The 57,671-nt window shown below is 31.3% G+C and carries 59 protein-coding genes and 1 tRNA gene (2 of these 60 cut by a window edge); 10 read left to right on the top strand and 50 right to left on the bottom strand.

Annotated features, from left to right (window positions below; genetic code table 11):
- From murD to bshC, 7 genes are all read right to left on the bottom strand, one after another.
- Nucleotides 1–881, bottom strand: partial view of a UDP-N-acetylmuramoyl-L-alanine--D-glutamate ligase gene (gene murD / locus LQ608_RS02830; RefSeq protein WP_239749473.1) — the 5' portion only. 469 nt of this gene lie to the left of the window's left edge; the window shows 881 of its 1,350 coding nt (coding positions 1–881); it begins with the start codon at nucleotides 879–881; its stop codon lies off the left edge, out of view.
- A 1-nt stretch (nucleotide 882) separates the two neighbouring features.
- Nucleotides 883–1,848, bottom strand: coding sequence for a phospho-N-acetylmuramoyl-pentapeptide-transferase (gene mraY, locus LQ608_RS02825; RefSeq protein ID WP_239749471.1), 966 nt, complete (start codon nucleotides 1,846–1,848; stop codon nucleotides 883–885).
- 73 nt (nucleotides 1,849–1,921) lie between these two features.
- Complete coding sequence (locus tag LQ608_RS02820) at nucleotides 1,922–4,135, bottom strand: penicillin-binding protein (protein ID WP_239749469.1); 2,214 nt, start codon at nucleotides 4,133–4,135, stop codon at nucleotides 1,922–1,924.
- Entirely contained in the window at nucleotides 4,122–4,502 is a 381-nt protein-coding gene (gene ftsL, locus LQ608_RS02815) for a cell division protein FtsL (protein ID WP_078356864.1), read from the bottom strand. Before ftsL ends, LQ608_RS02820 begins: the two co-directional genes overlap by 14 nt.
- A gap of 19 nt (nucleotides 4,503–4,521) precedes the next feature.
- Nucleotides 4,522–5,457, bottom strand: coding sequence for a 16S rRNA (cytosine(1402)-N(4))-methyltransferase RsmH (rsmH, locus tag LQ608_RS02810; protein WP_078356863.1), 936 nt, complete (start codon nucleotides 5,455–5,457; stop codon nucleotides 4,522–4,524).
- Between the two features lie 11 nt (nucleotides 5,458–5,468).
- On the bottom strand, nucleotides 5,469–5,900 hold the full coding sequence (gene mraZ / locus LQ608_RS02805; RefSeq protein ID WP_078356862.1) for a division/cell wall cluster transcriptional repressor MraZ: 432 nt from the start codon (nucleotides 5,898–5,900) through the stop codon (nucleotides 5,469–5,471).
- A 145-nt stretch (nucleotides 5,901–6,045) separates the two neighbouring features.
- A complete protein-coding gene (gene bshC, locus LQ608_RS02800; RefSeq protein ID WP_239749466.1) occupies nucleotides 6,046–7,662 on the bottom strand; it encodes a bacillithiol biosynthesis cysteine-adding enzyme BshC in 1,617 nt (538 codons plus the stop codon).
- Nucleotides 7,663–7,796: 134 nt separating this feature from the next.
- Between bshC and LQ608_RS02795 the strand changes: the two genes are divergently transcribed.
- Nucleotides 7,797–8,243, top strand: coding sequence for an N-acetyltransferase (locus LQ608_RS02795; protein ID WP_078356860.1), 447 nt, complete (start codon nucleotides 7,797–7,799; stop codon nucleotides 8,241–8,243).
- 49 nt (nucleotides 8,244–8,292) lie between these two features.
- On the opposite strand, the gene LQ608_RS02790 is transcribed toward LQ608_RS02795, so the two are convergent.
- The 7 genes from LQ608_RS02790 to LQ608_RS12470 form a co-directional block, all read right to left on the bottom strand.
- A complete protein-coding gene (locus tag LQ608_RS02790; protein WP_239749464.1) occupies nucleotides 8,293–9,285 on the bottom strand; it encodes a YdcF family protein in 993 nt (330 codons plus the stop codon).
- Between the two features lie 665 nt (nucleotides 9,286–9,950).
- Nucleotides 9,951–10,187 carry a hypothetical protein gene (locus LQ608_RS02785; RefSeq protein ID WP_239749462.1) on the bottom strand — a complete coding sequence of 79 codons (237 nt, stop codon included), beginning with the start codon at nucleotides 10,185–10,187 and terminating at the stop codon, nucleotides 9,951–9,953.
- A gap of 470 nt (nucleotides 10,188–10,657) precedes the next feature.
- Nucleotides 10,658–10,852, bottom strand: a complete 195-nt coding sequence (locus LQ608_RS02780; protein WP_239749461.1) for an LSM domain protein — start codon at nucleotides 10,850–10,852, stop codon at nucleotides 10,658–10,660.
- A 679-nt stretch (nucleotides 10,853–11,531) separates the two neighbouring features.
- On the bottom strand, nucleotides 11,532–11,708 hold the full coding sequence (locus tag LQ608_RS02775) for a hypothetical protein (protein WP_239749458.1): 177 nt from the start codon (nucleotides 11,706–11,708) through the stop codon (nucleotides 11,532–11,534).
- Nucleotides 11,709–11,823: 115 nt separating this feature from the next.
- Nucleotides 11,824–12,123 carry a hypothetical protein gene (locus tag LQ608_RS02770; protein WP_239749456.1) on the bottom strand — a complete coding sequence of 100 codons (300 nt, stop codon included), beginning with the start codon at nucleotides 12,121–12,123 and terminating at the stop codon, nucleotides 11,824–11,826.
- Between the two features lie 262 nt (nucleotides 12,124–12,385).
- Complete coding sequence (locus LQ608_RS02765; protein ID WP_239749453.1) at nucleotides 12,386–12,631, bottom strand: hypothetical protein; 246 nt, start codon at nucleotides 12,629–12,631, stop codon at nucleotides 12,386–12,388.
- A 201-nt stretch (nucleotides 12,632–12,832) separates the two neighbouring features.
- The gene (locus LQ608_RS12470; protein WP_275583006.1) at nucleotides 12,833–12,961 is read right to left on the bottom strand and encodes a hypothetical protein; all 129 of its coding nucleotides are present in this window, start codon (nucleotides 12,959–12,961) and stop codon (nucleotides 12,833–12,835) included.
- 119 nt (nucleotides 12,962–13,080) lie between these two features.
- Between LQ608_RS12470 and LQ608_RS02760 the strand changes: the two genes are divergently transcribed.
- Entirely contained in the window at nucleotides 13,081–13,266 is a 186-nt protein-coding gene (locus LQ608_RS02760; protein ID WP_239740855.1) for a hypothetical protein, read from the top strand.
- Between the two features lie 772 nt (nucleotides 13,267–14,038).
- Here the strand turns inward: LQ608_RS02760 and LQ608_RS02755 are convergent.
- The 16 genes from LQ608_RS02755 to zapA all read right to left on the bottom strand — a co-directional run bounded on the left by LQ608_RS02755 (nucleotide 14,039) and on the right by zapA (nucleotide 28,729).
- A tRNA-Arg gene (locus LQ608_RS02755) sits at nucleotides 14,039–14,112 on the bottom strand.
- Nucleotides 14,113–14,234: 122 nt separating this feature from the next.
- On the bottom strand, nucleotides 14,235–14,450 hold the full coding sequence (locus tag LQ608_RS02750; protein WP_239749452.1) for a hypothetical protein: 216 nt from the start codon (nucleotides 14,448–14,450) through the stop codon (nucleotides 14,235–14,237).
- A 183-nt stretch (nucleotides 14,451–14,633) separates the two neighbouring features.
- Entirely contained in the window at nucleotides 14,634–15,140 is a 507-nt protein-coding gene (locus LQ608_RS02745; protein WP_239749451.1) for a YfcE family phosphodiesterase, read from the bottom strand.
- Nucleotides 15,137–15,721 carry an XTP/dITP diphosphatase gene (locus tag LQ608_RS02740; RefSeq protein WP_107509584.1) on the bottom strand — a complete coding sequence of 195 codons (585 nt, stop codon included), beginning with the start codon at nucleotides 15,719–15,721 and terminating at the stop codon, nucleotides 15,137–15,139. Before LQ608_RS02740 ends, LQ608_RS02745 begins: the two co-directional genes overlap by 4 nt.
- Nucleotides 15,722–15,733: 12 nt before the next feature.
- Entirely contained in the window at nucleotides 15,734–16,531 is a 798-nt protein-coding gene (racE, locus tag LQ608_RS02735) for a glutamate racemase (RefSeq protein WP_239749449.1), read from the bottom strand.
- A complete protein-coding gene (locus LQ608_RS02730; protein WP_239749446.1) occupies nucleotides 16,528–16,962 on the bottom strand; it encodes a MarR family winged helix-turn-helix transcriptional regulator in 435 nt (144 codons plus the stop codon). The genes racE and LQ608_RS02730 overlap by 4 nt, the downstream gene beginning before the upstream one ends.
- Before the next feature lie 161 nt (nucleotides 16,963–17,123).
- Nucleotides 17,124–17,933, bottom strand: coding sequence for a succinate dehydrogenase iron-sulfur subunit (gene sdhB / locus LQ608_RS02725; RefSeq protein ID WP_239749445.1), 810 nt, complete (start codon nucleotides 17,931–17,933; stop codon nucleotides 17,124–17,126).
- A 2-nt stretch (nucleotides 17,934–17,935) separates the two neighbouring features.
- The gene (gene sdhA, locus LQ608_RS02720) at nucleotides 17,936–19,699 is read right to left on the bottom strand and encodes a succinate dehydrogenase flavoprotein subunit (RefSeq protein WP_239749442.1); all 1,764 of its coding nucleotides are present in this window, start codon (nucleotides 19,697–19,699) and stop codon (nucleotides 17,936–17,938) included.
- Nucleotides 19,700–19,731: 32 nt separating this feature from the next.
- Complete coding sequence (locus LQ608_RS02715; RefSeq protein ID WP_078356844.1) at nucleotides 19,732–20,343, bottom strand: succinate dehydrogenase cytochrome b558 subunit; 612 nt, start codon at nucleotides 20,341–20,343, stop codon at nucleotides 19,732–19,734.
- Between the two features lie 195 nt (nucleotides 20,344–20,538).
- Nucleotides 20,539–22,320 (bottom strand): excinuclease ABC subunit UvrC, encoded by a 1,782-nt coding sequence (gene uvrC, locus LQ608_RS02710; protein WP_239749440.1) that lies wholly within the window; start codon nucleotides 22,318–22,320, stop codon nucleotides 20,539–20,541.
- A 179-nt stretch (nucleotides 22,321–22,499) separates the two neighbouring features.
- Nucleotides 22,500–22,814, bottom strand: a complete 315-nt coding sequence (gene trxA, locus LQ608_RS02705; RefSeq protein WP_239749438.1) for a thioredoxin — start codon at nucleotides 22,812–22,814, stop codon at nucleotides 22,500–22,502.
- A gap of 111 nt (nucleotides 22,815–22,925) precedes the next feature.
- Nucleotides 22,926–23,672 (bottom strand): enoyl-CoA hydratase/isomerase family protein, encoded by a 747-nt coding sequence (locus LQ608_RS02700; RefSeq protein ID WP_239749436.1) that lies wholly within the window; start codon nucleotides 23,670–23,672, stop codon nucleotides 22,926–22,928.
- A gap of 121 nt (nucleotides 23,673–23,793) precedes the next feature.
- Complete coding sequence (locus LQ608_RS02695; protein ID WP_239749435.1) at nucleotides 23,794–26,142, bottom strand: endonuclease MutS2; 2,349 nt, start codon at nucleotides 26,140–26,142, stop codon at nucleotides 23,794–23,796.
- 25 nt (nucleotides 26,143–26,167) lie between these two features.
- Nucleotides 26,168–27,871 (bottom strand): DNA polymerase/3'-5' exonuclease PolX, encoded by a 1,704-nt coding sequence (polX, locus tag LQ608_RS02690; RefSeq protein WP_239749433.1) that lies wholly within the window; start codon nucleotides 27,869–27,871, stop codon nucleotides 26,168–26,170.
- Nucleotides 27,872–27,932: 61 nt separating this feature from the next.
- Nucleotides 27,933–28,460: a CvpA family protein gene (locus LQ608_RS02685; RefSeq protein ID WP_239749432.1), complete on the bottom strand. Its 528-nt coding sequence runs from the start codon at nucleotides 28,458–28,460 to the stop codon at nucleotides 27,933–27,935.
- Complete coding sequence (gene zapA / locus LQ608_RS02680; protein WP_078356837.1) at nucleotides 28,457–28,729, bottom strand: cell division protein ZapA; 273 nt, start codon at nucleotides 28,727–28,729, stop codon at nucleotides 28,457–28,459. The genes LQ608_RS02685 and zapA overlap by 4 nt, the downstream gene beginning before the upstream one ends.
- A 178-nt stretch (nucleotides 28,730–28,907) precedes the next feature.
- Here zapA and rnhC point away from each other — a divergent pair, with 178 nt between their 5' ends.
- Nucleotides 28,908–29,834: a ribonuclease HIII gene (rnhC, locus tag LQ608_RS02675; RefSeq protein WP_239749430.1), complete on the top strand. Its 927-nt coding sequence runs from the start codon at nucleotides 28,908–28,910 to the stop codon at nucleotides 29,832–29,834.
- 205 nt (nucleotides 29,835–30,039) lie between these two features.
- Here the strand turns inward: rnhC and pheT are convergent, their stop codons facing one another.
- From pheT to LQ608_RS02650, 5 genes are all read right to left on the bottom strand, one after another.
- Complete coding sequence (pheT, locus tag LQ608_RS02670; protein WP_239749429.1) at nucleotides 30,040–32,445, bottom strand: phenylalanine--tRNA ligase subunit beta; 2,406 nt, start codon at nucleotides 32,443–32,445, stop codon at nucleotides 30,040–30,042.
- A complete protein-coding gene (gene pheS / locus LQ608_RS02665; RefSeq protein WP_107509588.1) occupies nucleotides 32,445–33,503 on the bottom strand; it encodes a phenylalanine--tRNA ligase subunit alpha in 1,059 nt (352 codons plus the stop codon). The genes pheT and pheS overlap by 1 nt, the downstream gene beginning before the upstream one ends.
- Before the next feature lie 294 nt (nucleotides 33,504–33,797).
- Entirely contained in the window at nucleotides 33,798–34,538 is a 741-nt protein-coding gene (locus LQ608_RS02660) for a TrmH family RNA methyltransferase (RefSeq protein ID WP_239749427.1), read from the bottom strand.
- Nucleotides 34,539–34,686: 148 nt separating this feature from the next.
- Entirely contained in the window at nucleotides 34,687–34,860 is a 174-nt protein-coding gene (rpmF, locus tag LQ608_RS02655; protein ID WP_025904638.1) for a 50S ribosomal protein L32, read from the bottom strand.
- Nucleotides 34,861–34,898: 38 nt separating this feature from the next.
- Complete coding sequence (locus LQ608_RS02650; RefSeq protein ID WP_078356832.1) at nucleotides 34,899–35,441, bottom strand: YceD family protein; 543 nt, start codon at nucleotides 35,439–35,441, stop codon at nucleotides 34,899–34,901.
- 125 nt (nucleotides 35,442–35,566) lie between these two features.
- Between LQ608_RS02650 and LQ608_RS02645 the strand changes: the two genes are divergently transcribed.
- Nucleotides 35,567–36,715, top strand: coding sequence for a nucleotidyltransferase (locus LQ608_RS02645; protein WP_239749426.1), 1,149 nt, complete (start codon nucleotides 35,567–35,569; stop codon nucleotides 36,713–36,715).
- A 105-nt stretch (nucleotides 36,716–36,820) separates the two neighbouring features.
- Here the strand turns inward: LQ608_RS02645 and coaD are convergent, their stop codons facing one another.
- Both coaD and rsmD read right to left on the bottom strand, forming a co-directional pair.
- Nucleotides 36,821–37,315, bottom strand: a complete 495-nt coding sequence (gene coaD, locus LQ608_RS02640) for a pantetheine-phosphate adenylyltransferase (protein WP_078356830.1) — start codon at nucleotides 37,313–37,315, stop codon at nucleotides 36,821–36,823.
- A complete protein-coding gene (gene rsmD / locus LQ608_RS02635) occupies nucleotides 37,308–37,862 on the bottom strand; it encodes a 16S rRNA (guanine(966)-N(2))-methyltransferase RsmD (protein ID WP_078356829.1) in 555 nt (184 codons plus the stop codon). Before rsmD ends, coaD begins: the two co-directional genes overlap by 8 nt.
- An 81-nt stretch (nucleotides 37,863–37,943) precedes the next feature.
- Here rsmD and LQ608_RS02630 point away from each other — a divergent pair, with 81 nt between their 5' ends.
- The gene (locus tag LQ608_RS02630) at nucleotides 37,944–38,333 is read left to right on the top strand and encodes a DUF7147 family protein (RefSeq protein ID WP_115337594.1); all 390 of its coding nucleotides are present in this window, start codon (nucleotides 37,944–37,946) and stop codon (nucleotides 38,331–38,333) included.
- A 1-nt stretch (nucleotide 38,334) separates the two neighbouring features.
- On the opposite strand, the gene LQ608_RS02625 is transcribed toward LQ608_RS02630, so the two are convergent.
- Complete coding sequence (locus LQ608_RS02625; RefSeq protein WP_078356827.1) at nucleotides 38,335–38,601, bottom strand: DUF2129 domain-containing protein; 267 nt, start codon at nucleotides 38,599–38,601, stop codon at nucleotides 38,335–38,337.
- Between the two features lie 158 nt (nucleotides 38,602–38,759).
- On the opposite strand from LQ608_RS02625, the gene LQ608_RS02620 reads away from it, so the two are divergent.
- On the top strand, nucleotides 38,760–39,674 hold the full coding sequence (locus tag LQ608_RS02620; protein WP_239749425.1) for a glycerophosphodiester phosphodiesterase family protein: 915 nt from the start codon (nucleotides 38,760–38,762) through the stop codon (nucleotides 39,672–39,674).
- A gap of 344 nt (nucleotides 39,675–40,018) precedes the next feature.
- On the opposite strand, the gene LQ608_RS02615 is transcribed toward LQ608_RS02620, so the two are convergent.
- Nucleotides 40,019–40,459 (bottom strand): YlbF/YmcA family competence regulator, encoded by a 441-nt coding sequence (locus LQ608_RS02615; RefSeq protein ID WP_239749424.1) that lies wholly within the window; start codon nucleotides 40,457–40,459, stop codon nucleotides 40,019–40,021.
- 14 nt (nucleotides 40,460–40,473) lie between these two features.
- Nucleotides 40,474–41,541, bottom strand: coding sequence for a CAP domain-containing protein (locus LQ608_RS02610; RefSeq protein WP_239749423.1), 1,068 nt, complete (start codon nucleotides 41,539–41,541; stop codon nucleotides 40,474–40,476).
- Nucleotides 41,542–41,709: 168 nt separating this feature from the next.
- Here LQ608_RS02610 and LQ608_RS02605 point away from each other — a divergent pair, with 168 nt between their 5' ends.
- Entirely contained in the window at nucleotides 41,710–42,081 is a 372-nt protein-coding gene (locus LQ608_RS02605; RefSeq protein ID WP_078356823.1) for a YugN family protein, read from the top strand.
- Between the two features lie 88 nt (nucleotides 42,082–42,169).
- On the top strand, nucleotides 42,170–43,216 hold the full coding sequence (gene ytvI, locus LQ608_RS02600; protein WP_208143996.1) for a sporulation integral membrane protein YtvI: 1,047 nt from the start codon (nucleotides 42,170–42,172) through the stop codon (nucleotides 43,214–43,216).
- A 924-nt stretch (nucleotides 43,217–44,140) separates the two neighbouring features.
- On the opposite strand, the gene LQ608_RS02595 is transcribed toward ytvI, so the two are convergent.
- The 7 genes from LQ608_RS02595 to cyoE all read right to left on the bottom strand — a co-directional run bounded on the left by LQ608_RS02595 (nucleotide 44,141) and on the right by cyoE (nucleotide 50,639).
- Nucleotides 44,141–44,602: a DUF420 domain-containing protein gene (locus tag LQ608_RS02595; protein ID WP_239749422.1), complete on the bottom strand. Its 462-nt coding sequence runs from the start codon at nucleotides 44,600–44,602 to the stop codon at nucleotides 44,141–44,143.
- An 11-nt stretch (nucleotides 44,603–44,613) separates the two neighbouring features.
- Nucleotides 44,614–45,567: a cytochrome c oxidase assembly factor CtaG gene (gene ctaG / locus LQ608_RS02590; protein ID WP_239749421.1), complete on the bottom strand. Its 954-nt coding sequence runs from the start codon at nucleotides 45,565–45,567 to the stop codon at nucleotides 44,614–44,616.
- 152 nt (nucleotides 45,568–45,719) lie between these two features.
- Nucleotides 45,720–46,073: a cytochrome C oxidase subunit IV family protein gene (locus LQ608_RS02585; RefSeq protein ID WP_239749419.1), complete on the bottom strand. Its 354-nt coding sequence runs from the start codon at nucleotides 46,071–46,073 to the stop codon at nucleotides 45,720–45,722.
- A gap of 1 nt (nucleotide 46,074) precedes the next feature.
- On the bottom strand, nucleotides 46,075–46,704 hold the full coding sequence (locus LQ608_RS02580; protein ID WP_239749418.1) for a cytochrome c oxidase subunit 3: 630 nt from the start codon (nucleotides 46,702–46,704) through the stop codon (nucleotides 46,075–46,077).
- Nucleotides 46,704–48,605 (bottom strand): cytochrome c oxidase subunit I, encoded by a 1,902-nt coding sequence (gene ctaD, locus LQ608_RS02575; RefSeq protein WP_239749417.1) that lies wholly within the window; start codon nucleotides 48,603–48,605, stop codon nucleotides 46,704–46,706. Before ctaD ends, LQ608_RS02580 begins: the two co-directional genes overlap by 1 nt.
- Before the next feature lie 23 nt (nucleotides 48,606–48,628).
- A complete protein-coding gene (gene coxB / locus LQ608_RS02570; protein WP_239749416.1) occupies nucleotides 48,629–49,696 on the bottom strand; it encodes a cytochrome c oxidase subunit II in 1,068 nt (355 codons plus the stop codon).
- A 37-nt stretch (nucleotides 49,697–49,733) separates the two neighbouring features.
- On the bottom strand, nucleotides 49,734–50,639 hold the full coding sequence (cyoE, locus tag LQ608_RS02565) for a heme o synthase (RefSeq protein WP_170167678.1): 906 nt from the start codon (nucleotides 50,637–50,639) through the stop codon (nucleotides 49,734–49,736).
- 356 nt (nucleotides 50,640–50,995) lie between these two features.
- On the opposite strand from cyoE, the gene LQ608_RS02560 reads away from it, so the two are divergent.
- A complete protein-coding gene (locus LQ608_RS02560; RefSeq protein WP_239749415.1) occupies nucleotides 50,996–51,907 on the top strand; it encodes a COX15/CtaA family protein in 912 nt (303 codons plus the stop codon).
- 59 nt (nucleotides 51,908–51,966) lie between these two features.
- Here the strand turns inward: LQ608_RS02560 and LQ608_RS02555 are convergent, their stop codons facing one another.
- The 3 genes from LQ608_RS02555 to LQ608_RS02545 all read right to left on the bottom strand — a co-directional run bounded on the left by LQ608_RS02555 (nucleotide 51,967) and on the right by LQ608_RS02545 (nucleotide 57,094).
- Nucleotides 51,967–55,416: a pyruvate carboxylase gene (locus tag LQ608_RS02555; RefSeq protein ID WP_239749414.1), complete on the bottom strand. Its 3,450-nt coding sequence runs from the start codon at nucleotides 55,414–55,416 to the stop codon at nucleotides 51,967–51,969.
- Between the two features lie 139 nt (nucleotides 55,417–55,555).
- On the bottom strand, nucleotides 55,556–56,752 hold the full coding sequence (locus LQ608_RS02550) for an FtsW/RodA/SpoVE family cell cycle protein (RefSeq protein ID WP_078356812.1): 1,197 nt from the start codon (nucleotides 56,750–56,752) through the stop codon (nucleotides 55,556–55,558).
- Between the two features lie 66 nt (nucleotides 56,753–56,818).
- Nucleotides 56,819–57,094, bottom strand: a complete 276-nt coding sequence (locus LQ608_RS02545) for an Fpa/YlaN family protein (RefSeq protein ID WP_016911324.1) — start codon at nucleotides 57,092–57,094, stop codon at nucleotides 56,819–56,821.
- Nucleotides 57,095–57,234: 140 nt separating this feature from the next.
- On the opposite strand from LQ608_RS02545, the gene LQ608_RS02540 reads away from it, so the two are divergent.
- A protein-coding gene (locus LQ608_RS02540; RefSeq protein WP_078356811.1) for a hypothetical protein crosses the window boundary here: on the top strand, nucleotides 57,235–57,671 show its 5' portion. The gene runs 46 nt beyond the window's last position; 437 of the gene's 483 nt are visible here — the first part of the coding sequence; its start codon is at nucleotides 57,235–57,237; its stop codon lies beyond the right edge, outside the window.

Here is a 57,671-nt window from a genome sequence, read left to right as displayed (position 1 = left end):
TCTACTCCAGAAATTAAAGCAGCTAGAACTGCTACAAGTACGTTTTCTAAGTTGTGTTTACCTGGTAAAACAATATCATTAATGTTGATAATTCTTATTCCATTATAAACAACATATCCATCCTCAATATAGATGCCATCAACTTGTTGTTCAGTTGAAAAGTATAAAATTTTAGATTTAATTTCATCCTTATTTATAAGATGCCTTTGTTCATAATTAAAAATTAAGTAATCATCTTCTGTTTGATTGCTAAAAATATTTTTTTTAGCGTTTTGATATTCTTCTAAAGTTCCGTGATAATCTAAATGAGCAGAGTATATATTGGTTACTATTGCGATATGTGGGCGATATTCAATCGTTCCTAACAGCTGAAATGATGATAATTCAGTAATTAGATAATCATCTTTAGTAACATCTTGTGCAACTTTTGATGCAACTACCCCAATATTTCCTGAAACTTGCCCATTTACTTTACTATTCCCAAACATATCTCCGATTAAGGAAGTCACCGTAGTTTTTCCGTTTGTACCCGTGATACCTATAATCGGCGCTTCAGAAATATAATAACTCAGTTCAACTTCAGTAATGATATCTAACCCTTTATTTACAGCTTCTTGTAACAAAGGAATACTATAAGGAATACCCGGGTTCTTAACGATTAACGGATTATGATCTAATAAACTAATAGGATGCTCTCCGCTAATTACTTTAATACCTTGATTCTGTAATTCAATTGCATGAGGATCGGTAGATAAATCTTTACCATCGTTAACAGTGACATATGCACCAAGCTTGTTACATAATTTCGCGCTTTCATATCCACTTTTTGCTAATCCTAATATAAGGACTTCTTTTCCTTTTAATGCATCATATTCCTTCATATCACATTACTCCAATCCATAGACCAATTGCACCTGTAATGATACCAGTAGTCCAGAATACTAATACAATCTTCCATTCACTCCAACCTACTAATTCAAAATGATGATGCAAAGGACTCATTTTGAATATTCTTTTACCCGTAAGTTTATATGATGTTACTTGTAGCATCACAGACATTGTTTCAATTACAAATACTAAACCTATAAATAACAACGTAATTTCTTGATTAAGCATAATTGAAATTGTTGCAAATATACCACCTAAAGCTAAACTTCCCGTATCTCCCATAAATACTTTTGCTGGGTATTTATTGTAAATTAAGAATCCAATTAAACTTGCTAACATAACTAAACAGAACAAGCCAATTTCTGGTTTATCTAATGTAAATGATAAAATGGCATAAAAACCAAATGCAATAATAGATAAGCCTGTAGATAATCCATCTAAACCATCTGTTAAGTTTACTGCATTACTAAATCCAACTTGCCAGAATACAATGAATATTATATAAAAAACAGATAAAGGTAATGACCAATCTGTAAATGGTATATTAATTGCTGTTTCAAAATCATAATTCGGCATCAATATACTTACAATATAAAATACGATTGCGATTCCAATTTGTGCAAAGAACTTTTGTTTGCTTGTTAACCCTTGGTTATTTTTTTTAACTACAATAATGTAATCGTCGATAAAACCAATTAAACCAAATCCAATTGTTACAAATAACAATAGAATAAGAGGACCTACTTGTTCAACATAGAATAATGCAATTATTGTAACAACAATAGTTGCAAGCAAAAATGTTAACCCTCCCATTGTTGGTGTTCCTGTTTTTTTCATATGACTCTTAGGTCCTTCTTCTCTTATACTTTGACCAAATTTTAATTTTTTAAGTGTTGGAATTAAAACTGGCACAAGTATTAAAGTCAATAAAAATGCAATGACAGGTAGCATAAAATTCATAATTGTTCACCTTTTCTTTTATTTTTTATAGAGTGAGGTTAGGACAAAATTATTGTCTCAACCTCTCTTTCCCTTAGTTACCATTATCTTTATTCTTGTCTTTAGGAGTTTCCTCTTCAGGTACTTGTCCAATAGAATTGTCACCATTTGGATGGTTATTTGAAAGCGTAAATGTCACTTTTGTGCCAGCTTTTATCGTTTGATTTTCATCAATAGATTGTTCTGATACATAGCCTGAACCTTCAGTTTCTACATCGATACCAGTAGCTTCTTGTAATTTTAATAGATCTCGTTTAGTCCAATTTTCAGTATTAGGCATCGTCATTTCTCCATCAGTAACAAGCAAGATTCTCTCTTTATCTTGTACATTTTTACCTTTAAGAGGTAATTGTTTTTTAACTTTATCACCTTTACCAATTAAAATTGGATCCAATTTTTTACCTTTAATTGCATCAGTTGCTTTTTGCACATTCATATTCACAACATCAGGAACTTCTGAAGAGTTATTTTTCGCTTTGCCTTCAGTTTCTTCAACATCTAAATATTTCAAAGTATTCTCCATAATAGGATTAAATCCTCGAGAAACACCATATTCATATGCTTCTAAATCTCTTTTTTGAGCTAATGACATACCAGCGTAAACAACTACTTCTGGATCTTTTGCTGGTGCATAACCCATGAAACTTACAAAGTAAGGGTTTGCTCCGTCAACATATCCGCCACCTTTTGTATCTGGAACTTGTGCAGTACCAGTTTTACCTGCTACACGATAACCATCAATTTGATAATTAGTTGCGTGACTCTCTTTACTATTCACTACTTTATCTAATTCATCCATCGTCTTTTGGGCAGTATCTTTAGAGACTGGATTACCGACAACTTTTTTCTTACCTTTTTTGATTGTTTTATTCTCTTCTCTATTTTCTATAGATTTCACATAATAAGGTTCCAACATATTACCTTGATTCAATATTGCCGTTTCAGCTTGCAACATTTGCACAGGTGTTACTGTAGTTGACTGACCAAATGCTGATGTTTTTCTTTGAAGTTCATTGTCAAATGCAATATGGCCAGGTGCTTCACTATCAAATAGACCACCTGTTTTCTTACCGAATCCAAATTTTTCGTAATAAGCTTTTGCTTTATCTTCTCCAACTAAGTCTTGTAGTTTCATCATTAAAGTATTAGCTGAATAAGTAAAACCTGTTGTCATTGGTATATTGCCCCAACCATCATCGTTCCAATCATAAATCTTGAATCCATCAATTTCTCTATTACCTGACTTAAATTTCTTCTTAGGTTCAAACTTGCCTTCTTCTATAGCTGCAGCAAGTCCGTATGTTTTAAATGTTGAACCTGGTTCATAAGTATTCTGATATAAATCATTTGCCCATTTTTTACCGAAATCTTCTTTAGTATCCGGATTAAATGTTGGACGTTGACTATAACCTAATATTTCTCCAGTCTTAGCATCCATTACGACAGCAAATAAATCTTTAGGTTTATAGCGATCAACCATTTCATCTAGTGAATTTTCAACGAAGACTTGTATATTTGAATCTAAAGTCAAATGAACATCATCACCATTTTTTGCTTTAATGCTATCTTCACTGTTTGGTACTAACATTCCCCATATATCTTGCTTGTATGAGTTTTTACCAGTTTTCCCACTTAAATAGCTATCAAATACTTTCTCAGCACCAGAAACACCTTTTAACTTATTCGTTTCATGGTCTTTGTCTGCTAAACCTATTAGATGAGATGCGAAGTTTCCATTAGGATAAAATCTTTTTTTCTCAGTTTCAAAAGTAAGTCCTGGTAATTTGAGTTTTTCTATTTGAGTCTTTTGTTTATAAGTTAAATCTTTACCTTTTTGTCCAAATTCAACTTGGAAAGCTTTTTTAGTTTCAAGTTTTTTTAATATGTCTTTTTCATCCATATTAATAATTTTCGATAATTCTTTAGCCGTTTTTTTCTTGTCTTTAACATGCAATGGCTTATCACTATCTTTACTCATTTTTTTATCTAAAATTGCTACTAATTTATAGCTGTCAGTATCTTCAGCTAGAACTTTTCCATTTCTATCATAAATCTTTCCACGTTCTGGCTCTGCAACTGATTGTCGTAAATATTTTTCACTCGCTCTATAAGCTAAATCTTCACCAGCAGAATGTCCACTGATCATTAAATATGAATATCTTAAGGCCAATATAAAAAAGAGCAGTCCGAAAAAGCTTACTAAGAGGACTGCTCCTATTTTATTTTTCTTTATTTTAATTTTGGGCATCACTACGCACTACCTTTACATTGTCATTATTCAACTTCAGACCGTAATCTTCAGCTTTTTCGTAGATACGCTCATATGACGACTGTTTCATAGATTCTGTCTTCAAATCACTATTTGTCGTTTGTTGCTGTTCGATTTTACTATCTAATTCCGCAATTTGAGTTTTGTTGTTATACGCATCCATTTTTAAAGATAGCATATAAATACTTATCAACGCAATCATAGTTATTAATGATATGTATACAATTTTTTCGATCCTTGATATTCTTACAACTTTGGTCTTTGTAACTTTTTTCTTCTGTGGTTCGAGTTGTGGCTCTTGCCACTCATCAGGTCTATAATTTGGATATATTCTTTCTACTGCCATTCAATTGCCACTCCTCTGCTTACTTCAAAATTTCTGCTACTCTTAACTTTGCGCTTCTAGCTCTGTTGTTCTGTTCTAGTTCTTGATCATCAGAAATAATTGGTTTTCTATTTACTCGTTTCAATTTCGGTTTGTACTCTTCCGGTATAACCGGCAATCCCCTTGGTACATCTGGTCCTTTTTCATATTCTTGGAAGACTTGTTTACACAAACGATCTTCTAAAGAATGGAAAGTAATTACTGAGATTCTTCCTCCTACTTTCACGTTCTGTATAGCTGCTTCAATTGATTCTTCAAAAGCACCTAACTCATCATTCACTGCAATTCTAACCGCTTGAAATACACGCTTAGCAGGATGTCCGCCCTTTCTTCGTCTAGCGGCAGGAATACCTTCTTTAATTAAATCCACTAATTCGAAAGTCGTTTCTATAGGTACTTGTTCTCTTCTCGCTTCAATCTTTCTAGCTATTTGTTTAGAAAATTTTTCTTCACCATATCTAAAAAAGATTTTCACAAGTTGTTCATATGACCATTCATTTATCACTTCATAAGCAGATAATGATTGGGACTGATCCATTCTCATATCCAACTTTGCATCATAGTGATAACTAAAGCCTCGTTCTGGTGTATCAAGTTGTGGACTAGATACACCAAGGTCATATAGTACGCCATCTACATCATTAATTTGTAGTTCTTCTAATATATGTTTTAAATTTCTAAAGTTGTCTTGTACAAAAATTATTTTGTGCATGTGGTCTTTCAAAATCTCTTTAGCATGCTCAATTGCTGTTTCATCTTGATCGATTGCAATAAGTCTGCCTTCGTCATTTAATTGTTCAACTAGGTATAAACTATGCCCAGCTCCACCTAATGTACAATCAACGTATGTACCATCGGGTTTAATATCTAATTTATCTACAGTTTCCTTTAATAGTACGGATACGTGATGAAACATTTACTCCACTCCTAAAAATCAAAATCAATGAGATCTTCCGCAATGTCCTCAAAATTGTCTTCAGATTCATCATAAAAATCATTCCACGTAGCTTTATCCCAAATTTCAATTCTGTTAGAAACACCAATTACTGTACATTCTTTACTTAAATTAGCGTAACTTCTTAAATTTTGAGGGATATTTATACGTCCTTGTTTGTCTAACTCAACTTCAACAGCTCCTGAGAAGAACATTCTCATGAATTTACGGGCATCTTTTTTTGTAATAGGTAAGGTCTTGAGTTTTTCTTCGATGCGCGCCCACTCTTCAAGTGTGTAGCCAAACAAACATTTATCTAGGCCTCTAGTGATAATAAAACGTTCGTTCAAATCATATCTGAATTTAGAAGGCACAATCATACGCCCTTTAGTATCCAATTGATGTTGATATTCACCCATGAACATTTTATCTCACCTCACCTTATTTATAATTTACCACATTCCCCCACAATCCTCCACTATTTATGCAATATTTATTAAAATTTGTGTAAATAGTAAAAAAAACACCCAATTTACGATTTCGTAAATTGGGTGTTAAACCTTGATATAACTATAGTTCCACCGTAATATGTTCAAAAGTGTAACAAAGTGGTGGATAAGTGGAGGGACTGAACATAGTAATCCCAAATTGATTCATCAATTGTATAGGATTCCATACTCTTTCTTGTAATCCCTGGTGAGGATGTAAAGTATTCTCCACTGTTTCAAAATGTCTCATGCTTATTTCATTTTCTCTTTCTATGTTCAATAAATATCTATCTATTAAGTACTGGTACTGATGTTGATGTATTTGATTGTTCTTTTCAATCAATTTTCTATTTTGATAATTCTCACCAATTTCACTAATGAGTTTTTGATGAAAACTTGTTTGTACTTCTTTTATTCGGTCAATTTCTCTTAGTACTTCATCAGATGCTTTTTCTCTAATAAATTTATCTTTATCTTTTTTAACACCATTTAGAAGTACTGAATCTAAATCAAGATTATAGGTGTCTATACATTTCTTACTCTCTTGAGTTAAGTAACTAATACGCATTCTTGGGGTAACAATAGGCATTTCAATATTCAATTCATCAAATATACCTTTGAGTTCACCCCAATATATAATTTCACTTGGTCCACCAATAAAGCTTAAAGTATTAAATAAATATTCTTCCATTAATGGTCTTGTTACAACATTATTAGAGAACCTTTCAGGATGTCTTTCTAACATATTAATTAATTCATCCTTACTGAAAGTAACGTCATTGTCCTTACTCAAATAAAATTGTCCTTCTTCATACATTAACAATTGTCTTTTATCATTGTAGTCAAAAAATAAATGTACATTACTATCAGTTAAAATCATACGTTTTTTTATAACTTCTGAAAATTGATCTTGTGTATTTCGAAACGCATCATCAATTTTTTCACGGTTCTCTATTATTTCTTTAAACAATGGAATTTCGATTTCTCTTAATTTTGAATAGTTCGCATCAATTAATAATAAACCATGTTCTTTAAACACTTCATTAGTTATAACCTTAAACATGTCACTCCATGATTCAGATGATTCTACCGCTTCTATAACCATGTTTTTAATATCTTTTGAATGTTCTGTTTCCCCTATAGAACGATACATGTTGCTTAATGCATCCATGACAAGTTCTTTATCAAAATCATACTGTGATACACTTTTTTCTGGCGGTTCTAAAGTGTTATACTTCACTTTATTTAACTGTCTTGAAATGCGATCATAAGCGTATGTATGATTTACCTCATCAAAATCATGATCTTCTCCCGCTATCCAAAAAACCGGAACAACTGGTGTATTTAACTTTTCACTTTGTTCGTTCGCTAAAATGATAATAGAAATAATTTTATGAAATGTATAAAGTGGTCCAGTAAATAACCCTGCTTGTTGACCACCGATAATAACTTTGTGACCATCTCTTAAACTCTCAATATTCTTAAGTTGTTTGTCTGATAAATTCAAATCAGACATGTAACTATAAATCACTTCTGATAGTTCTTTTTCTCTACCATTAGATTTTAATTTAGAACGTCTTTCAAATTCAGATTGTTGGCCAGGTTTATATTCATAAAAATTCAAAATTTCATCACTTTGATTAGTAAATCTATCTATAAAGCTATTTTGTTGATCAATTACAGTCTTCATACAGTCCATACGAGTCTTTCTCCTTCGAAATTAATTACTACCAATAGTATAAAGATTGTAGGTTAATAAAACAATCTAACGGCTTATAATTTAAAATTTTATGTAAATGAAGTATAATTAAGAAAAGATTAAGGGGGATTATCATGGCAAAAGTAGAACATTTACAAATTAATTACAAGACTGAAGAAGCATTCGAACAATTCCGTAACTTCGGCAACGAAGGTTTATATATGGTTGAAGAATTAAAAGGAAGAATGATAGATGCTAGCTCAGATTCACCATTTTATGGTATTTATGTTGGTGATAAGCTCGTAGCTAGAATGTGCTTATTTAAACAAGATGAAGTTGAAAAAACATACTTCCCAGAATTTAATGATTACCATATTTTATGGAAACTCGAAGTGCTTAAAGATTATCAAGACAGAGGATATGGTAAACAACTACTAGAATATGCTAAGAAATTTGATTTACCTATCAAATGCATCGCACGTAATCAATCTAAAGACTTCTTCCTAAACCATGGTTTCCAAGATATCGAACAACAAAACCAATCTGGTGAAGACATTGTCATTTGGACACCTGATAAATAATATTAAAAAACTACCAACAAAGTATTTGCTTTGTTGGTAGTTTTTATTATTAACCTGCTAATAATGTATATGAAATAACCAATGCTAACATGACTATAATTGCTATTATATGTGTCTTCTTATACATATATAAAATAGCTAAATACTCTCTTATATATGCATTCGGATAAAAATAAGACTTTGATGAACCACCCGTTACAGTAGCGTTCATATTAAGTTTTTTCGATAAAAATGCAGCTCTTAATATATGGAAATGATTTGAAACTATTGTAGCAATTGCTTCTGATTTATATTTGTCCATTATTTTATTTGAAAACACTAAATTCTCTTCTGTATTTGTAGACTCGTCTTCCATAATGATATCTTCATTTCGAATCCCTTGATCTACTAAATATCGTCGCATTGCTTCAGCTTCACTAATTTTTTCATCGGGTCCTTGTCCACCACTCACAATAATCAACGTATCTAAACTTTTCTTTTTTAATTTAATTGCTTTGTCTAATCTTGCTTTTAGTAATGGCGTTACTTTTTCACCAATAATACCTGCTCCGAGAACAATAATAAAATTACTTTTCTTCCTTTTAGCAACACCACTCAAAATCCAAGAGTACAGGTTATGAAGAATAAATATCAAATTCAAATAATAAAAGAAGAATGAAATCACGATTACTATTAATCCATTAAAATAATCTACAAATAAATGTGGTTTAAATAAAATTATCAAAAAGTTTAAAAAGATAAATGTACCGTACCCTAAGACAATCATGTTCGTTACAAATCTGCCTTCGTTTGCTATTTTTTTCTTTAAATTCAAAAGTGACAAGAGCATGACAACAATAACTATTAAACCATATATTATATTAGTCATTAAAAGATAATTTATATTCATATGCAAATTTAAGAATGGTATCAGTATGCCCACAACGATACTACTGAATAGGCTTATAAGAAACATACCTAATAAAAATACATTCTTATATTGTCTAAAATCTACAACATAACTAATAACAAACAAAATTAACAAACCCAAAGTAATAAACATGATTGTCACCTCCAAATAAAATTTTAACAATAAAAGTATATCATCATCGTAAATAATAAACACTTTTATTTATTCACAAAATTTTCGAAGGAAGAAATATATCATGCATAATTAAACATCAATCGAAACACAAGATTTGATTGGATCGGATTTGAGCCGAATCGCACGATATCTCTGGAGTCTTCGTGCGATTTAACCCGATTTGAGCCGAATCGCACGATATCTTTGTAGTCTTCGTGCGTATTAACCCGATTTCACCTGAATCGCACGATATCTTTGAAGTCTTCGTGCGTATTAACCCGATTTGAGCCGAATCGCACGATATCTCTGGAGTCTTCGTGCGTATTTACCCGATTTCACCTGAATCGCACGATATCTTTGAAGTCTTCGTGCGTATTAACCCGATTTCACCTGAATCGCACGATATCTCTGGAGTCTTCGTGCGTATTAACCCGATTTCACCTGAATCGCACGATATCTTTGAAGTCTTCGTGCGTTTTAACCCGATTTGAGCCGAATCGCACGATATCTCTGGAGTCTTCGTGCGTATTATTCTATCTAATTTTTCTAAAAAGCAAAACTCTCCCAACCTATTAAATTTAATAGATAGAGAGAGTTTTTTGTAAAAAGAACTTTTATTTAGCTCCGTATTTAATAATATTTAACTATCTATAGTTTCTAATAACTCTTACTATCATAGCAATCGTAGGGAAAATCATTAATAACAAAACAATATAATACAAATCAACAATAGTATTTTCCCATTTGAATGGCACAATAAGTCCAAGAGACATTATTAAAATTAATATCACAATATTTATGAACAAACATGTTATAAGACCTTTAAAACTAGATTTACTCTTATAATCAAACGTTTGCTTCCAAAAATTCATATATGTCATTAGCAACCCTCCATTCCTTTACAGAATATACCAAAATTTAAAGTTAATTTCAATATATATTTTCTTAAATTTCCTATAAAAATTTAATTTAAAATATACAAAATTATGATTTTTTAAAACACGATAATTAAAATGACAAAACTGTCATATTATTATATTATTTATCACTTGATATAGTTCTGTATTTCTTTAAAAAGATAAAGAAAAATAGCCGATTGTGATAGATCACAACCGACTACAACTCAAAAAGCCATGAAGAGATATAGTTCATAGACTATAGCCTTAATTTTTATACTCAGTGCCAACCGACTAAAGTGCCTGAGTGTTTTTTCATTTTATCTTTTCTATTTGTTTCTTCTTTTTTCTCTTTCAGCTAATTCAGAGAACGCTTTATATGTGTCTTCAGCATTGTGACAACTTATAAAAGTGTATGAAAATAGCATCTCAACCATTTATTTTCGGTTTTGCGCTTAATCAATAACTTTTATCTCTTTAATTTCACTTTCATCAAAATCATATAATAATTCCCCATCATCCAAATGTATGGAATCTTCTCCACTTTCATTATCTACTTCGTCATCGTAATTCGTAACTTTTCCAATGAAGCGTTGACCATTGCACAATTCTATCAATATATTTTCACCAATATATGTCCACAATTCCATATTTTTCCTTCTTTTTCGACTTTCGCAACCTCTTTTGGAGAAATACATCCATCTAATTTCACAGTCTTTTTCAATTCAATCATCTCACTTTAAAATTAATATTATTTTTATTATATAATTTCTTCAAAACACCTTTAATATACCCTGTAGTTATAATACTCTCATCAACATTTTTGAACGCATTCTCACAAATCAACTCTACATCTTTTATTGTGATTTACTATTTAAAATCAGCATTAATGCTTCACTACCAGGGTTTAAATAAACACAAGTTTGTTCGCCAAATACTTTAGCTCTTCACCTTCTTTTAACAAATATGCTTTTTCACTTTATTTTTTTCATAGAGTATTTTAAAATCATTAATGCTATCGTGATACGTCCCGACGATTCTTTGTTCTCAGGAAAGTAATCATAGGTAACGCATGTTTCATTTTTGCTGACTAATTTTAAGGTCAACAAAGTTAACACCTACTTCTACTAATGATATTCTCCCTTTTTAAATCCAATTAAATTAATATTAAAATATAATTTAATTGGATAAAATACAGAACATAAAAGCGAACATAAAAAATAACCCTACCTATTTTTAGAAGTACTACCTAAAGTTGAACTTTTGGGCACACTACATTAAAGTGGGTTATTTTTTCTATTAGTTTTAACCAGGTTATTATATTTACCACTACTTTTTGTTATTACCTTCTAGCGCCCAATCAAAGAATAAATAAATTGGATAAGTTATTACAGATAGAATTACATTTTTTGTCCATTCTTTACCATCACTAAAAATTAAATTGAATATTGTTAATAATACTAGCATTATTACTGAAAAGGATATGTATGACAATATATACTTCATAATAATTACCTACCTCGTAAAATACTTTTTATCAGCACTAATTGCACATGATACCTGAAAAACTCTTTTTCTTATTACAACACTATCAATTTTCTCTAAAACTTATTATAACAAACTAACTTTTTTCTATAATTACAAATAAAACATAAAACAGTACTAAAACTAACATACCTAAAATAAACGACGCAATCGATAGAACAGGACTAAAATTATAAACCACATCCGCGGCAACGATAAAAGTAGTCCCCATAAATAAACAAACAGAAAATATATATGAAATTTTAACTACATTTTCTGGTTTTACTTTGTCATGTTCTATTGAAGCGATGATAAATATATTTTTAGTTTTCGCTACATATATAGAAACGATTAGAGATGTTAAAAATATACATAGATCTAATATTATATTGAGCATTATTTATACTCCTCTTTTTCAAAGAAAATTTATATTTCAACCATAATTATTTAATCCTCTAAACAATTAAACCAACCTTAATTAGTGTGTTTAGTTAATTATCTGAATTTTATCATATATTGTATCCTCTACTAGCATCATTTACTCATATCAGATGCTAATAATTAGTAAAAATAATCATGCATCAAAATTACATAGACTACTATAAATCTAATTCAATAAAAAAGAAAACCTTTATCTATATAAATGAAAAGGACCTTGCTTATCCCCATGCAACTAATTGTGTTTTAGGTAAGTCGTTTAAATCAACAAGATTTCTCATTCTACTAGCAGCATGTACAAAATATAATGAATTATATTTTTCAATTTCTGTTTTAGTACAATCTATTATCTCTTTATCGTGTCTACGTATCGTAATTTGTCCTGGTTTAATTTTATGATTATCTTCTGGATAATATTCATAAGTTACTATTTCATCATTATGATATATTAGTTTCATTGAAAGCATTTAATCACTCCATTTCATAACTAAATCAATATAATTTTTTACTGAATTACAAGTAATTTTATATTCAAATTATACTTTCCCATTGCACTCTGTTCAAGTACTTCATTTTTTATTAGCAAAATCTCTTGCTAATATATTTTCCCCTCTCGTAACCTTTGACAACTGACTGTTATGTCATAATCAGAGTCAAACCTTTTTGTCTTAAAGGTTATTTACAACTAATTTATCTTTTTGTTTCTTAAAGATTTCTTCTCGCCAATCAATTGCTACAGGAACTGTTGAACTTCTACAAAATGATTGCAAAGGTGGTTCATCAACACCTGGAAACATATCAATAACTTTAGATATTTACTTAGATTTGTTAGAAGAATATAAAAAGTTATATTAAATATAAATTAATCCAAAACTATACATTTTATGCTAAAATCAATAATAATAGGAGGTGTGCTATGAATAAAATATTCTTAAACATTCTAGGGTTTTGTGCTCTTTTATACGCAGTGGATTTAATTTATAATGCAATAGCGAATAATAATCCCCTAAATCCTATATCTACTTTAATATTAATAGGCGTGATACTTTATATTATTTATGCTTTATTTTTCGACAAGAAAAATAAATCTGAAAAAAATTAACGTCTTGATAATAATAAATACCAGTTTTAATCCTCTTAGTATTTTGAGAAGGATCAAAACTGGTACTATTAAAACTTTAATATTAATAAAACCTCTATTAAATCTCTACCTGCCTAATTAAGCTTTGTAAATTCTCCAATGATAACCTACTGCATTCATATAGTGTTTATTCCCTACGCCACCTCATACAAATGATGTTCTTCGTGTACATATCAAAGAAATCGATAAGTGCTGTAAATTCATCAGCTCTACATTGATAACTCCCTAACGAACCATCAAAAACTTTACCATTGTATATTTTTGTTGCTGCACTATGAACTCTAAGAAGCTAAATTACATTTCTTAGTTTTTATTTTACTATTCATCACTATCGCTCTATTATAGTTTCTCCGCTGACTGTTACTACTTTAATAATGATGAAGAAGAAGTATTAGAAGCGATAGAATATTACGAGCAGCAATATGGTCAATAACATTAACTACCTCACATATCGTGAGGTTTTCTTATAAAAAGTTATAAAAATCGCAGTTACAAAAAGAAAAGAACTTTGCACACGTCAATATGTTTTTGGACATGAAGACAAACCCTATAGAAAGAATGGGTTTTCAATTAAGCTTAAATCAGTAGATGCCTTAAAAGTTTTATAATCTCATTGGCGTAACGTTGGCATAAAAGTTTAATTACCAAGTATAACGAGGAATATCTATATACAAAAAAATCCCGTTATATCATCGTTACGAATAACGAGATACAACGGGATATTGGTAATTTACGTCCTGGGAGGGATTCGAACCCCCGACCGACGGCTTAGAAGGCCGTTGCTCTATCCAGCTGAGCTACCAGGACATTTTCAACACAAGAATAATTATATCGAATAGAACCTGATTTATCAATACTTTTTAAAAAGAAAAAGGTTTATTAAATCGCTTTCGAAGTATTATTACACGTTTATTTAAATTATTTATACTTTATTCAGCGATTACGATGTCATTCACTTTAACTATATTGGCTTTTTCTGCTTTACATACTGATTTTTCTTCAAATATTTCTAATACACTTGCATGTACTAGCCCATTTGAAGTTAATACATATATGTTTTCGTTTTTATGTAATTCATGTTCTTCAGTTTTATTAATACAAAATTTGTCTTGATTAATAACTGATGTTACGTGTGTTCTATTCATTTTAACACCCTCCTGATTACATTACAGTTCTTACATCTTTACATTAAATTTACGACATTAATAATTATAAAACATTTTCACTTTAATTGAAAGTTTATTCTAATTATTTAATAAAATTGAGATATTCATATGAATATCTCAATTAATAAAAGCTATTTAAATTTTTGGTTGTGTGAAACTTTATTATAAAGCTAAAGATTGTTTTTCAATTTCTTCATGATTTCTATTTAAGAAAGTTAAACTAGCATTGTTAAGCTCATTATCAAAATCTATTACAGCATAGGTTTCTTCCCATTTCCCTCGAGTTTGGGAGATGCTACCTGGATTTATACAATATACGCCATCAATTGATTCACATAAAGCAACATGGCTATGTCCATAGAAAGCAAAATTAGCATTTGCTTTCTTAGCATGTGCACTTAATACATCTCTAGAACCTTTAACTTCATATCGATGTCCATGTGTATAGAAATATCCGATTCCTTGAATTTCACCTTGCTCTTCTATTGGAAAACGTGGATCAAAATCACAATTACCTTTTACTCTATTATATAAGCTTAATTCAGTATCATCATAATCAAACTCTGAATCTCCTAGATGTAAGAATAAATCCGCTTCTTTATATTTATCATATATTTCATGTAGTATTCCTTGTTCTCCGTGATTATCACTGACAATTATCCATCTCATTGGAATCTCTCCCCTACATCTTCATTCATTAGTTTAATAGCATTACCACGATGGCTAATTGCACTTTTTTCTGCTACTGTTAATTCGGCCATCGTTCTGTCTAATGAAGGAACGAAGAAAATCGGATCATATCCAAATCCATTTTCTCCTCTTTGTTCATCTATTATTTCACCTTGTGCTTTACCTACATAAGTAAGTGTTTCTTTACCTGGTTCACTGACAGCTATTGCACATACGAACTCTGCCTCTCTATTCTCTATACCTTGCAGATTACTTAATAATTTATCAATATTATCTTGATCATTTTTTTGTTCTCCAGCATATCTAGCTGAGTATATACCTGGTTCACCATTTAAAGCTTTTACAGATAAACCACTGTCATCTGCTATAACTATTTTATTTAATTGTTTTGATGCTGTTTCTGCTTTTAATATAGCATTTTCTTCAAAAGTCATACCTGTTTCTTCTACATCAAAATCAGGAGCAATTTCAGAAATACCTATAACATTAGCTTTAGGAAAAATTGCTTTAAAGTCATTTATTTTACCTTTGTTGTTTGATGCGATAATGATATCGTTCATAATTATCTCTCCTTACAATGTTATTCTTTCAACTTTAGCGTCTTCTATATGCAGCCATTCTTTTATAGTTCGTGTAATATGCTCTACATCACCATTTGCAAAAAATTTATGCTTAGGTTTAGGTGTGTAATAAGAGTGCTCATTACTAAATGTTAATAAGGCACTGACCTCTCTTGCAGTTTCCAAACCTGAAGAGATAATGGTCTTTCCATCATCAAAATATTGATGGATAGCATCATATAATAATGGGTAATGAGTACATCCTAATATCACCGTATCGGAATCATCATAACGCCATTGTTTAAGTGTTTGATGTATGACAATGCTTGTAATAGTTGGATCTTTATACCTCATTTGTTCCACTAAAGGTACGAAGCCTGGGCATGCAATACCCTTAACTTCTACTTGTGGGTTTATAGACTTTATACTTCTTCTATATGCTTCAGATTTAATTGTGCCTTCTGTTCCTAATACGAGCACACGATTATTATTAGTCGTCATTATAGCTGTTCTAGAACCTGGGTCAATTACACCTATAACAGGAATTGATAACAATTCTTGTAATGGTTTTAATGCTACAGCAGTTGCTGTGTTACAAGCAATTACAAGCATTTTAATATCTTTTTCTACTAAAAAGTTAGCCAATTGTATAGTAAATGCTTTTACCTCTTCTTTACTTCTTGGCCCATAAGGACATCTACCTATATCACCTAAGTAATAAATCGTCTCGTTAGGCAATTGCCTCATTATTTCTTTAGCAACTGTTAACCCACCGATACCTGAATCAATTACGCCTATTGGTTTATTCATTTATCTTCACTTCTCATTCTTTTCAGCATAATCTCTAGAGCTTCATTAAATTTAATTTTGTCTTCTTCTTTCATCACTGATAAAAGGTCTTCAGTATATGATTGTCTTGCATAAACTACTTCATCGATTAGAGCTGTACCTTTTTCTAATAACTTGACATGGAATACTCTTTTATCTTCTTCAGATTGAATTCTTAAGACTAATTCTTTTTGTTCAAGTTTATCAATTATGTCTGTAGTCGTAGAATAAGCTAAATATAATCGTTTAGATAACTCACCTATTGTCAATTGTTGATGTTCATTTAACCATTGTAACGCAATAAATTGTGGAGGTGAAATATCGTATACTTTTAACTGTCCTCTCGATCTCAACTTAGTTCTATCAACGATATGTCGAAGCGAATATTCAATCTGTTTAGTAATTTCTTCCATTGCTTTTGAACCTCTTTTCACTTAAAACTTATACTAATTATAATAACACATACATTTATTTGCGGTTAATCAATTGGTCCTTTTTCATCACGAATAATAGAAAAAAACCTTTAAAACCAATTTTATAATTGGCTTTAAAGGTTAATTTATTTTAAATCGTTTTAGTTAACTTCGTGATCTGATCCGAAGAATGATTTAAACATTTGGAATGTAGTTTCTCTATTCATTGCTGCGATTGATGTTGTTAAAGGAATACCTTTTGGACAAGCATTAACACAGTTTTGTGAACTACCACATTCTTGAATACCACCATCAGACATCAACGCTTTAATTCTCTCATCTTTAGTCATACTACCTGTTGGATGTAAGTTGAAAAGACGAACTTGAGAAATTGCTTGTGCACCCATAAAATTATTATCTACGTTTACATTAGGACATACTTCTAAACATACACCACATGTCATACATTTAGATAACTCATATGCTGTTTGACGTTTTTTCTCAGGCATACGTGGGCCAGGACCTAAGTCATAAGTACCATCAATTGGAACCCATGCTTGAACTTTTTTCAAGTTATCGAACATTCGAGAACGATCAACTTGTAAGTCACGAATCACTGGGAAAGTTTTCATAGGTTCAAGTTTGATTGGTTGTTCTAATTGGTCAATGATAGCAGAACATGATTGACGTGCTTTACCATTAATAACCATAGAACAAGCGCCACAAACTTCTTCCAGACAGTTCATATCCCATGTAACTGGCGTTGTCTTTTCACCATTTGAAGTGAACGGATTTCTTTGAATTTCCATCAAAGCTGCGATTACGTTCATATTTGGTCTATAAGGAATCTCAAATTTTTCTTCGTATGGTTTTGACTGATCATTTTCTTGACGTTTTATGATAATTGAAATTGTTTTATTTTCTTGATTTTGATCTTGTGAATTTTGTTCAACTGTTTGAGTGTCTGCCATTATTATTTACTCCCTTCGGATTTCTTAGAGTAATCTCGTTTACGAGGTTCAATGTGACTAACATCCACTTCTTCATATGAGAATTCCGGTGCTTCTTCTGGTCCTCTGAACTGAGCAATAGTTGTTTTTAACCATTCTTCATCATTACGTTCAGGGAACTCTGGTTTATAGTGTGCCCCTCGAGATTCATTACGATTATATGCACCAATCGTAATAACTCTTGCTAAAACTAACATATTCCATAATTGACGTGTAAAGAATACAGCTTGGTTACTCCATGTTGAAGTATCTTCCATATCAATATTTTGATATCTTTCCATTAATTCAACAATTTTCTTATCTGTTTCAAGAAGTTTATCATTATGACGAACAACAGTAACGTTTGCAGTCATAATTTCACCTAATTCTTTGTGTAACTTATAAGCATTTTCAGTACCTTTAAGTTGTAATAAGTGGTCGAATTTTTCTTGTTCTTCATCAATACGTTTTTGGAATATTTCTTCATCTAATTCAGTGTATGATGTTTTAATATTTTTAACATATTCCATTGCATTTGGTCCTGCAACCATACCACCATAAATAGCTGATAATAAAGAGTTAGCTCCTAATCTATTACCGCCATGTTGTGAATAATCACATTCACCTGCTGCAAATAAACCTTTAATGTTAGTCATTTGATCAAAGTCTACCCAAATTCCACCCATTGAATAATGAACAGCTGGGAATATTTTCATTGGGACTTTACGAGGGTCGTCACCAGTGAATTTTTCATATATTTCTATTATACCGCCAAGCTTAACATCTAATTCATGTGCGTCTTTATGTGATAAGTCAAGATATACCATGTTCTCACCGTTAATACCAAGTTTTTGGTTAACACACACATCAAATATTTCACGCGTTGCGATATCACGTGGTACTAAGTTACCGTAATCTGGGTATTTTTCTTCTAAGAAATACCATGGTTTACCATCTTTATAAGTCCAGATACGTCCACCTTCACCACGAGCTGATTCACTCATTAATCTTAGTTTATCATCACCTGGAATTGCAGTTGGGTGAATTTGAATAAATTCACCGTTAGCATACTTAGCACCTTGTTGATAAACAACTGATGCAGCAGAACCTGTATTAATCATTGAGTTAGTAGACTTACCAAAGATAATACCAGGACCACCTGTTGCCATAATTACAGCATCTGAACCAAATGATTCTATTTTAGAATCTGTTAAGTTTTGAGCTACGATACCACGGGCTGAATTTTCGTCATCTTTTACGATACCTAAAAATTCCCAGCCTTCATATTTTGTAACTAAACCTTTTACTTCAAAGCTTCTAACTTGTTCATCTAATGCATATAATAGTTGTTGTCCAGTCGTTGCACCTGCAAAAGCAGTTCTATGATATAAAGTACCACCGAATCTACGGAAATCTAAAAGACCTTCAGGTGTACGGTTAAACATTACGCCCATTCTGTCTAGTAAATGTATGATACTTGGTGCTGCTGCAGTCATATTTTTCACTGGTGTTTGGTTAGCTAAGAAATCTCCACCATATACTGTGTCATCAAAGTGAATGAAAGTAGAGTCACCTTCACCTTTTGTATTAACAGCTCCGTTAATACCACCTTGCGCACATACAGAGTGTGAACGTTTAACAGGTACTAATGAGAATAAATCAACATGTGCACCTTTTTCTGCAGCTTTAATTGTTGCCATCAATCCTGCTAAACCGCCACCGACAACAATAATTTTGTTGTTTGTCATAAAAATTGTCACTCCCCTAAAAAGTATAAATCTTATACGAATGCAAAAATAGCTCTTAAGCCAATAATACTAATTACTATAAATACTAATAATGTTACATATGTCATAAAGCGTTGAGATTTAGGTGATTGTGTAATTCCCCAAGTAATGCAGAATGACCATAATCCATTTGAAAAATGGAATATAACACTTAGCACACCAATAACATAAAGCGTTACAGAAATAGGATTAGATAAAATATCTGATACCATATCAAAATCAACATGATGACCTAATGCAGCTTGAATACGTGTTTGGTATACGTGTACAGCTATAAAAATAAATGAAACTATACCAGTTATACGTTGTAGTAAAAACATCCAGTTTCTGAATAAAGATTGTCTTCCTACATTTTCTTTAGCTGTAAAAGCTATGTATAATCCATAAATAGCGTGGAATAGTATAGGAATATAAATTACTACAACCTCTAACACTATTTTAAATGGTAAATTCCACATAAAATCAGATGCTTTATTGAAAGCCTCCGGGCTAATTGTTGCAAAGTGGTTAATTAATAAGTGTTGAATCAAGAATATTCCTATAGGAATTACACCTAATAATGAATGAATACGACGTAATATAAACTGTTTTTCGCTTGACGCCAAAAGAAGTCCCCCCTAACTTTAATCTATGGCTCTATCGATATATTATTATATATGTAAAACTGAAAACGATTACATATATGCTAAAAAAAATTCGATGAGCATTACATGTATATTGTAACATCATTAAGTATGAATTTGGGCATGAGAATAATTCTCATGCCCAAATATATTGATTTTTTATTGTAATTTTACTCTTTAATTACTAAGCTTTTTTACTAAATTTTGAGCAACTTTTTCTGGTAACCCAATTTCAGTAAAATCTTTTAAACTAGACTCCCTCATTTTCTTAATAGAACCAAAATGTTTTAGCAATGTTTGCTTTCTTTTCGGCCCTATGCCTTCTATTTCATCTAAAGCAGATTTTAAGGTTGTCTTTTGTCGCGTTGATCTATGAAAACTAATAGCAAATCTATGCACTTCATCTTGTATTCGTTGAAGCAAATAAAATTCTTGAGAGTTTTTCTTTAGTGGTATAATTTCTGCTTGAGCACCATAAAGTAATTCTGAAGTTTGGTGTTTATCATTTTTACTTAATCCTGCAATTGGAATATCAAGTCCTAATTCATTTTCTAATACTTCTCTAACAGAAGTCATATGACCTTTACCACCATCAACAATTATTAAATCTGGTATTGGCAAACCTTCTTTTAAAACTCTTGTATATCTTCTTCTAACAGCTTCTTGCATAGATTTATAATCGTCAGGTCCTTTGACTGATTTAATTTTGTATTTACGATAATCTTTTTTACTTGGTTTACCATCTACAAAAGCAATCATGACTGATACAGGATCAACACCTTGAATATTAGAATTATCGAATGCTTCAATTCTAACTGGTGTTTGAATTCCCATTGCTTCACCTAAATTGTCTATTGCTTTTATTGTTCGTGATTCATCTTTCGCGATTAGTTCAAATTTGTTTTTCAATGAAATACTAGCGTTTTTAATTGCTAAATCTACCATTTCTTTTTTCTTACCTCTTTTAGGTTGTACGACTTTTGAATCAACTACTGACTCAACTGTTTTAATGTCTATGTCTTTTGGAATGTGTATTTCTTTAGGTGTTAAATGTTGATTCAATGTATAAAACTGACCTATAAAGGTATAAAATTCTTCTTCCGCAGTTTGTATTATTGGAATCATAGATGCCTGTCTTTCTATCAATTTCCCTTGTCTTATGAAGAACACTTGAATACACATCCAACCTTTATCGACAGAATAACCGAATATATCTCTCATCGTCATATCTGATGACATCATATTTTGTTTATAATTCAACATTTCAATATGCTGAATTAAGTCCCTATATTCTTTAGCTTCTTCAAATTTTAAAGCTTCACTAGCTGCATTCATTTTTACTTTTAAATCATTCACAATTGATTTATCATCACCATTTAAAAAGTCTGTAATTTCTTTAATCATAGTTTGATATTGTGCTTGTTCAACAGGATAGACACATGGTCCTAAACATTGTCCTATATGGTAATATAAGCAAACTTTGTTAGGCATTGTTACACATTTTCTTAAAGGATAGATTCTATCTAGCAATTTTTTCGTTTCATGTGCTGCATAAGCATTTGGATAAGGACCAAAATATTTTCCTGAATCTTTTTTCACAGTTCTTGTAACGATTAAACGTGGGTGCTTTTCTTTCGTTATTTTGATAAAGGGGTAACTTTTATCATCTTTTAATAAGATGTTATATCTAGGTTGATGTTTTTTTATAAGGTTTAACTCTAATAATAATGATTCAATTTCACTAGACGTAACGATAAATTCAAAATCTCGAATCTCTCCAACTAGACGAGTTGTTTTTTCATCATGTGCACCTGTAAAATAACTTCGAACTCTATTTCTAAGACGTTTTGCTTTACCAACATATATAACAGAGTCATGTCTGTCTTTCATAATGTAACAACCTGGATATGTAGGTAATACATCTAATTTTTGTTTTATTCTTTTTTGGTAGTCTTCCACCTTATTCACCTACCTTTTTTTAATAATTATATCAACAATATTTCATTTAACCAAAACATACGTTCTATTTAACATAAAAATTAGAAATGTATATTTAGACGCTTTAGAAATATACGGAAACAAAAAAGAAGCTGGACAATTTAATTGTCTCAGCCTCTTATCACCATTACTCAATCTTATTAATAGTGTTTAGATAATACTTGTTCTAATTGTTCTTTAGGTTGGAAACCTACTACTTTATCTACAGCTTCGCCATCTTTGAATACGATTAATGTTGGAATACTCATTACTTCGTATTTAGCTGCTGTTGCTTGGTTTTCATCTACATCTAATTTAACGATACCTGCTTTACCTTCAACGTCTTTAGCTAAATCTTCTAATACTGGCGCGATCATTTTACAAGGTCCACACCATGGTGCCCAGAAGTCCACTAAACTTACGCCTTCTTTAATTTGTTCATCGAAATTTGCATCTGTTGCTTTTACTAATGCCATTGGAAAAATCCTCCTTGTTAACTTATGATAATGAGAGTATAGCACGCTTTATTTTGCAATGCATGTTGTTTGCTCAAACTGTATTGTACTTGATGTTGGACTTGGAAGCAATCACTTAAATTCTGGTTTTCTTTTTGAGATAAATGCATCAATACCTTCTTGAGCATTTTCGCTTTCTATAATATCTACGAAATGTCTTTCTTCAATTTGGTCACTTTCTAATGATAAATCTAAATTGGACATTTGTTTAATAACTTTTATTGAGTCTAATGACTTCGATGCTATATTATAAGCTAATTCTTCAGTTGCTTTTTCTAATTCAGCTTTATCTTTAACAATTTCATTAAACAAATACTTTATATCATCTAACTTAATATTTTCACCTGTTAAAGCGATTTGTAACGCTTTATGTTGCCCTATCATATAAGATAATCTTCTTACGCCACCAAATCCAGGAAATATTCCTAAATTAATTTCAGGTAATCCTACTTTCGTATCTTTCGTAATTAATCTCATATCACATGCTAAAGCTAATTCAAATCCTCCACCTAAACATACACCATGAATAGAACTTATAACTGGTTTATGACAAGTTTTGATTAGTCTAAATAATTTTGCGCTAGTTGAAGCTAAGTCTAGTCTTTCATGCTTTGTTAAATTTGGAAATGATTTAATGTCTGCACCTGCAGAAAAACATTTTTCATTACCTTTAATTACAATTACTTTCACATTATCATCAAATCCTTGAGTCTCAATGGCTTTGATGATAGCCGCTAAAACTTCTTCATTTAAAGCATTAACTGGACCATGATTTAAATGAATAAATAGAACTTGCTTCTCAACGTTAGTCTCAATCATTCAAATTACCTCCTTATAAGAATAATAAATAAACAATACCTGCAATAAATGTTAAAGCAGAAATAACGAGCAACACTTTTGCTAGTTTATACATATCAAAATTATCCAATATGTTTCCTCCTTATTTCAATGTTACTACTGTAACACCAAATCCACCTTCTGATGGCATTCCTGTTCTAAAGCTATCTACTGAACGATGTCGTTTCAAATGATCTGTTACACCTTTTTGTAACGCACCAGTACCTTTACCATGGATAATATTAACTGTACCATAATTTGAAAGAACTGCTTGATCAATATATTGATCTAATTCAATCATGGCCTCTTCATAACGATAACCACGTAAGTCTAAATCCATTTTAATCGTCGTACGATTAGTTCTAGGAACAACTTTGCTTGGTTGTTGTTTCTTTTTATCAAGCTTTTCTAAATCTTTTACTTCAATTTTCATTTTAAGTATACCCATTTGAACGACTACTTCTTCATCATTAACAACATCTATAACTTCACCTTTTTGACCATAAGATAAAACTTTAACGTCATCGCCTTTTTCAATTTTATCGTGACGCTCTTTTTTTACATTTTGTTTGATTGATGCTTCTGTATATTGATTATCTAGTCGTTTCTTTCTTTCAATGAGCTCGTGTTCTTTTACATTTGCTACTGAATTATCTCGCATATCTCTAAGTTCTTGTAGTATAGATTCAGCTTCTTTTGTTTTTTGTTTCACTTCTTGGTTTGCTTTATTTCTTGCATCATCCATTAATTGTGTTTTGAATTTTTCGAAACGCTGTAATTCTTGAGATAGTGATTGATGTAATTCAGCTGATTCTTGTTTCAATTTTTCAACTTCAATTCTGTCATTTTCTACTGATTTCGCATTCTTTTCTAGAGATTCAATCATTACATTAATTTCTTTCTCATCTTGACCAATTAATGATTTAGCGTGATTGATGAGTTCATTTTTTAGTCCTAATTTTTTAGATATTTCAAATGCATTTGATCTTCCTGGTATGCCCATTAATAGTTTATAGGTAGGTCTTAATGTTTCAACATCAAATTCGACACTTGCATTCATAACTTTATCACGATTATAACTGTATGCTTTAAGTTCTGGATAATGTGTAGTTGCCATAATTAGCGCATCTTTTTCAATTGTATAATCAAGTATGCTCATCGCTAAAGCGGCACCTTCACTAGGATCAGTACCCGCTCCAAGCTCATCAAATAGAATTAATGAATCTTTATCAGCTTGATCTATAATATTAACAATATTTTTCATATGTGATGAAAACGTTGAAAGTGACTGTTCAATAGATTGTTCATCACCAATATCGCAAAATACTTTTTTGAAAATAGTTATAATTGCACCATCTAATGTAGGAATCAATAAACCTGACTGTGCCATCAATGTAATGAGACCGACTGTTTTTAATGTGACAGTTTTACCACCTGTATTCGGTCCCGTAATAATAACTGCATTTATATCTTGTTTAAATTCTATAGTATTACTAATAACCTCAGCCTGATTAATTAATGGGTGTCTTGCTTTTGGTAAATAAATCGCTCTATCATCAGATAATACAGGTTTAGTTGCTTTAATTGTTGCGCCAAACTTTGCTTTAGCGGTAATAAAATCTAAATGGCCCATAACTTCTGTACTCGATAATAGTTCATATCCTACTTCACTGACAAGTTCAGTTAATATATATAGTAATCTATCTTTTTCTTCTTTTTCTTTAGCTTTAACTTGAGAAATTTGATTATGCATTTCTACAATTGCACTTGGTTCAATATATAACGTTTGTCCAGATGCTGATTGATCATGAACGATACCATTAAAATCTTGTCGATATTCTGCTTTAACTGGTAGTACATGTCTATCGTTTCTTACTGTCACAATAGAATCAGATAGTTTCTTCTGATTCGCTGATGATCTCACCATTTGCTCTAGTCTCGATTTAATACGATCGTTTGTCTTTTTTATTTGATGACGCAGTTCTGCTAATTTCGGACTAGCTGTATCAAATAAGTCATGCTCATCACATTGCTCGCTAATTTGATTGAGTAAATCACTTAATACTGGTAATTGTGCTACATATCCATCAATAATTGGATAAAGAATTTCTTCGTCTTCATCAACTATACTTGCATAAAACGTTTTGAATCTATTTTGAACTTGAATATTACGTTTAATTTGGTTTAATTCTTCAACATTTAGTAAGCTACCTATTTCAGCTCTTCTGACATAAGATTTTATATCTTTTAATCCTGAATAACCAGGAACTCTATGCTTATTATATATTTGAGTCATTTCGTCTGTTTCATTCAAACTCTTTTGAACTGTTTCCAGTTGATCACTTGGTTTAAGTTCACTAATAAGTCTCTCTGCTATATCACTAGTAGCATGTGCAGATAATTGTTGAATAATTAAGGGATATTCAAGAACTTTTAATGTTTTTTCATTCATATTATCTTCCCTCTTCTTTAATACTTTATTTCTCTAATTTAATCCATTCTTTAAATTCTTCACGTGATTTAGCATTAATGACTTGAGATTTATCTACCCATCCTTTTTGAGCTGTACCAACACCATATTTCATAAAATCAAAATGATCAATATGATGTGCATCTGTGTTGATTGTGATCATTAAATCAGGATTGTTTTTTAACACTTCAGCGTTTAAATCTAATCTTTGAGGATTAGCATTTAATTCTAAAACAGTGTTTGTTTCTTTCGCCATTTTAATAAGTTGTTCCATATTGACTTTGTACCCTTCACGTCTACCTATAATACGACCAGTTGGGTGTGCAATATGTCTAACATATTTATTTTCACATGCTGTTTTTAGTCTATTCATAATTTCTTCTTCGGTCTGATTAAAGCTTTGATGAATAGCTGCAATAACATAATCTAGTTCTTTTAACACTTCATCAGGATAATCTAATGAACCATCTGGTTTAATATCCATTTCTGTTCCACTATAAATATCTATCTCTTTATATTTTTCATTTAGTACTTTAATCTTTTTGTTTTGTTCAAGTAATCGCTCAATTGATAAACCATTAGCTACTGCTAAATTTCTAGAATGATCTGTAATGCAAATAAATTTATAGCCACGCTCGATAGCCGCTTCAATCATTTCTTCTATTTTAAATGCACCATCACTATAAGTAGTATGCATATGAATATCACCATTGATATCTTCTAATTGAATAATGTTTTGAATGTTTTTATCAAATTCTGTACCATCTTCTCTCATAGTTGGAGGTATATAAGGTACATTGTAATGATCATATATCTCTTTTTCACTTTGATAAGTAATGATGTTACCATTCTTTTCTTCTATACCATATTCACTAACTTTCTCATTTCTTTGTTTAGCAAGCTGTCTAATTTTAATATTATGGTCTTTTGAACCTGTGAAATGTTGTAAAGTATGATAGAAAGCTTCTGGTTTAATCAATCTAAAATCTACACCAATTACATCATCTTCTATTAACAAATCTAATGACACTTTTGTTGTCCCAACAGCAATCTGTTCTTTTATCTCTGGAATTTCTAATAATAACTGCTGAACCTTCAACTCATCTTCAGTAGAAATGATATAATCTAAATCTTTACTTGTTTCTCTCATTCTTCTAAAACTGCCTGCAACTTGATATTGAATAATACCTTCTATTTCATCCAAATATTGATTAACTTTTTCGTGCGCTTTAATCATGCTATTAATTGGATATCTTTCAGGTCTTTGTCCTAAAACTTTCGCTTCTTCTAAAAGTTTTTGTTCTGTCTTTTTAGCAAAGCCAGGTAGAGCTGAAACTTCATTTTTTTCACAAGCTGCAATTAAATCATCTTTATTTGTTATATTTAATTCTTTATATAATTTAGCAATCTTTTTGCTGCCAAGACCTGGTATTTTAAGTAATGGTATTAAGCCTTCTGGAATTTCTTCTTTTAATTCATCTAAATAACTTTGAGTTCCGTTATCAATATACTCATTAATCACATCACCTACACCTTTACCAATACCTTTTAATGATGTAACGTCATCTATTTCATTTAGTGTTCTTTCATCCGTTTCCAAAGACTGACTTGCTTTTCTATATGCTGATACTTTGAAAGGATTTTCTCCTTTAATTTCCATATAAATAGCGATTGTTTCTAACATTTTTACAATATCTTTTTTAGTTAACATATCTATTCCTCCGTAAAAAAAGTCATAGGTTCGCCCATGACTTTTTACAATATGAATTCATTTAATTTGAAAGCCATTTTACTAATTGCTCAGATAAGAATGGTGTCTTCGATAAGATAGCATTTCCAATAAATGATTGGTGCAATGTATCTATAAATAATGGAATTGGAATAACTGCAATAGCAGCTAATGTAATTATAACGACTAAGTATGCCTCTATAAATCCTAATGCCATTCCAAAGTATCTTGCATATTTGCCTCCAAAGTCCATTTGATGATAAAAATCAAAAACTGTTGCTACAATTTGTAAAATTACTTTAGTAAAAATAAATAAAATGAGTATTGCCATAATATTATAGAATGCATCCTCATTATTAATATTATTAAATATCGTGTTTTTTCCTTCAGTAGAAGCACTTGGATAAGGTAATATCAAATGCAATTGTTTACTAAATGGTGCATAGCATATCGCGGCAATCACCAATGAGAAAATAGTACCAATAGAATGTAGCGATTGTAATACTAAACTACGTCTATATCCAATGATGACACCTAATATTAAACATATAATTATAAATAATGTAATCATTCTAAATTTCCTTTATGTTTTAATTGTTTGATTTCTTCTCTTAATTTATCATTTTCCTCTTCTAATTTAACATATTCATGCATAACATTAACAGCCGTGAGCACAGATTTACGCGTTGTATCTAAACCAGCATTTAGCTGACCTAACGCTTGTATCTTCTCATCGACTCTTCCGGCTACATAGCGAATATGCGAAGGATCGTCTTCACCAATTATTGTATAATGTTGATCATTTATAACTACTGTCACTCTATTTTTATTTTCACTCATTATACTACCCCTGTTCAAATTATAAATGGAATTTCTATATACTTAATCATACTATATTATACATGACATATGTTCATTTGTGTATGAATATCCACTAACTTCATTTGAGAATATTCGTTTATATAATAAATTTATGCTACTCTATTTATAGAAAATATATTAAAGGCAGGACATAAACGTGGCAAACATCGTAAAAATAATAGATTCTCAAACAATAAATAATATAATTAAACAATATAAAATGGATACAGAAAATTTACCTACTGGTACTGTAGCTCGTAAAAAAATAAAGAGCACACAAGTACAAATTTATCGCTCAAAAAAAATCATGTTTCAAGGTAAAGATGCAGAACAAGTAGCTAGTGAAGTGTTAGGACAAAAAATAGCCCCTACCTCATCTAGTTCACCTAGCCCAAAGAAAACACATACCTTTGATTTACATAATACAATTGGAAGTGATGAAGCAGGAAGTGGAGATTATTTTGGGCCATTAACGGTATGTGCAGCATACGTATCTAAAAAGAATGCAAAATTATTAAAAGAACTAGGTGTGATGGACTCTAAATCTTTAACAGATATAAAAATAGTAGAATTAGCAGAACAAATTATTCAAATATGTCCACATTCACTTATTGTATTGGATAATCCCAACTACAATACAAAGCAATTAGAAGGTTGGAGTCAAGTTAAAATGAAAGCCGTATTACATAATCAAGCTATCAAAAATGTTATTTCTAGAATTGAAGAATCTGAATTAGAACAAATTGTCATTGATCAATTTGTACAAGCGAGTACTTATGAGAAGTATGTTATCGGCAAAATGCCAAGGAAAGACATAACTTTTTTTGAAACTAAAGGAGAATCAAAATCTATTGCAATCGCTGCAGCAAGTATCATAGCAAGATATGCATTCGTTAAACATATGGATAGACTAGCTAAAGATTTAAAAGTATTAATACCAAAAGGTGCCAGTAACAAAGTTGACCTAGAAGCAGCAAAAATCGTTCAAAAATATAATATTCAACAACTTGATGAAATAACAAAAAAACATTTCAAAAATAGAGATAAAGTATTAGATTTAATAAAACGCAAAAGGAGAAATTAATATGATATTGATATCTTTTAGTTGGCAAATAATATTAGCCATTATTATTATTTGCTATTTAATCTGGTTTATAGGCAAACAACTTACAAAGCTAACAATGAAGAATAAAAAGTAATTCACGTTTTAATAATAATTATCAACAAAGGAGCTAACATTTTTTAATGAAATGTTAGCTCCTTTAATATTATAGATAATTAAAATGCTATTACGCTCTTAACGTAGCACCTTGTTGTTCTAATGCTGATAATATTTGATTATGAACTGCTGAAACTTTGTCTTCTGTTAAAGTTTCATTAACATCTAAATAATCAATTCGTATTGCTACTGATTTTTTACCTTCCTCCATATGTTCACCTTCGTAAACATCGAACACTTCTGTATGGTTCAGTATATCAGCGCCATTGTCATTAATTGTATTGATTAATGTTGATGCCGTTACTTCTGTATTAACTACTAATGCTATATCTCTTGATACTCCTGGGAATCTTGGAATAGCTTCATATTCTATTTTACCGACTGGTTGTGCTAATACTTTTGTAAAGTTTAACTCAAACACATAAGTACGGTCTAAATCATTTTCTTTTTCTACAGTAGGATGTAATTCTGCTATTATACCTACTACTTCTTCATTCATTTTCACATATGCAGTTCTACCTGGGTGTAATAAATCTAGTTTTGTCGCTTCAAATGTAAACGACACATTTAATTGTTCTGCAATACGTTCTACAATACCTTTAACTAAGAAGAAATCTACAGGTTCATCTTTTTGTTGCCATTTATTACCTGAATATTGACCTGTTAAAATACCACTTAAAAATTCTACTTCAGTTGGTAATTGGTCTTTACCGTTACTATAGAAAACTTTACCTTGTTCATACAATGCAACGTTTTTATTTTTTCTTGCAACATTATAACGTGTAGCGTCTATTAGTCTTGGTAATATACTTTGACGTAATACCGCTTGATCTTCACTCATAGGCATCATAAGTTCTACTACTTCTTTATCTTCAAGTGTGTAATTTTTAGCTACATCTTTATGGACTAATGAATACGTAATAGCTTGATCTAAACCAGCGCCTTCAAGTATTTCTTTTACCTTACGCTTTTTGAGTTGATTATCTGTTAAATATCCAGCAGTAGCATTTTCGAAGTTTGGTAATGTTGATGGTAATTGGTCATAACCATAAATTCTCGCTACTTCTTCAATTAAGTCTGCTTTAATTGAAATATCACTTCTTCTTGAAGGTACATTAACTTCAAATGCCTCTCCAGTTACATTTGTTCCAAAGCCTAAACGATTAAAAATAACATTAATTTCTTCAGTTGAAAGATTGAATCCAATTAATTGGTTCACATCATTTGTAGTAATTTCAATTACTTTAGAAGTTTCAGGCAATGTGCCATCTGAAACAACTTCACTTAATACTGTTCCACCTGCTATTTCTTGTAAAAGTAAAGCAGCTCTATTTAAAGCGTCTACTACTCTTTCGCTTGCAATACCCTTTTCAAATCTACTTGATGCTTCACTTCTTAAACCTAATCTTCTTGAAGTTTGTCTTACATTTGTAGCATTGAAAATTGCGCTTTCAATTACAACATTTTGAGTTTTTTCTGTTACTTCTGAAAAATCTCCACCCATGACACCAGCTATCGCAATTGGTTCTGAACCGTTTGTAATTACAACATCAGAAGTAATTAATTCTCTTTCAATATCATCAAGTGTCGTAATTTTTTCGTTTTCGTGCGCATATCTTGCTACAATTTGTTCTGAACCAATTTGATCTTGGTCAAACATATGAAGTGGTTGACCGTATTCTAGTAAGATATAATTTGAAATATCAACTACGTTATTTATTGGACGAATTCCCGCTTTCATCAATCTAGATTGCATCCAAGTTGGAGAAGGTGCAATGGTAACGTTCTTAATAACTCTTGCAGCATAATATGGTATTGCTTCTTCATCTTTAATAGTTACAGATAACGCTTGAGTAGATTTTTCTGTAGACTCTTTTAATTCTGTATTTGGATATTGTACTTCATTACCATATAATGCACTTACCTCATGAGCTGCACCTAGCATGCTTAAACAATCTGCTCTATTTGGTGTAAGATCAAAGTCCATAACTTCATCATTAAGTAATAAAGCTTCTAATGCATCACTACCAGGAGTTTGTTCATTTGAAAATACATAAATACCATCTGCATATTTTTTAGGCATAACATTTGCATCTAAACCAATTTCTTGTAGAGAACAAATCATACCTTCTGAAACTTCTCCTCTTAATTTTGCTCGCTTAATTTTAACGCCACCTGGTAAACGTCCACCGACTCTAACAACAATTACATATTGATCAACATCAACGTTAGGTGCACCACATACGATTTGTACAGGCTCTTCTTCGCCGACATCTACTTTACAAATATTAAGTTTATCCGCTTCAGGATGTTTTTCTTTAGATATAACATGACCTACAACTAGTTTCTTAATATCTTCACCGTATTTTTTAATACTGTCTACTTCAATACCGCTTCTTGTTATCTTCTCAGCTAATTCATCTACACCAGCATCTATTTTAATATATTCACTTAACCATTCTTTACTTATTAACATTATGCTTCACCGCCATCTTCTACAGGCTTAAATTGCTCTAAAAATCTTACGTCGTTAGTATAGAAATGTCTAATGTCTTCAATTCCGTATTTCAACATTGCCATTCTATCTGGGCCTAAACCAAACGCAAAGCCTGAATATTTACTTGAGTCAAATCCTGCCATTTCTAATACATTTGGATGCACCATACCTGAACCTAGTACTTCAATCCATCCAGTTTGTTTACATACATTACAGCCATGACCTTTACACTTAAAACATGATACGTCCACTTCTACAGAAGGTTCTGTGAATGGGAAGAAACTTGGTCTTAAACGTATTTCACGGTCAGCACCAAATAATTTACGTGCTAATAATTCCAAAGTTCCTTTAAGGTCACTCATTTTGATGTTTTCAGCAACAACTAATCCTTCAATTTGTGTAAATTGATGACTATGTGTCGCATCATCAGAGTCTCTACGATATACTTTCCCAGGACAAATAATTTTAACTGGGCCAACGCCATTACGCTTTTCTAATGTTCTAGCTTGTACAGGAGAAGTATGTGTACGCATTAAAATTTCTTCAGAAATATAAAAAGTGTCTTGCATATCACGTGCAGGATGTGATTTTGGTAAGTTTAAAGCTTCAAAATTATAATAATCTGATTCTACTTCATAACCTTCGACAATTTCATAGCCTAAACCTATGAATAAATCTTCTAAATCTTCATTTATTTTAGTAAGAGGATGTTTAGCACCTAGGCTTACTTTTCTTCCAGGTAGTGTCACATCAATTGTTTCATTTTCTAATTGGGCATTTAATGCTTCTTCTTCTAGAAGTACTTTTTTAGCTTCAATTTCTTGTTCAATTGCTTTACGTACTTCGTTAACTAATTGACCAAATTCAGGTCTTTCTTCTTTTGGTAATTCTTTCATTTCTTTCATTAGACCTGTTATAACACCTTTTTTACCTAAATAATTCACTTTTACATCTTGCAAAGCTCTTTCAGCTTTTGCTTCGTTAATTCTTACAAGTGCTTCTTGTCTTAATTCAGCTAACTTCTCTTGTAATGACATATATATCCTCCTATTTAGTCGAAAAAAAGACTTCGCCCCCTCTAATAGAGGGACGAAGTCTTCCGTGGTACCACCCAAATTTATACATAGTTATGCATACACTTATATGTTGATAACGGATCTACATTCCGACTTAAATTTCTTTAAGTAGCTAAAAGGATGAAAAAAATTAAGTTACTGCATAGGATTTTTCAGTCTAGAATCCATTCCCTAATTATGCGCAATCATTAATTTACGTCCTTTTGTAAGCTTATATTGATTATGAAACAATTATATAAAATATTGTTTCTTTGGTCAACCTTTCAAATGGTAAAGTAGTATGCCACATGAAACAGCAACATTTAAACTTTCAGCTTTACCGTATAGTGGGATATTAAGATTTTCTGTCGTTTGATTGAGTATTTCTTCTTCAACTCCAGCACCTTCATTACCCATAATTAAAGCGAAGTTTTCTTGACTATTAATTTCTTTATAATTAACAGCATTGAGCAAACTCGTTCCATAAGTATTACCATCAAATGTTTCAATAAATTCATAAATATCATTTTCAACTACTGGTAAATGGAAAACACTACCTTGAGATGCACGTAGTACTTTATCTTGATATGGATCTGCACTACCTTTTGAATATACAACTGCGTCCATTCCAGCAGCATCTGCATTTCGAATTAAAGCGCCCATATTTCCAGGATCTTGCACTCTATCTAATACTAGAACTTGTTTAAAATGGCTCATCTCATAAGTTGGAAGTTCAACTATAGCAAAAATTCCTTGTGGCGTAGTCGTATCTGATAAAGATTCAGCCACTTTAAAGTTTATAATATATGCATCGTCAGCATATTCAACAATTTTGTCATCAACTCTTGAATAATCTACAGCTAATAATGAAATAATCTTCAAATTACTATGATAAGCTTCTTCAACCAAATGGAAACCTTCGATTAAAAATCTCCCTTGTTTAACGCGTTCTTTTTTCTTCTTTAATTTATTCATTTCTTTAATTTTATTATTTTGTACTGAAGTAATCTCTTCCATAAAAACTCCTCGTATTCTAATAGACTTATGTAACTAGTATATATGAAAAAAAACTAATTTAATAGAAATTCTTCTTAAGCATAAAAAAAGACTGTCGACTCTGTCGACAGTCTGAAACATCCTGTTAAGAACATTTACATGTAACTTATTATTTAGAAACGACTTCTTTACCTTTGTATGATCCACATGCTTTACATACACGGTGAGATAATTTCATTTCTCCACAGTTTGAACATTCAACCATACCTGGTACTGAGATTTTGAAATGCGTACGACGTTTTCTTTTAGCTGTTTTTGAAGTTCTTCTAGCTGGAACTGCCATGTCTTATTCCTCCTTAAATTTTATAAACACTTGTCCGATTATTTTTCGTCATCGAAGAATTGTTGTAATTTTTGAAGTCTTGGATCAACTGATTTTTCAGTTTCTACTTCTGAATCTTCGGTTGACTCAAATTGGTCTTCGCCAATAACTTCCCAACCATTGCCTGCCATTGAAACATCTTCACTACCTTCAGAGAACACTTGTAATGGTTTCTCTAAAATAACAAGTTCTTCAATGATTGGTAATAAATTAATCATGCCACCTTCGAGTTTGTGTCTCAATTCGTCATCATTATTATTACTATCACTCAACTCATCTAGTTCAAATATTTCTACTGATGTAGTATCAAATGGTAGCTCTACTGGCTTTAAAGTACGGGCACATGGTAACGTCAATACACCATTAATGTCAAGATTGACAATTATCTCATGCATTCGCACTTGAACGTCTCCTGTTACTTTTATTGGAGAAATATCGATAAGTTCATCTACCCTATCAGTAAGGTATTTCATATCGATTTCTTTATCAAAAGTAAATGGTTCGTTTTGGTATTTTTTAAGTTGTGTTATTGACCACTTCATCTGGGTTCACCTCTTACAAACACAAAAATTATTGTAACCTTAACGACAATGTTTGTCAAGATTTTTTCTTAACATTCATTATCTGATACAATACTTATGATGAATTGAAATGGGAGGAAATGCAAATGAAAAGTGTTGCTTTAATTACTGAATACAATCCATTTCATAATGGGCATGTTTATCACGCAGAATCTTCTAGAGAAATAGCGGATAGTGATGTTGCGATTTCTATCATGAGTGGTTCATTTACAATGCGTGGAGAACCTGCAATTTTAAATAAATTCAAACGAGCTGAAATGGCGATTCAATACGTAGATTTAGTTATAGAATTACCACTTGTCTATGCAATCTCTTCTGGTGATTTATTTGCTAAAGGTGGTGTTCACATAGCAGAGCAACTTCAATGTGATGCTTTATCTTTTGGAAGTGAATCTGGAAATATAGATGATATTAAAAATGCGATTAAACAAATTGAACAAGTAACTAATGATGAAAGATACCAAAGTATGATTAAAGAAGGAAAATCTCATCCAAGAATTATAGCCGAATTAGTTCAAGACACAAACTTACTAAAAGGCTCTAATAACCTTCTTGCTATAGAATACGTTAAACATATTATGCAAAATAACTTATCTATCAATCCCCTCACCATTCAAAGAAAAGATAATATGTATTTAGATCCAGAATTAAACAAAACGACACATATTTCGAGTGCAACTTCTATTCGTAATGCATATTTTAATGATGAAGATAATTATAAATTCAGTTTACCTGAAACAAGTTATGAAATTTTAAGTCAATCTAAAGGTTTGAATTGGGAACATTTTTTCCCACTCTTAAAATGGACAATATTAAGAGCAACACATGATGAGTTACGAGAAATATATATGATGACTGAAGGATTAGAATTTAAAATAAAAAAAGATATAAAAGAAAGTACAAGTTTTGAAATGTTTGTAACACATTTAAAATCAAAAAGATATACTTGGACTAGAATACAGCGCTTATTAACAGCAATATTATTAAATATTAAAACTGAAGATGTCTTAAATTATGAACCTTCAGCAATACGTGTATTAGCAATGTCACAAAAAGGACAGGCATATTTGAAAACAATCAAAGATAAATGTCCTTTACCTATAATTACTAATGTAAATAAACAGTCAGCATCCTATTTTGAAAATGAAATAAAAGCAACAGAACTATACCAATTTATTTCCGGTGAAACAGCAACAGACTTTAATCAACCAGTACATATTAAAAAAAGCAAGTAGACCAGAATTCTAATTTATTTCACTAGATTTCTGGTCCACTCGCTTAAGATTAGCTAAATATACAAACAAACTTTCTGAAAGCATGACAGTTATCATGCTTTTTTATTATGATTCTTTATTCTTAATTTTTTCTTTTAATGCTTTGTTGACATTTTCAGGTACGAATTCTGAAATGTCACCATTAAATTGTGCTACTTCTTTTACGACGCTTGAGCTAATAAATGAATAATTATTATTTGTCATCATATATAATGTTTCAATGTCATCATCTAGTTTCTTATTCATAGATGTAAGTTGCATTTCATATTCAAAGTCGCTAACTGCTCTAAGTCCTCTTACGATTGTTCTTGCATTTATTTCTTTACAAAAATCAACAAGTAAGCCATGAAAAGAGTGGACTACAATATTCGGTACATCTTGCACCGCTTCTTCAATTAAAGCTACACGTTCGTCAGTTGAGAACAGACCTTTTTTAGAAGCATTCTGTAATACAGAAACATGGATCTCATCAAATATTTTTGCACTTCGTTTAATAATATCAATATGCCCTAATGTAATTGGATCAAAGCTTCCTGGAACAACTGCTATTCTTTTAGTCATTGTTTTCTCCTTTTGTTAGCAACATTACATGAGTTAGTCCATATTCGTATTTCTTCAGAACTTCAAACTCACCAGTTTCTATCTTTTCACTTTTATCAAATTCGCAAATTATTGTACCATTTACATTTAATAAGTCAAACGCTTGAATTTTATCTAGAGCCTTATTTATTAAATCTTTTTTATATGGTGGATCTAAAAATATATAATCAAATTTGATGTCTCGTTTATTTAAAGCTTTTAATGCTCTTATTGCATCATTTTTATAAACTTCGAATTGTGTATTTGGTATATGTAATGTATTTAAGTTTTCTTTAATCATTTTTGTAGCTTTAAAATTACCGTCTACAAAAATCACTTTAGTTAATCCTCTAGATAAACCTTCAATGCCCAATCCTCCACTACCTGCAAATAAGTCTAATCCGAGTCCTTCTATATCTTGAAGACCATTAAAGATATTCTCTTTTACTTTATCTGTTGTAGGTCTAGTAGATTGACCATCTATTGTTTTTATATGAAGTCGTTTATATTTTCCACCTATTACTCTCAACTTTAATCATCACTTTCTTTATTATTAATTATTATTTATACTTATCATTGTAGTATATTAACGAAAACGAGGGTTATAAAAATGAAACAATCATTTATCGTAATTGGTCACGGCTTAACAGATTTATTTGAATTTCAAACATTAATAGAATACAATCACGACCGTATTTCTGACATTTTAATGTTACACACACCATTATCACAAGAAAAATTATCTTCTGCTTGCATCATTATGAAACCAACTAAAGATAAACATTTCCAAGCTATTTATACAATTTTAGATGGATTTAAATATCCTTATCCAGAATCTAATAAAAAATTCGATTTAATTAACGAATGGGCAAATGAATACGATATCCAAATTAAAGGATTGGATGTAAAGTCTCGCTCAGAGTTTGCAGAAGATGAACTTTATTTCGCTTACTTAAAAGGTGTATTAAGACTTGAGCGTTATTTACCACCATTACAATAATTTAAAAGTTCAAATATTCTTTTTTATCAGTATTTATATTAGAGTAATCTCTTTTAACATATTTAAATGGTGATACTTTAACATCTTTAACATATTTTAATTTCATGAGATGTTGTATAGTATCATCTATTTTATCTTCATTTGTATATAACATGACATATTGTTCTTTTTTATGAGAATGATATATATTGCCAAATTTACGCAATTGTCGTTCATGTTTCATATTTTTTAAATATACAATTATACTAATTCGTTCAACTAGCTCCATTACGATATCTCCTTAATCTTTTTATGTTTATATTAGCATTTTCTAGAGTACTATGAAAGAAGATAACTTCATAGGTTGTGTGACTTACTTTGCTATCGCATACCAATTTGATAGAATATAGATGCGTCTTCATTTGCATTTCGAAAGGATTGGATAAAATGTCAAAAATTAATTTATTAAAAACAACAGGTCTTATCGGAGGCATCGCGGCTGGTTCATGGATTGTTACAAAATCCACTTCGAACGTCAAACCACGTAAGATTAAACCATTCTTTACTCAACCAGCTCCGTATGTATTTGCACACCGTGGAGGGATGGCATTAAGACCGGAACATACACGTTTAGCTTTTGATCATGCATTAAAGTATGAAGTGACTGGATTCGAAGTTGATGTACGTCTTACAAAAGATGAAGTACTTGTCGTAATGCACGATAACACTGTAGACAGAACAAGTAATGGCTCTGGCTTTGTAGGTGAACATACATTGGAAGAATTACGTCAATTAGACTTTGGCTATCATTTTAAAGATATTAATAACGAGCATCCATATAGAGGTCACGACAAAGCAAAGATAGTGACTCTAACAGAGCTTTTAACTGAATATCCTAATATCTTAGTTAACATAGATATTAAAGATCATCCTGAGTCATATACAGGTAGTTTAGCACCTTCTCATCTATATAGAATCATTAGTGAATTAAAGGCTGAGAATCGTGTAAATATCACAAGTTTTTATGACGAACAAATAGATAGATTTAATTTATATGCTCAAGACACTATTTCATTAGGTACTGGTCAAAATGAAGTAACAAAAGCATTTTTAGCTTACTACTCAGGTTACGGACACACTTATCAACCTAAAACAGATACATTCCAAATACCTACACAAGCAAAAGGACTTCCATTAGACTCTGAAGGTTTTATTCAATTTTTAACTTCACTTAATATTTCCGTTGCTTTTTGGGTAGTAAATCAAATCGATACAATGGATGATCTTATTCAAAAAGGTGCACATACTATTGTAACTGATCGTCCAGATACAGCGCATTTTCTAATAAATAAACAATATTAATAATATGAAGCTTGGAGCATATTTCCTAACTTAAAAAAATAAGCATATCACTTAACTGAATTTTCCAGTTTTATAGTGATATGCTTATTTTTTTATAATATCTTACGATTTTGTACGTGCGTGCTTGCCTAGGGTATGGTTCGAGCCTGTAGTCTCTCACGATACTGTCCCCTCAGGCGTCAGCACTTTACAAAATCGTTGCCAATAGCTATTTTTATAGAAAAATGAGATATGATGTAGATTAAGTCGGAAGTTAATCTACATCATACCCAAAATGATTATTATAAAAAATAAGAGCAGAAATTCATTTTATTAATGAATTTCTGCTCTTATTAATAGATATTTTATGATGAACATCCACAAGATCCACCTGTAGAACAACCTCCACCTTGACTATCACTACTGAAAAATGGATTACCTGTATCAACTTTAACGTTGTTAGAAATTGAATAAGATACAATGCTTATAACTTCGTCTAACAAGTCCTGTAAAGCTGTTTCTTTTGTCTTAAAATTGGATACAACAGGATGCATTTCATATGCTCTTTTTTGTTGTCTCGTTTCTTTCATAACTCTACTATAATCAGGATGATATCTTCCAAATCTCAGACAATCATCGTAATGTGATTTAATTTGGTCAAACTTTTGTCTTAATATTTTCACTTCTAAATCTGTCTCAAGTTTATATTTTGCTTCTTGATACTCTTGATAAATGAGTGATTCTTTTATACATGAACTTAATTCATCAGATTGATCTAATATATTAACTGTTTCTACAGTAAACATAACATGATGCCTCCTTATTTTTTATTTTCTTTAAAAACAAGTGAATAGTATTCGCGTGAATTACCAGCACCAAATTCATCATATTGACTACCTAATAACTTTTCTCTATATGAATTATTATTCAACCAGCTGTTTACTAAAGTTGGTACGTCATAAAAATTATATGCTAAATTTTGATTTATTGTTTCGTATTCAATATTTTGATCGTTGATATGTTTCATTATACCATCTTCCAATGATTTAACAGCTTCTTCTTCATCAACGTCATCTTCAATAGAATCAGCTTCCAATTGAGTGATATATGTCAATTGGTCATTCATCTCTAATGGTTTAACACCCTTCATTTCTCTTATTTCATTAACGATTTCAAGAAGTGTTAAATCTTTATTAATATGTGAATGGAAATTTTGCTTATCAGATCGCTTAAGTTTCTTATCATTATCACTTGAGATTTTCGACATTGAAAATGGTGCATGTTCGATAACTACATCTGAGTCCATAAATTTCACGCCCATGACTTCATTTGTTTCACTATCGATTAATACTTGAGCATACACATTACCATATTTAATAAGCAACTGAGTCTTAATATCTCTTTCAGATAATTCAAGTTTATACTTACCATACGAACTATCAATAACAGGTTCCATATCTATATTCGTTCCATTAAAGAATTTCGTTGCCTCTTGTTTCATTTTTATTGGTGAAACATCAACTTTATTACCTGTAGCATATACGGATGATACTTTATTATTTTTAGCCGAAACTAAATAATAATGTTCTTTATTTTTAAAGACATAATTCTTTCTATCGTGCTCTGTCTTATATACCCTATCTGGTTCCCCTAAATCATCTATGACTTCGCCTATATCTTTATAAACATATGTACCAACGCCTTCTTTCAACTTAGCGTTGCCTGTTGATTTTTCAGCTTGTTGTTCATAGTAATTTTCATTTGCTTTATCATGAGAGTAATTTGGATTCTTCAATACATCAAATTCTAATTTAGGTGAATAGAATAAATAAAAGAGTACAATGATTAAAATAGTTATTGCTACAACTTTAATAATAATATTTTTCAACTATTTACCTCCTCTTTTATTCCTAATTATAATTATATCATTTTACAGTAAAACTTTTAGTTAAATCAATCGAAATCTTAATAATCTTATTAAATTTAAATGTACATTGCAACATTGAAGCTTTTATCATAAAATAAACTTAAAGGTACATAGAGGGAGGAAAAATACATGGTATTTGATAATACAAGTCTTGAAAAGGTTATCATTGAACAAGAACTATTAAAAGATGTTATGAATAAGCATGGTTTTGTAGCTGGTGGACATTGGGATTACGAACGTATCACTTATGATTTCAAATATGAAATCAGTGAAGGTATTTATTACTTAAGAATTCCAGGTTATGCACTTAAAGGGGACGTTGGTGCAAATAACGCAACAATTCAATTAATGGATCCTTATCTAGGTAAGCATTACTATCCAACAGGTGTTGAATACGGTGATGATGAAGTCTATCCAGATAATTTAGTTGCACATTGCAATTTATTAATTGAACGAATTACGTCAGATATTAAAGCATTAAATACATTAGGTGCTCATTAATTCAACAAATCCAAAAAGATATAAAACGGAGACGTGATTTTTTCACGTCTCTTAATTTATACATAAGTTCAGTAAAGAGGTAATAATTATGAAAAAGTGGATAAACAAACGAAGCATTAGCATATTTATCATCATAATTTTATTAATTCTATTTATTTATTTTATTATACCCATTTCTATACCGTTAATTTTAGCATTTATTATTGCACTTGCATTTAACCCCTTAGTTAATAAATTATCGCAAAAAATCAATAGTCGTAAATGGAGTGTAACCATTATATACACTTTGCTGATTACGGTAACAGGATTTTTAATTTATTTATTTTTAACAAAATTAATTGATCAAATCGTCTTATTTATAAAAGACTTACCTAATAGAATAAATTTATTAATAAAAGTTATAGAACAGTACAATGATAAAATGAAAGCAGTGTTGCCAGATGAAATGGCTGAAACAATCAATAAAGAACTGCAAAATTTTGTAGCTACATTGAGAGACTCCATCACTCATTATTTTAGTGTACAAAATATAACAGAAGTTGTTTCTTCATTACCTGGATTTATCATCAGTCTTGTTGTTTTTCTAGTAGCATTATTTTTATTTATGTTAGAAATACCTAATATTCATCGTTTCATAAAAAAACATTTATACCCTGCAACATACCGAGAAGTGTATAAAATATATAACAAAATTGGACATTCTATAATTGGAATGCTTACAGCAACAATTGTCTTAAGCTTTATTACATGGGTATTTACATACTTAGGTCTTCTCATTATCGGCGTAGAATCCGCCTTTATTATTAGCCTATTCATTTGGTTTGTTGACCTATTACCAATTATCGGTGCAACAGGATTAACAATCCCATGGGCAATTTATGCTTATATTGTTGGAGACCCAACTTTAGGTATCCAACTCATAATATTATCAATTGTTTTATTAGTACAAAGAAAGATATTAGAACCTAAAATCTTTGGTACAGGCGTTGGTTTAACACCATTGCCCACTTTAATTTCAATGTTTATTGGATTAAAATTACTTGGTTTCATAGGATTCTTTATAGGACCACTAGTTTTAATTGTAATCAAAACGATTCTAGAATCAGGTATTATCAAAACAGACTTTAAAATATAGAAAAATGAGCTTAGGACATAAATGTCCTAGAATTCTATTAAGAGCAGAAATTCATTATTAAATTGAATATCTGCTTTTATTTTTTTAAAAATCATTCACACTACTTCCGACTTGTGTGAATATAAATACTCTTACTTACACTTCTCTCGACTTGTGTAAATATAGCTACTCATGCTTACACTTCTCACGACTTGTGTGAATATAAATACTCTTACTTACACTTCTCTCGACTTGTGTAATTATAGATACCCTTGCTTACACTTCTTTAGACTTGTGTAATTATAGATACCCATACATACACTTCTTTAGACTTGTGTAATTATAGATACCCTTGCTTACACTTCTCTCAACTTGTGTAATTATAGATACCCTTGCTTACACTTCTCTCAACTTGTGCAAATTCAGCTGTTCTATAAACTAAGAGGCTGAGGCAATTAAATTGTCTCAGCCTCTTAGCATTGTAATAAAATAGATATTAGCAACGATTTTGTAGTGCAGACGCCTGAGGGAATAGTATGTGTGAGAGACTACAGGCTCGAGCCATACCCCTAGGCAAGCATGCACGTACAAAATCGTAAACTTGTGTATAAAGGGATATTGAGAGCGATTTTGTAAGTGCGGACGCCTGAGGGAATCGTATGCGTGAGAGACTACAGGCTCGAGCCATATCCCCAGGCAAGCATGCACATACAAAATCGTAAGATTGTATGTAAATAGATATTAGCAACGATTTTGTAAGTGCGGACGCCTGAGGGAATCGTATGCGTGAGAGACTACAGGCTCGAGCCATATCCTAGGCAAGCATGCACGTACAAAATCGTAAGATGAAAAAATAAGCATATCACTGTAACTTTTAAAAAATCAGTTAAGTGATATGCTTATTTATTTTGCGTTAAGATTTATGTCCCAAGCACGAACATTATATTAATGCCCTAAAATCGCTTTGATCATAGAAGTTGTTTCTCCGCCATGATAGAAAACATATAGTAATAAATAAACTGCTACGCCTGTAATAGCTGTAAAGAACCATATAATTGAAGTTACAGGTCCAAACTTACGATGTCGCTCTAGTTTATTCTTCAAGCCTAAATAAATCGTATATATCCCCATAATAGCCCCAACTGTAGCAAGTGTAATATGGAAAATTAAAAATATAGTATAATAAATCTTGATGCTATCAGGTCCACCAAAAGATGTGTTACCGATAAATATTGTTCTACTAGCGTAAATTGTAAAGAATATTACAGCAGCAACTGCAGCTGACAACATAAATTTTTTGTGTGTTTCGATCTTTTTTTGTGATATAAAGTACCAACCAATAGCTACTAAGACTGCGCTTAATACTATAAATGTTGTACTAATTGTCGGTAATATAGGTAAATTCATTTTTATACATCCTATCTAAATTGATTATATAAAGCTTTTCTTTCTTGTAATTTTCTCAAACTATCTTCAGTAATTTGTTTTTCATTTTTTCTCTCATAACGGAACCATCTTATAAATATAATGTATAGATATATTCCAAAGACGATTTCTTGCATTACTTTCATTATGACGCCACCAGTTTGTTGATCTTCTAATGGTGAAAAATTCGTAAAGTATTCTGGACCAGATAAGCCTGTACCTTGGACAACAGTATTCAATGTGTCTGCAGGTACACATAAAGTCATAGCGCCTAACCACGCCTCTCCAGACGTGTATGTGTCGTACATAGCATTTCCACTAAAGATAATCAGACCACATGACGGTGTTAATAGTACACCAATGAAGAAAATATAAAGTATCTTTTTAATATTAGACATTTGATTTTCTTCAGATATATGTCTATTGAATATAGGATGCCACATAAACCATGCACTAATGAATAATATAATTGTGTACAAATCATGTAATACAACATCTTGTTTTAACGTATCTAACACTAGTGGTATGTGGTATACAGAGAATAATCCGTTGAAAAGAATTATAGCTAAAATTGGTTTTGTGAACAATTTTACTATTTTATTAATAACAGGTAATTCTTCTACATATTTAACAATGTATTCCGGAATTGCAAAAAACAGCATCGGCACAATAATTAAAAATAACAAAGCCATTTGTAACATATGAAAACTAAAAATAATATGTGAAAGTAGATCGATTGGTCCACCTTCTAATAAATATATTGATAGCATTAATATAACAAATAATACTGCTTCACCTTTTCTTAAAGGTCTGCCTCCAGGAATATCTTTATACCATTTTCCACAGATTAAAAAATATAAAATAATTACGCATAATACCCCTACAAAAAAGAACGGAGTCCAATTTGCCCAAAATCCAAATATTGATATTGAGGTTAAGTTACCCATCTAAACACTTCCCCATAAAGTCATTACTCTTATTATAAAATTTAATTCAAAGTTAAACAACCCAACAAAATAAATAGTTATGACAATGATATGACCAAATATAGAAAAAGACTCAAAAACTTATATAACAAAGTTTTTGAGTCTTAAAATCATTATTTTGTTTTAACGAATAATGGATCGCCTAACCATACAATATATAGGAAAGTTGCAACAAATGATAATCCAAAGAATAAGCCTGTAATCATAAACAGCTTAGATACACCATGTTTTTCAGCTTTCATATGCATGAAATAGTAAAATTGTAATACTACTTGTAAAACAGCTAAACCTAAAATTACTGGTATAACAAATTCTTTAGGAAACTCTGCAGCAACAAGTGCGAAAGCAACAAATGTAACAAAAATCATAATTGCAAAGTTAGTAACTTGCATGCGCATTTCTTTTGTACTTTTACGTTTCTTATATGCTTTAAGTGCTTGTGCGTCATGATTTATTTGTTGGCTCATATTATCCTAACGCTCCCATCAAGTATACTACTGTAAAGATAAACACCCATACAACATCAATAAAGTGCCAATACAGAGCAGCAGTATTAAATTTATGTGCATTATAAATACTTAAACCTCTAGCTTTGTTACGGAAGATAAGTAATGATAACCATACTAGTCCAATAACAACGTGGAAACCGTGCGTTCCTACTAAGAAGTAGAATGCACTACCAAAAGCACTTGAACGGAATGTATGGCCTTGATGAACATACTCTACGAACTCATAAATTTCAAGTCCTAAGAAACCTAAACCTAGCAAGACTGTAACGCCTATCCAAATGAATACGCCTTTAGCATTAAAGTTACGTAAATGGTATAAAGCATAAACACTTGTTAAAGATGATGTTAATAATAACATCGTCATTACGAACGCTAATGGTAAGTGGAATAAATCTTTAGCTAATAAATGATCTTCACTTGGTACAGCATCTTTTAATGCTAAGTATGTTGCAAATAATGAAGCGAATAATGCAACCTCTCCACCAAGGAATACCCAGAAACCTACGAGTTTATTTTTACCTTCCATAGATGCTGTTTCAGGATGGTCAGGCCAATTGTCAGCTGTAAATTTAACTTCTTCATGTGACATTAACGCTCACCCCTTTCATACTCTAATAATTCTTCTTTAGAAATATGATGACCATGATCATCTTTAAGTGATCTTACAATCATACTTCCTGCAGTAATTGCTAAACCAAGAATAAGTACATATACTGCCCAAGGTTTTTCATTTAAGTCTTTAACAGCATCTAGAGCCCATTCTTTACCATCTGCAAAATACATTGCACCGAATGATGCTACAAATAGTCCAAATGCTTGCATAAATGGAACAAATGAATTGTTAGGCATGTGTATTTCATCTAGTGATTCTGCTGGAAGAATTTTTCCATCACCATGAGTTTTCTCAACCCATAATGCATCTAGACCACGAACTAAAGGTGTTTGTGCAAAGTTATAATGTGGCGTAGGTATTGGTAATGACCATTCTAAAGTACGGCCATCTCCCCATGCATCTTTACCAACTTTTTCACCTTTAATTAATGTAATTACAACGTTAGTTACTTCTATAATTACAGCTACAGCCATAAATAAAGCACCAATTGAAGAAACTAAGTTTGGTATATCATATCCTTGTCCTGGTAGATATGTAAATACTCGACGAGGCATACCCCATAGTCCTAAGAAATGTTGGATTAAGAATGTTAAATGGAAACCAATGAAGAATAACCAGAATGTGATTTTACCTAGTTTTTCACTTAACATTTTTCCAGCAATTAACGGGAACCAATAATGTAAACCTGCTAATAGCGCAAATACTACACCACCAACGATTACGTAATGGAAGTGAGCAACGATAAAGTACGAGTCATGTAATTGATAGTCAGCAGGAGCTGATGCTTGCATGACACCTGTTACGCCACCCATAACGAATGATGGTATGAAGAATAATGCGTATAACATTGGTGTCGTAAATTCAACACTACCGCCCCATACAGTGAGCAACCAGTTAAATATTTTAACACCTGTCGGTACAGCGATTGCCATAGTTGCTACAGCGAAAATAGCGTTAGCTACTGGACCTAGTCCTACTGTGAACATATGGTGAGCCCATACCATAAATCCTAAGAAACCAATTAATACTGTAGCGAATACCATCGCTGAGTAACCAAATAATCTTTTTCTAGCGAATACAGGTATAATTTCAGAGAAAATACCAAACGCTGGTAAAACTAGAATATAAACTTCTGGGTGTCCAAAGATCCAGAATAAATGTTCCCAAATGATTGTGTTACCACCTTGAGAAGCAACAAAGAATGATGTACCAAACATTCTATCGAATATTAACAAGAATAAACCGATAGTTAATGGTGGAAACGCAAATACGATTAAAGTTGAAGCAACAAATGTTGTCCAAGTCATTAATGGCATACGCATATACGTCATACCCGGTGCTCTCATATTAACAATTGTAGCTACAAAGTTAATACCAGCAATTAAAGTACCAGCACCAGAAATTTGCAGCCCTAGAGCATAGAAGTTAATACCATGTCCGGCAGATTCAAGTGCCAAACTTGCATAAGATGTCCAACCTGCATCAGGTGCTCCACCTAAAATCCATGATAAGTTTAAGAATATTCCACCGAAGAAGAATAACCAAAAACCTAATGCATTTAAGAATGGAAATGCAACATCTCGTGCACCAATTTGTAATGGAACAACAGCATTCATATAGCCAAATAGCAAAGGCATTGCAGCTAAGAATATCATCGTTGTACCATGCATAGTTATAATTTCATTAAACAGGCCAGCTGACACAAAGTCATTTTCTGGAACTATTAACTGAATACGGATTAACATTGCTTCTATTCCACCGACAGCAAAGAATAATCCCCCAGCAATTAAATATAAAATAGCAATTTTTTTGTGGTCAACAGTTGTTAAAAAGTCCCAAACAGTTGATCCAAACCCCTTTTTACTTTGAGTAGACACTAGAGTAACCTCCCTTTCAATTCTTACTTATCGACTTTTCTTTCCATTAAGTAGGCAGATAAAGCATCAATGTCTTCATCAGAAACTTTGTATTGATCAGTCATTTTATTACCTGGTTTAATACTTTCTGGGTCTTTTATCCATTTTTTAAGGTTTTCTTCATCATGTTCTAAATAACCTGCAATTAAATCACGATCACCAAAGTTTGTAAGGTTAGGTCCTTTAGCACCGTCTCCTGTTGGTGTAACAGCGTGACATCCTGCACATGATTTATTAAATACCTTTTCACCTTCTTTAGCTTGGCTAGAAGTAGCAGCTACAGGTTTATCAACAGATTTCATATCTTTAACCCATTTGTCAAAATCATCTTGTGGCAAGGCTTTTACTTTAAAGTCCATTAATGCATGTGATGGGCCACATAGCTCAGCACATTTACCGTAGAATAAATTTTTAACATCTTTTGCTTTTTTATCGTTGAATTCTAAGTAGAATTTATTAATTCCTTCTACGTTAGTATCCATTTTACCACCAACTGCAGGTACCCAGAATGAGTGTTTAACATCAGCAGAATGTAATCTGAAGTAAACTTTTTTATCTGTAGGTACTACAAGTTCTTGGCTTGTAACAATTTTTTCGTTTGGATAACTAAACTCCCACCAATAAAGGTTAGCAGTAACATCTATTACAAGCTCTTTACTTTCACCTTTTTCATCCACTTTGTCGATAGCTTTAGTATCTCCTAATGAGAACGTAAGCATTACCGTTGGGATAGCTAAAATAATAAGTAAAAGAATTGGAACGATTGTCCAAACTAATTCTAATTTATGATTACCTTCAACATCTTTAGGTACAAAATCTTCACCTAATTTTTTTCGACGGAATTTAATCATTGCAATTAAGAAAATAACAACAACTACAACAATAACTAGCAACATAATGCCTATAGAAAGCATTAATAAAAAGAATTGTTTATCAGCTACTTCACCAGCTGGTCGAAGTACTGATAAATGTTTTTCGCCACAACCTGCTAACACAAATAGCAGTGTCGCAAGCAAAGCAAACATTTTCGTGTTTTTTAAACGTGTCTTCATTCGTTTAACCCCTCTTTCATGCATTCATTCATATTAATTATATTAATTGTACAACAGTAACTAAAACCGTCATTACAAAGAAAATAACAAGATAGTTTAAAGAAAATACAAACATACTCGTAGCCCATTTTGATTTGTTTATTTCTTTTTTAAATCCATTTAAAGCTAATATCATCCAAGCTATATTAAGTAATGTAGCAATAACTATAAATACAGTACCTAATTGAGTCATCAAGAACGGTAAAGGTAATAAAAGCACTACCCAAAGTAACATACTCAAACGCGTTCTATTAAAGCTTTTTACAGATGGTAACATTGGTATATTAGCTAAAGCATATTCATCTTTACGACGATAAGCAAGAGCATAAAAGTGAGCAGGTTGCCATGCGAATAGCACTAAAAATAGTGTCCATGCAAGCGGACTTAATGATGGATCAATACTCGCCCAACCAATTAATGGTGGTATTGCACCTGGAAAACTACCAACTACCGTATTCCATACGGTATGTCTCTTAGACCAAATTGAGTACAACACGACATAACCAAATATTCCAAGCAATCCAATTATCCCTGTTGGAATATTAATCATGAATAGTAAAATTTCGCCCAAAATCATTAGTCCAAAACTCAATTGAATTAAGTGGCGATCACTGATTCTTCCATTAACAGTTGGTCTTTTTTGTTTTGATGGCATTATAGAATCAATATCTTGATCGTAGTAATTGTTAATAGCACAAGCTCCACCCATAATAAGTGTTGACCCTACTATCATTAATAGTACAATCGGCAAACTTTGGAAGAAGTTAAATCCACCAAATACTATTGCAAGCCATGCACCTGCAAATGTTGGGATCAGATTCCCTTGAACAAGACCCATTTTAATGATGGCTTTAATTTCATATAACGTGAGACGTCCTGTGCCTATGTCTTTTTCAGAAGTCACACTATATTGATTTTGTTGCAATTTTGTCCCTCCTTCCATTATCTTTCACATATAACTCAATGATATATGAAAATTGTCACATAATCTATACATTTTTGAAACAAAATTTTGACATTTTATTACTCATTCTGAGTACGCATAAAAAGTCATTATTGTGTAACATTTACAATGCTCATTCATTGTTATACTATAGATATTAGTGTTTAAATCAGAATCGTATTAAAGTAATAACAATTGTTAATACGTTGTTCTCTTAAATTCTATCATATTTTTAAATATAAATAAGGTTTATTTTAGAATATAGCCCATTTTATGTACTATAAATATGAATTTAAATTTTACTTGAGGTGTTCGTATTGTTTAGTGATAAATTTTTGAAATGGCTAGCAACTCTAGCGACAATCGTAATGTTATTTGTACAATTAGGTGGAGCACTCGTATCTAAAACTGGTTCTGCTGATGGTTGTGGTAGTTCTTGGCCATTATGTCATGGATCTTTCATTCCTTCAGATTGGCCAATTGAAACGATTATAGAATTAGCTCATAGAGGTGTGTCTGGTTTAGCACTTATATTAGTATGTATGCTTTCTTATATAAGCTGGGTTAAATTAGGACACATTAGAGAAGTTAAACCTCTATCTATAACAAGTATTGCATTTATTTTTGCACAAGCACTTATTGGTGCTGCCGCAGTTATTTGGCAACAAAATGCTTTTATTTTATCTTTACACTTTGGAATATCACTTATTAGCTTTGCTTCAGTTTTATTACTTACATTAATCATTTATGAAGTTGACAAGAAATTCGAAGCAACTAGTTTAATAATAAATAATCATTTGAAATTTCACACTTTCGCTGTAACAACATACATTTACTTCGTAATATATTCAGGTGCATTAGTTAGACATGCAGATGCGAGTTTAGCATGCTTAAGTTGGCCTCTTTGCCAAGATGGTAATATTGGGTTACCACAAAACTTTTATGAATGGGTTCAAATGTCACATAGAACATTAGCATTTTTCATATTTATATGGATCTTATACATTTTCATTCATGCATTTAAAAATTATACACAATATCGTGTCATTAAGTACGGCTGGCTATTAGCATTCATATTAGTATGTTTACAAGTTACAACTGGTGCGTTATCCGTAATAACTAGAGTGAATTTATTTATCGCATTACTTCATGCATTATTCATTACATTACTATTTGGCTTATTATGCTATTTCATTATGCTTATAAGAAGATCCAAACGAAATTTATAATTATTTAAAAAAGCCTCTTAATTCTTTTACAATAAGAATTAAGAGGCTCTTTTTATTTATTATTCTGCTTTGTCTATCGTAATAATTAAATCATGTGTTTGAATACTGTCACCAGCTGAAACATAAATATTACTGATTGTGCCATCAAATGGCGCCTGAATTGTTGTTTCCATCTTCATTGCTTCTGTAATGATTAATGCATCACCTTGTTTGACTTCATCGCCTTGTTTAACTTTAACTTCTGATATAGTTCCAGGCATTTGAGCCCCAATGTGAGATTCATTACTTAAATCTGCTTTTTGAAGTACAGCTTCAGAAACTTTTACGTGTTCATCTTTTACATATACTTTTCTTGGTTGGCCATTTAATTCGTAATATACCCAACGATGTCCATCTTCGTATACATGACCAATTGAAAGTAATTTTACGATAAGAATTTTACCTTTATCTATCGTTATTTCTACTGTTTCATTCTTAGCCATACCAAATAGGAATGTTGGTGTATCTAACAATGATAAATTACCGAAACTTTCATAAGTCTTAATATATTGTTCATAAACTTTAGGATAAATTGCATAGCTTATTAAATCCTGTTCTGTAACTTCACCTTGTTGTTTAGTTTGTAACTCTTCTCGTAAAGCATCAAAATCAATCGGCTTTAATAATTCGCCTGGTCGTTTTTCAATTGCTTTTTGACCTTTTAAAATTACTTTTTGTAATTCTTTATTAAATCCGTTAACTGGTTGGCCGATTTCGCCTTTAAAGAATGACACTACTGATTCAGGAAAGTCTAATGAGTTTCCTCTTTTAATAACACTTTGTTCGTCTAAATCATTTTGAACCATGTATAATGCCATATCACCGACTACTTTTGAAGATGGTGTTACTTTAACGATATCTCCAAATAATAAGTTAACTCGTTTATACATATCTTTAATTTCATTAAATCTTTCACCTAAACCTAAACTTTTAGCTTGTTGACTCAAGTTAGAATATTGTCCACCTGGCATTTCATGTTGGTAAATTTCAGTATGCGGTGAACGAATATCACTTTCAAAGTCAGAATAATAATTTCTTACTGTATCCCAATATTGAGATAATCTTTCTAGGCCATCTATATTTGTTCTTACATCTCTATCGTTACCACTTAAAGCATAATATAAAGAGTTTGCAGAAGGTTGAGATGTTGTTCCACTCATACTTGCAACTGCTGTATCTATTACATCTACACCTGCTCTAATAGCACTTTGATATATTAATAAACCATTTCCGCTTGTATCGTGTGTATGCAAGTGAATAGGTATGTCAATTTGTGTTTTCAATTCACTAATTAGTTCATATGCAGCTTTAGGTTTCAATAAACCTGCCATATCTTTTATACCAAGAATATGAACACCTTCACTTTGTAATTCTTTTGCTAAATTGACGTAATAATCTAAAGTATATACATTTGATCTTTCTGGATTTAGAATGTCACCCGTATAACAAATAGCACCTTCAGAAATTTTTCCTGATTTTTGTACCGCTTCATTGGCAACTTTCATTTGATCTAACCAGTTTAGTGAATCAAATATTCTAAATACGTCTATACCAGCATCTGCACTTTCTTGAACAAATTTTTCTATAACATTATCAGGGTAGTTTTTATAACCTACTGCGTTTGATGCTCTTAATAACATTTGGAATAATACATTAGGTATTTTTTCACGTAATCTAGTTAAACGTTCCCATGGATTTTCTTTTAAGAAATTATAAGCTACATCAAATGTTGCACCGCCCCACATTTCTAATGAGAAGGCATCATTTAAATATTTCGCAGTTTCAGGTGCAATTTGCAACATATCATAAGTTCTCATACGAGTTGCTAATAGTGATTGATGTGCATCTCTAAATGTAGTATCTGTTAAAAGAACTTCTTCTTGTTCTTTTAACCATTTACTAACGCCTTCTGGACCTTGTTGTTCTAGAATTTGTTTAGTACCTGATAAAGCTGATAGTTCTTCTTTTGTTACTTCTTCTATTTTAAATTTTTCAAAATGAGGCTTTTCTCTTTTTTCAACACTTGGAAAACCATTTACAGATATATTACCAATATATTGTAGTGTCTTAGTACCTCTATCTCGTGATGGTGTTATTTCAAATAATTCTGGATTGTTTTCTAAGAATTTAGTTGTGTAAGTACCTTTCGCAAATTTCTCATGGTTTACTACATTATAAAGGAATGGAATGTTAGTTTTAATACCTCTAATTCTCATTTCTTTAAGGGAACGTAGCATCTTTTCAGTTGCTTGTCTTAATGACATTGCGTGAGTTGATACTTTCACTAATAAAGAATCATAATAAGGCGAAATTTCTGCACCTTCAAACCCATCACCAGCATCTAGTCTAACTCCAAAGCCACCACTTGAACGATAAGCAATAATTTTACCTGTATCAGGCATAAAGTCATTTAAAGGATCTTCAGTTGTAATACGACTTTGAATTGCAAAACCTAAAGTTTTAATATCTTCTTGTTTAGGCATTTCAATTTTATCGCCAAATAAATTTTCACCTTCAGCAACTAATATTTGAGTCTTAACAATATCCACACCAGTTACCATTTCTGTAATTGTATGTTCTACTTGTACACGTGGATTTACTTCAATAAAGTAAAACTCATCGCCTGAAACTAAAAATTCTACAGTACCTGCGTTCACGTAGCCGATTTTCTTCATTAAGTCTAGGGCTACATCACAAATACGATGTCTAAGCTCATCACCTAATGATACAGATGGTGCTACCTCTACGACTTTTTGATGTCTTCGTTGAACTGAGCAGTCTCTTTCGTATAAGTGAACGAGATTGCCGTGTTCGTCCCCTATTACTTGTACTTCGATATGTTTAGGTTGATCTATGTATTTTTCGACATAAACTTCACTATTTCCAAATGATTTGCCAGCTTCAGATTTAGCACGTTGATAGGCATCTTCTAATTCACTTGCATCATTTACGATACGCATACCTTTACCGCCGCCACCTGAGATAGCTTTAATAATTACTGGAAATCCGCTTTGTTTTGTAAATTCTTCAACTTCTTCAAAAGATTGTACAGAACCTTCTGTCCCAGGGATAACTGGTACTCCAGCTTCAATTGCTGTTGCTCTCGCTTTAACTTTATCGCCAAACATATCTAAATGTCTAAGTTCTGGACCAATAAATTTAATGCCTTCTTCAGCACATCGTTTTGCAAAAGTTTCATTTTCACTTAAAAAGCCATACCCCGGATGTATCGCATCGACATCTGCTTTTTTAGCTACTTTAATAATCGCTTCTATATCTAAATAACTTTCTGTTGGTCCAAGGTTTTCATCAACTAAATAAGATTCATCAGCTTTATATCTATGTAAAGCTCCTAGATCCTCATTAGAATAAATTGCTACTGTTTCAATATCTAATTCTGTTGCCGCCCTAAAAATTCTAATTGCAATTTCGCCTCGATTGGCTACTAATAATTTGTTTATTTTGCTCATAATTGGAGGCTCCCCTCAATGTATTTGAATATTCTAAAAACAATATATTAGTCTATTATATAAAAAAAACGGATTATATTCTACTATAATCCGCTTTTTTCATATAATTTATTAAATTCACTGATTAAATATGCACATATTATTTTCTGTGATATTGATCAATTCTAATTTGTTTAGCAGTTAAAAGTAAGATTCCTGTAGCTATACTTAAACTTAACATAGACGAACCACCAAATGTCATAAATGGTAAAGGAACACCCGTCAATGGTATAGTTCCGGAAATACCAGCTAAGTTAACAAACGTTTGTACACCTATATAACTTGAGATTCCTACACATACAAGTTTAAAGAAATAAGAATCTGTTAATGCTGCATATAAAAATCCTTTATATACAATAAATAGTAGTAAACCAAGAATGATTAGCACTCCTACTAAGCCTAATTCTTCAGCAATAACTGCAAAGATAAAATCGGTATGTGGTTCAGGCAAATAACCTAATTTCATAATACCATTACCTAATCCTTTACCAAAAATACCTCCATTACCAATTGCTAATAACGAGTTAGCTAAGTGATAACCGATACCACTCTCATAGTTGAATGGATTTTCAAGCACATGGAAACGGTCAGCTTGGTGCTGAGATAATATGCCACCTTTAAATACAATACTAAAAATAACTAATAACACTACACCTGCAAAAATAGGACCAGACCATTTTAAAATTGCCTTAATACCTATTCCAGAATAAGCAAATATACATAATACAATCATACAAAGTATAAGTGCTTGTCCAGTATCATTTTGTAATAAAACTAACCCTATACAAGTACCAATCAGGAACAATGGCATCATTAGTGCAAGTTTAAACTGTTTGAGTCGATTTCGTCTTTTATCAATAATAAAAGATAAATATAAAATCATAGCTACTTTTAATATTTCTGAAGCTTGTAAATTCATAAATCCGAGGTTAATCCAACTTTTCGCACCATTTATTTCAGTACCAATTAATAATGTTAGTATAAGTAATCCAAAAATAGTGAATATCACGATTTGTTGAACACGCTTATTTTTCAAAATATTAATATGCATAAAGTATGACATGAAAAAGACAATGGAAAATCCTACTATACAATATAATAATTGTCTAATGAAAAAGTATGTGCCTGCAACAGGTATACCACCAGTTAAAGTACCTTTTGTAGCAGCTACCATACTTGCACTATATACCATGACTAAACCTATCAAAGATAAAATAATATACGTAATTAACAATGTGAAATCTATGTATTTTGAGTAATTCTTAATGTACTGAAAAAAACTTTTAATATAGTCCATCTACTCATTCCAATTCTAAAAAAATAAGTCTAAAGAAAGATTTCTCCTCTCTAGACTTTGTATCATTTAAGCATTTGTGAAAGCATCATGCAATTTAGATAGTTCCTTTTCTAAACTTGCCATAAGTGTCTGACCCTTTTCTCTATCAACAAGTCCAATTTGTACTGCAAAATCTACTTCCTTTTGAAGACCAAACATTTGCGTATCTAAAACTTCCTCGTATAAAGGACATTGAGGCATTGTTAAGTTGTCCATTTGTACCTTTATTAACTGAAGGATTTTTTCAGAATCGTTATATAATTGGTCATATGCCTTTTGACAAATTTCTGAATCATTATGCATGACATATTCCCCCTTAATTTTTTATGTTTCTATACTTATAAAATTTTAGACTAGAAATGTGAAAATTGCAAGCGAAAACAGAAGGTTATTAATTACAAGTATGTTAAAATTAAATTGTGAATTTGATAGGAGTGAAAAAATTGATACAAATTAAAGGGAATTCAAAATTTACTATTACACTAGACGCAACAACTTGGATATTTGATGATCGCAAAGTAAAAATTGAAGATTTAGAACAAGGAATCTTTAATGGAGAAAGACCAATTGAATTTGAGAACAACGTAGCATGGAACCGTGCTATTTTAGAAGGTGCTACAATGCCACCTACTTTAAATAGCGAAACAACTTACAAAAAACGTTCATTTCTACAAGAAAGCTTCGTAATTAATGCAATGCCTTTCATAAAGAATTCAGAACCGAATGATAATGCGACTAAAGTTGTTTTAAAAAATGATACTGATTCAATAGAAATACCGATTGAAAACTGGCCATACTTATTCTTCCACTTTTCTAAAGAAGGAAAAATGATTTATAAAGATGGAAAGATTGATGCTTTCACTTATGATCAAGAAAATGG

Source organism: Mammaliicoccus sp. H-M34, from assembly GCF_022386495.1.
Taxonomy (GTDB): Bacteria; Bacillota; Bacilli; order Staphylococcales; family Staphylococcaceae; genus Mammaliicoccus; species Mammaliicoccus fleurettii.
The sequence above is the reverse complement of the archived record's forward strand: the minus strand, read 5'-3'. Positions and strand labels throughout refer to the sequence as shown.

Coding starts and splice junctions, on each gene's coding strand:
- mraY (WP_239749471.1), bottom strand. CDS start 1,848: ATGAATTTTATGCTACCTGTCATTGCATTTTTATTGACTTTAATACTT.
- LQ608_RS02820 (WP_239749469.1), bottom strand. CDS start 4,135: ATGCCCAAAATTAAAATAAAGAAAAATAAAATAGGAGCAGTCCTCTTA.
- ftsL (WP_078356864.1), bottom strand. CDS start 4,502: ATGGCAGTAGAAAGAATATATCCAAATTATAGACCTGATGAGTGGCAA.
- rsmH (WP_078356863.1), bottom strand. CDS start 5,457: ATGTTTCATCACGTATCCGTACTATTAAAGGAAACTGTAGATAAATTA.
- mraZ (WP_078356862.1), bottom strand. CDS start 5,900: ATGTTCATGGGTGAATATCAACATCAATTGGATACTAAAGGGCGTATG.
- bshC (WP_239749466.1), bottom strand. CDS start 7,662: ATGGACTGTATGAAGACTGTAATTGATCAACAAAATAGCTTTATAGAT.
- LQ608_RS02795 (WP_078356860.1), top strand. CDS start 7,797: ATGGCAAAAGTAGAACATTTACAAATTAATTACAAGACTGAAGAAGCA.
- LQ608_RS02790 (WP_239749464.1), bottom strand. CDS start 9,285: ATGTTTATTACTTTGGGTTTGTTAATTTTGTTTGTTATTAGTTATGTT.
- LQ608_RS02785 (WP_239749462.1), bottom strand. CDS start 10,187: ATGACATATATGAATTTTTGGAAGCAAACGTTTGATTATAAGAGTAAA.
- LQ608_RS02780 (WP_239749461.1), bottom strand. CDS start 10,852: ATGGAATTGTGGACATATATTGGTGAAAATATATTGATAGAATTGTGC.
- LQ608_RS02775 (WP_239749458.1), bottom strand. CDS start 11,708: ATGAAGTATATATTGTCATACATATCCTTTTCAGTAATAATGCTAGTA.
- LQ608_RS02770 (WP_239749456.1), bottom strand. CDS start 12,123: ATGCTCAATATAATATTAGATCTATGTATATTTTTAACATCTCTAATC.
- LQ608_RS02765 (WP_239749453.1), bottom strand. CDS start 12,631: ATGCTTTCAATGAAACTAATATATCATAATGATGAAATAGTAACTTAT.
- LQ608_RS12470 (WP_275583006.1), bottom strand. CDS start 12,961: ATGTTTCCAGGTGTTGATGAACCACCTTTGCAATCATTTTGTAGAAGT.
- LQ608_RS02760 (WP_239740855.1), top strand. CDS start 13,081: ATGAATAAAATATTCTTAAACATTCTAGGGTTTTGTGCTCTTTTATAC.
- LQ608_RS02750 (WP_239749452.1), bottom strand. CDS start 14,450: ATGAATAGAACACACGTAACATCAGTTATTAATCAAGACAAATTTTGT.
- LQ608_RS02745 (WP_239749451.1), bottom strand. CDS start 15,140: ATGAGATGGATAATTGTCAGTGATAATCACGGAGAACAAGGAATACTA.
- LQ608_RS02740 (WP_107509584.1), bottom strand. CDS start 15,721: ATGAACGATATCATTATCGCATCAAACAACAAAGGTAAAATAAATGAC.
- racE (WP_239749449.1), bottom strand. CDS start 16,531: ATGAATAAACCAATAGGCGTAATTGATTCAGGTATCGGTGGGTTAACA.
- LQ608_RS02730 (WP_239749446.1), bottom strand. CDS start 16,962: ATGGAAGAAATTACTAAACAGATTGAATATTCGCTTCGACATATCGTT.
- sdhB (WP_239749445.1), bottom strand. CDS start 17,933: ATGGCAGACACTCAAACAGTTGAACAAAATTCACAAGATCAAAATCAA.
- sdhA (WP_239749442.1), bottom strand. CDS start 19,699: ATGACAAACAACAAAATTATTGTTGTCGGTGGCGGTTTAGCAGGATTG.
- trxA (WP_239749438.1), bottom strand. CDS start 22,814: ATGGCATTAGTAAAAGCAACAGATGCAAATTTCGATGAACAAATTAAA.
- LQ608_RS02700 (WP_239749436.1), bottom strand. CDS start 23,672: ATGATTGAGACTAACGTTGAGAAGCAAGTTCTATTTATTCATTTAAAT.
- LQ608_RS02695 (WP_239749435.1), bottom strand. CDS start 26,142: ATGAATGAAAAAACATTAAAAGTTCTTGAATATCCCTTAATTATTCAA.
- polX (WP_239749433.1), bottom strand. CDS start 27,871: ATGTTAACTAAAAAAGATATTGTAAAAATGTTAGAAACAATCGCTATT.
- LQ608_RS02685 (WP_239749432.1), bottom strand. CDS start 28,460: ATGATTACATTATTTATAATTATATGTTTAATATTAGGTGTCATCATT.
- zapA (WP_078356837.1), bottom strand. CDS start 28,729: ATGAGTGAAAATAAAAATAGAGTGACAGTAGTTATAAATGATCAACAT.
- pheT (WP_239749429.1), bottom strand. CDS start 32,445: ATGTTAATAAGTAAAGAATGGTTAAGTGAATATATTAAAATAGATGCT.
- pheS (WP_107509588.1), bottom strand. CDS start 33,503: ATGTCATTACAAGAGAAGTTAGCTGAATTAAGACAAGAAGCACTTGTA.
- LQ608_RS02660 (WP_239749427.1), bottom strand. CDS start 34,538: ATGGAAGAGATTACTTCAGTACAAAATAATAAAATTAAAGAAATGAAT.
- rpmF (WP_025904638.1), bottom strand. CDS start 34,860: ATGGCAGTTCCAGCTAGAAGAACTTCAAAAACAGCTAAAAGAAAACGT.
- LQ608_RS02650 (WP_078356832.1), bottom strand. CDS start 35,441: ATGAAGTGGTCAATAACACAACTTAAAAAATACCAAAACGAACCATTT.
- LQ608_RS02645 (WP_239749426.1), top strand. CDS start 35,567: ATGAAAAGTGTTGCTTTAATTACTGAATACAATCCATTTCATAATGGG.
- coaD (WP_078356830.1), bottom strand. CDS start 37,315: ATGACTAAAAGAATAGCAGTTGTTCCAGGAAGCTTTGATCCAATTACA.
- LQ608_RS02630 (WP_115337594.1), top strand. CDS start 37,944: ATGAAACAATCATTTATCGTAATTGGTCACGGCTTAACAGATTTATTT.
- LQ608_RS02625 (WP_078356827.1), bottom strand. CDS start 38,601: ATGGAGCTAGTTGAACGAATTAGTATAATTGTATATTTAAAAAATATG.
- LQ608_RS02620 (WP_239749425.1), top strand. CDS start 38,760: ATGTCAAAAATTAATTTATTAAAAACAACAGGTCTTATCGGAGGCATC.
- LQ608_RS02615 (WP_239749424.1), bottom strand. CDS start 40,459: ATGTTTACTGTAGAAACAGTTAATATATTAGATCAATCTGATGAATTA.
- LQ608_RS02605 (WP_078356823.1), top strand. CDS start 41,710: ATGGTATTTGATAATACAAGTCTTGAAAAGGTTATCATTGAACAAGAA.
- ytvI (WP_208143996.1), top strand. CDS start 42,170: ATGAAAAAGTGGATAAACAAACGAAGCATTAGCATATTTATCATCATA.
- LQ608_RS02595 (WP_239749422.1), bottom strand. CDS start 44,602: ATGAATTTACCTATATTACCGACAATTAGTACAACATTTATAGTATTA.
- ctaG (WP_239749421.1), bottom strand. CDS start 45,567: ATGGGTAACTTAACCTCAATATCAATATTTGGATTTTGGGCAAATTGG.
- LQ608_RS02585 (WP_239749419.1), bottom strand. CDS start 46,073: ATGAGCCAACAAATAAATCATGACGCACAAGCACTTAAAGCATATAAG.
- LQ608_RS02580 (WP_239749418.1), bottom strand. CDS start 46,704: ATGTCACATGAAGAAGTTAAATTTACAGCTGACAATTGGCCTGACCAT.
- coxB (WP_239749416.1), bottom strand. CDS start 49,696: ATGAAGACACGTTTAAAAAACACGAAAATGTTTGCTTTGCTTGCGACA.
- LQ608_RS02555 (WP_239749414.1), bottom strand. CDS start 55,416: ATGAGCAAAATAAACAAATTATTAGTAGCCAATCGAGGCGAAATTGCA.
- LQ608_RS02550 (WP_078356812.1), bottom strand. CDS start 56,752: ATGGACTATATTAAAAGTTTTTTTCAGTACATTAAGAATTACTCAAAA.
- LQ608_RS02545 (WP_016911324.1), bottom strand. CDS start 57,094: ATGCATAATGATTCAGAAATTTGTCAAAAGGCATATGACCAATTATAT.